The sequence below is a fragment of the Myroides sp. 1354 genome (assembly GCF_030324495.1).
Classification (GTDB): Bacteria; Bacteroidota; Bacteroidia; order Flavobacteriales; family Flavobacteriaceae; genus Flavobacterium.
On record NZ_JACAGN010000006.1, the window covers coordinates 1 to 57,671 of the forward strand.

A 57,671-nucleotide genomic window follows, 5' to 3' on the forward strand; every position below is an offset into this window, starting at 1 on the left:
TGATGAAAATAAGCAACCTGTAGTAATTAGCTGGGATGCTTTAGGAAATACAAAAATCAAATCATTTGTAGCAACGGATGAATTCTTAACAATCACCGATACAGAGAACAATGTGTTTGCTGTGAAGATGGATGACTTAGGGAAAATCATCGCGAACAACAATGTATTTGTAACTGAACTGGTAGAGAACCAGGAGTTTATCACTAAGTTAGGAGATAGCAATGAGTTTAAAACAATTATAAAAGGTAATTCAGCAACGTCAACAGTAACATTAACAGATGAAATAGTGAATGCAAAAGCTGTGAAAGCTGGATTTACATTTAATAATGGTAAAGATCTAACTAAAGTTGAATTTGCAGAAACGTTAACTGCAATGGAAAAAGGAGCGGATGCAGCAGGTTTAATTGAGTACTATTTTGTGGATGAAACAGGAAATCATGATGATGTTATAATCCAAGTGACACAAGATATTATCACAGATTTTGCTAAAATTATAAATGACAATACTGTAAAAACGTTGTTACAGCAGTTCATTTCTTCAGCTACAGGAGATGTTTCTATAGTGAGAGAGAATGGTGATTTAGTTATTAAGACTGCTACAGATAGTTTCAATTTAACAGAAGAGATAAAAAGTAAAGAAACGAAAACAACACTTACTTCTGTGAAATATCCTGTATTTGTGTATTTAGATGATGTTAATGGAGAGTTGTTAGAAGTACATGAGGAAATAGAACGTTCTAGTGAGACTTACGTAAGAACATATGATGTAACGAAGTATGTTTATAACAATGAGGCAAATGAGAATGTAGAAATAAAAGGAACTGAGTTATTTGGTGCAATCGGCGGAAATAGTTTAGAGACAATTACCTCATTAACCTTAGAAGAAAATTATGCAGGTTTAGGGAAAGCTTTAGTGTATGAGAACGAGGAAAAATCGAAGAGTCCAATTTACCTAAAGGATATTTTTGATAACTCAGAAACTCTGACAAAATTAGAAATGAAATTAGATAACCGTGAGTTAGTCTATACAGATGAAGTGAAGAATAAAACAATTCTAGCATTCAATGACATGGTTCAAGAACCTTGGTATACTGGAAGTGACGTTCAAGCAACGAAAAATGATCAGGATATCTATACCATGGGGTGGGTAGGAATTGGTTACAAAACAAAATCTACTGCACCAAATGAACGATTACGAGTGAACGGTAGTATTACAGCAACAAATAGTTATTATGCTGATTATGTATTCGAGAATTATTTTGATGGATATTCTTCACTGAAATATGATTATTCATTTAATGATTTGAATACAGTTGACAGCTATATTAAACTAAACAGACATTTACCTGGAATTACACCAATTAGTGAATTGGAAAAAACAGAGTCTGGTTATTCATTTAATGTATCCGAATTGTCTATTCAACTATTAGAAAAGACGGAGGAATTGTTCTTACACGTAATTGAGCAGAAGAAAGAGTTAGATCAAAAAGCGGATGAAATTCAAGTGCTTAAAAATGAAGTAAGAGATCTAACGGAGCGTTTAGAAGCAATTGAAGCGCTTTTAAAATAATCAATTGTATAAGTCAAAATAGTTTATTGATGAAAAAATTAAATTTGAAACCTATTCAATATATAGTATGGATAATGGTAGCTATATTTTTTAATATAGCTACTGTATTCGGACAAACTAATCTTCATACAACAAAGATTAAGGATGGTTCCGTAGCCAATAGTGCTCAAACGGCAGCGCCGGCGACACTATTGGAATTAGAAAGTTCTACAAAAGGATTTTTATTACCTCGTATGACAACTGTAGAAAGAAATGCAATTAATATTTCTGATGTTGAGCGTGGTAATGGTTTAGTGATCTACAATACAGATACAGATTGTATTAATTATTGGAGTAGAGAGGGTAATCGTTGGTTGAGTTTATGTGGAACTCTCCCTCCAGCAATTATAGATATAACAGCTTGTAATCGAATTGTATTAAGTGCATCCGGACATGATTATTTAGAGCAAGGGAAATATCTGAAGATTACAGATCTTTTATATGTACAATTAGAGGTTCAAGAAGCCGGATCTTATCATATTACAGCAACTCCTAACCCGGAAAATGGATATTCATTTAGCAAAAGTGGAACATTTAATGCACCAGGTGTTTATACTGTAGCATTAGAAGGTTTAGGAACACCGTTGTTGGGAAATGAAACTCCAGGTGATTTGATTACATTCTCTATTAATGGGAAAATAAGTACACAATGTACAAATACTCGTATTCCTGTAAAACCATCAGATCTTAATTTTATAATTAAAGAACCGCAGAATGTTACAGCAACTTGGAGTGCCTATATTGGAGTGCCATTAAATGCAAATGACAACAAAGTTACAATGGAAGTTAATGTAACTAGAACAGGATTTTGGAGAGTACAAAGTAATACAGTTAATGGAATGTCTTTTAGTGGTTCTGGAGAATTCACTAGAGAAGGAAGTCAAAATATTGAGGTTGTTGGACAAGGTACTCCCAATGTGTCTACCCTTACTTCAAATCCAAACGTATTTACATTTACTACCAATTCAATTAGCAATACAAACCCTACAAATGCAAAAGTCATGGTTAATGTTAAACCAGTAGATTTTGAATTAGTTTGTGATGATACAAATAACAAGATTGAAATTAGAGGGGATTATCAAGAAGATACGCAACTATCACAAGGAAATTCAATTTTAATTCCAGTTAAAGTTTTAGCTCCTGGGACGACTTCATTAGAGTTAAAAGGACATTTTGTTGTTGGAAATGCAACAACTCCAGTTAGTTTCAAAGCGAATAATGTTAATTTATCATTTAATGCAAATAGAAATAATATTCAGTTTGTTACGCTTTATCCAGATGCTGTAAGAATACCAAAAGGGACAACAGCAATTAAATTTACGAATTTAACACCTGGAATATCAGCTATTTGTACAACTTTCCCTGAAATTGAAGTGGAAGTTCAACCAATACGTTATAGTGTGTTATGTCATACGGTTCGCGTACAAGGGTCATATTTAGTAGATGCAAATCATGGAGCAGGTAATTATATTGAGCTTCAAGTAAATGTGGATTACCCTGGACCATATACAGTTACAACGAATGAAGTAAATGGTGTTAGTTTTGTTGCATCTGGTACTTTTACAGGGCAAGGACAACAAACAATTCGTTTAATACCAACGGCAAAATATACAGTAGGCGGTAGTTTAAATTATACGATTACAACGAATAGTCAAGCTGGAACAACAACTTGTTCAGCTATGGTAGACGTTCGCTTTAGAGATATTGTAGTGTTGCGTTTAGGTTTAAATAACTATGGTCCTTCAACATCAAATACGTATGCAGGTGGAGCTATTTTAAATAGTAGAGTAAACTTTGGACCAACTGGAAAAGTAAAAGTAAATAGTATTAGAATTTTAGATACTTCTTTGCAAGGAGAGAGTCTGCGTAATTATATTAGTTCAAATAAAGTAGATATTATTGTCAATGTTATTGGATACAATGCTACTGCTGCAACAAATGATGTGTTATTAGATTTTGTTAGAAATAAGAAAGGAGTATTGATTACTGGAGATGAAAATACAGTACATACAACAACGAAAAGCTTTATTGAAGCTCTAACATCAAGTAGTGGAATTACGTATAATAGTAGCTTTACAATGGTAAATCCAGTATTAAGTAGTGCAAATAATGACCCAATTATCAACGGAACTTTTGGAAACTTAAGCGGAAAATATCTTGGTAATGACGCTACGAATGGATGGTATTATAGCAATTTGCCAAGTAGTATAGTTCCTTTAATTAGCAAACAAAATGATGCTTCTTCTATTTGGGCATTAAAACACAGGGATTTAGGATATGTTTTTGTTGGAGATGGTGGATGGTTTGTAGGAACAGCAATTAATACAAGTACAAATGTTTGGCCTTCAAGATATTTGGCAGATGGGACTCCTAAAGCCAAACCATATTATCAAGGAACCGAAGTGTATAATAGTGTGTTATATGCAAATGTTATGGCTTGGGCCATCGAATATGTAAAAGAAAATAAACACACAGACTAATTAAAAAGAAGCTGAAACCAAATCAAGTGTTTCAGCTTCTTAAATCTAAAAATAATGCATATGAATTTTGAAATGAAACCATATAAAATAGTGTATTATACACTACTCGCTGTCTTTTTTAGTATGACAATTGGTTATGCTCAAAATCCAACAAACAAAAGAGGAATGAAACTTGAAGACAATTCTGTGAGTTTCCCTTCAAATGAAATGCTTCCTTTTAGTATTTTGGATTTAAGTTCAGCAGAACGAGGTTTTCTCTTGCCTAAATTAACAACTGAACAGAGGAGAAATATTCCTAAAGCAGATTTGCAACAAGGTTTAATGATTTATAATACAACCATTGATTGTATGGAATTTTATAATCAGACAAGAGATCGATGGTTGAATTTATGTGGAGAAATTGAACTAGCAACATTTGTAATTCAAGATAGTAAATGTTCAAAAATTCAAATTGAAGGAAATTATTTTGAGGGTGTTTTCTTAAGAGAAAGAACGAATGTGATTTTCTTAGAAGTCAATGTATCTACGCCAGGAACTTATCAAGTAGAAGCAACGGCATATAATGGAGGCAATCCTAATGGGTACGCTTTTCAAGGAGCGGGAATCTTTCCCGAAGCAGGAAATTACCACATTGTACTAAGAGGTACAGGTACTCCTATACAAGGGTATGTGAGAGATGGAAATGGAGCTCCAACAAGTCAAGGAGATACAATAAAATTTATTTTAAATGGAAAAGAATCTAGTTGTATTATCTACAATTTTGTAGAAAAGGAATCATTGAAATATAAAATTAATAGAATTGATCCAGTAGGTAAATTTTATACTGGAGTGCCATTAACAAATGCTAAAAGTGGAGATTTAGAAGCAACACTTGTTGATATAACAATGGGTGGAACTGTAGAGATTCACACAGTAGATAATAATGGTATTAGCTTCTCAGGAAGACATACTTTGTCTAATGCTGAAATTGCTTCAAGAACTGCTAAAGTTGTTCTTCGTGGAGAAGGTACTCCTGCAATACCAAAAGATACACCTTTAAACTTTTTTACGAATTCACATGTTCAAGTTGAAATAGGACAGCCTGCTGAGTTTTTCCCTTATACAGTGGGAATAGAACCATTATACGTGAATTTTCTATGTAATAATGCAGCTTATCCGATTAGCCATGAAGGTGTTTTTGAATATAATACTGTTTTAACAGAGGCAAATAAAATCCATGTTCCTATAAAAGTAGTAGCTACGGGGCGTGGTGAAGTGGTAGGAACGGTGGAAATCACAGGTACAGGATATGGTCAACAAACAGAAAAAATAGAATTTACTTCTGGAAAAATAGATTTTGAATTTAATAATCTAAGAGATGATGTTCAAAATGTAGTGTTGAAGCCAAAATGGGGTACAGGAAAACCAACAGTGGGAAATAAAGACATTGTTGTGAAATTAAAATTAACTTCAAGAGGTGCTCATGAGTATGACCCATCTTACCCAATTGAAGAAAGTATTGTAAACGGTTGTGATTACAATATTCCAGTTATTGGAGCACCTGTAATTTATGAGTTGAGAGATGTTCGACTATTTAGTAGATTTAGATCAATTACACAATCAGGTAATCCATATTACATTACACCAAAAACAAAAATGCCTGATGAGGGAAGTAATGAGTTTGTACTATATGTAACCCTAGTTCCTCAAACGGCAGGTGAATATGAAATTAAAACGAATACACTAAACGGAGTATATTTTTATGGAAAAGGAATTATTGAAGAGAGTGATGTTACTAGAAGATCAAAGGAAATTATATTAAAAGCTTATGGTAAGTCAGATAGAGATTTGCCTCGAGCACAGGCTTTGTATACATTGACAGGAAATAGTGAAGTTCCACAAAGTACACCAGCACGTGTTTATGTAGATTATGTATATCGTCCAATGAAGATGTATTCTATAGGTGGAAGTAGTGAATCTTGGCATCCAGGTGGAAATAATGGTTGGAGTTTCTCTGGAGGTCCTCGATTAGTTCGATCACTTGACAACTTCTCTTGGAATGGAGTAGTTAGAATTGATAAATTGGATATAATTGGGATAGCAAGTGCTCAATCAAGTAGTTATATTAACACTTCTGTAGATATGTCAAATACTTCAAATGCATCAACATTCAGAAGTAGATTAAATCAGGCAGATATGGTATTTATTGGAGGATATAATGCTGCAAACTTTGCGAAACAAGACACCCAATTATCCTTTTTAGCAGATTATGTAAAACGCGAAAATGGAGTATTGATGTATGGAGAAGGGAATGATGTGCATATGAGAAGTTTCTTCCAAAAATTAGGCTATAATATTTCAACTCAGGATTATTCTAGATCTGCAGTTAGTAGAGTCGTATCTTATCCAGGAACAGCAAACCCATTAATTTTAGGGAATAACTATTCTTATTTTGGAAGTACTTATCAAAATATTTCTTTACCAGGACGCAATATTAGAAGTGGAGGTTCAGCTTCGACATTTAGTATTACCAATTTGCCTAGTGATTTTGAAACTATTGCCTATAACGGAAGTAGCAATTTAAGTTTTGCATATGTACACAAAACATTAGGATTTGTTGGAGTAAATAACTCCGTTTTCATGGGGGGATATGTAACAACTGCAGGAGCAACTAATACAAAAGCGGATAATTATCCGATGAACTCAACAACGAATGGTACACCTTTAGTAGGAAATGATACCTATAATTCTTGGTTCTTACTGAATCTTGTGCATTGGGCTATTGACTACGCACAGGAACATCAACCAAACGTAGTGAAATAGTAAGAAATGTAAACTAAGGGATCCGAATGTTTTTAAATCATTCGGTTTTTCCTTTCACTTAAGTAAGAGATATGATGAAGAAAATAATATATACAATATTGCTATTTGGGTATGGTAACATTTTGCTTTATGCTCAAGAAGTAGAAAATAAAATTGTCAATGAAGGAGAACTTTCTGTATCTCCAGAAGGTTTAGTTTCCTTTGAAAGAACCTTTGAAAATCAAGTATCTGGAGATGTCACGAATGACGGCACTGTGCTATACTATCATGACTTTATCAATGATGGAGGATACAGTTCGACTGAAGGTAGGACTACCTCAACTACGATTTTCACAGTTGAGGGTATGCCGACAACAGCGAAACAAATCAAGGGAAATGAGATAGCCTCCTTTTACAATGTGATTTTTGATAGCCCAGTGAGTAAAGTAGCCTTTGATTTAAAGAACAATATTGATGCTTCTGGTTTGGTTGATTTTCAGCAAGGAATCATTTTAGTTGATTCAACCTATAACCCAATTACGAAGGTTTCCCATGGGATGTTTACCTTTAAAAAAGGAGCTAAAGCTCAAGCTATGGGAGATGCATCTCATATTCAAGGAGCGGTGGAAAAGATTGGAAATGAGGTTTTTATATATCCAATAGGGGGTGGCGAACGATACCGTCCCGCTCGAATTTCAGCTTCTAAAGCTGAGGGAGATATTTTCGTAGGTCAATATGTTTATAAGGATGCAGCTTTTTTCGCCTCTCGTCCCAACAAAGTTGGAGTAATCAAGGCAATCAATGACCAAGAATATTGGATTGTTGATAAAGGGTCTGATAAGCAAAGTGATGTGTTATTGACACTAACTTGGGATGAGTCAACTACTGCACCTGAAGTTTTAACCAATCCAGAAGAAGAATTACACATTGTTCGCTGGGATGCCAAGCAGCAGCTATGGGTTGATGAAGGTGGTGTAGTAGATATGTCTACTAAAGAAGTGACGACTATTGGAATAGTAAAAGGATATGGGGTTTTCACCTTGGGTACAGTTAAAAAGGACTGGATTCTAGATGGTGATATTGTAATCTATAACCTGGTTACTCCTGATGGAGATGGGAAGAACGATTACTTTATCATTGACAACATCAAGAACTATCCGAACAACAAAGTTGAGATTTTCAACCGTTGGGGCGCTCGTGTCTATGAAACAACAAACTACGATCCTTATGGTGATGGAAGCACCAATGTTTTTAAAGGTTATTCAGAAGGAAAGGTTACAGTTGACAAGGGAATGAAACTTCCAAGTGGGACGTATTATTACGTCATCACTTATGAGTATACTGATGCCAATGGGAGTCGCATGATTAAAAAGGCGGCCAACTTACACCTTGAAACCAATTAAAAATGCAAGTAATGAAAAGAAAAATCACAATAAAGCAGGTATTGATGTACGGTTTAGGCTTGTTGAGTATGCACCAAGCTTTTTCACAACAAGATCCTCAATATACGCAATACATGTATAATCCCGCAGTGATAAACCCTGCCTATGCAGGTAGTGTGAATAATTTACAGATTTTTGGTTTGTATCGCACCCAATGGGTTGGGCTCGAAGGGGCTCCAAAAACAGCCTACCTTTCAGCGACAACCCCACTTACGGATAATGGATTGGGATTGGGTGTTCACTTTAAGAACGACCACTTAGGGGTGATGGATGAAAACAGTTTATCTATTGATTTGGCTTACTCTGTAGACTTAAACCATCAGTATAAGTTGTCTTTTGGACTAAAGGGAGCAGGATCTCTCTTAGATGTGGATTATGATAAGTTGTATATCTATGACAGTACAGATCCGATTTCAGAAAGCAATATAAAAAATAAGTTTTCAGGAAACGTAGGGGCAGGGGTTTACCTTTATTCGGATAAAGCTTATGTTGGACTTTCCGTACCGATGATTCTCTCTAGCAACATCTACAACGCCAATGATTACAAAGTCATGAAAGAGAAAACTCATTTTTATGTGATGGGAGGGTATGTCTTTGATATCAATCGCGATATTCAATTTAAACCAGCGACCTTAGTAAAAGTGATGACAGGAGCTCCTTTGCAGGTTGATGTAACGGCTAACTTCTTGTTCTATAATAGATTTACTCTAGGGGCTGCCTATCGTTGGGATGCATCTGTTAGCGGACTCGCTGGATTTCAAATCACGGATGGATTATTTGTTGGGTATACGTATGATGCGGATACCAGTAAATTATCGAAGTACAATTCTGGATCGCATGAGATCTTCATGAAGTTTGAATTATTTAATAACAACAGGAGAAAAGTCGCCCCACGATTTTTCTAAAGACCAGCTTATATGATTAGAAAAAATATACACAAAGGCCTTTTGTTTTGTTTCTTGTTGTCAAGCGTAATCAGCTTTGGACAAACAAGAAAAGAGCGCAAAGCCAATCGCGAATATGATAATTTTGCCTATGTCGATGCCATTAAGTTTTATGAAGGTATGGTGGACAAAGGGGAAATCAATACCTCTATTTTGAGTAAGCTAGGCGATTCTTACTATTTCAATGGTAAATTTGTTGAAGCTTTTAAGTGGTATGATGAGTTGTTTCAGGGTAATTATCCTGACAAGAATACAATAGCATTAGATAAAGAGTATTACTACCGTTACGGTCAAACGCTCAAGGCGGTGAATCAGTTGGAAAAAGCAGATGCTGTTTTACGCGAATTTGCTGAACTTAAGGCCAATGATTCTAGAGCACAACTGCTTATCACCAATAGCGAACTGCTTGAACAAACTATTGGTACTTCACGTTTTACGTTGCTGAATCTCTCTACTAATAGTGAATATTCAGATTATGGAGCTACACTTTTAGACAATCGCTTGATTTTTACCTCTGCACGTGAGAATGAAGAAATGAAAAACAAGGTACACAATTGGACCAATCAACGCTATACTAAGTTGTATACAACGATTATTAGAGAGGACGGCAGTTTTGACAATCCTGTGTTGTTTGCCAAGGAAATTGCCTCGAAAGAGCTCAATATGGGATCTGCTATTTTTAGCAAAGATGGCAACACGATGTACTTTACTAGTAACAACGGTAGTGCAGGAGGTAAAAAAGCCCAATACAACGAGGATGAATCTTCTTTGTTGAAGATTTATAAATCCCGTAAACAAAGCGATGGTAGATGGGGAACCATGGAAGCCTTGCCCTTTAACTTGGATGGTTACAACACGGCTCACCCTGCGTTGACACCCGATGAGAAGTGGATGTATTTCGTTTCAGATCGCCAAGGAAGTTTAGGTCAGTCAGATTTGTTTCGCGTAAGTATGTTTGCTACGGGGCGCTTTGGCCAAGTCGAACATCTTGGAGATAAAGTCAATACCGCAGGGCGAGAAACCTTTCCGTTTATTTCGAGTGATTATATGTTGTATTTCTCGAGTGATGGTCACCCAGGATTTGGAGGTTTGGACTTGTACAAAGTAAAAATCAATCACGATGGACAATTGGGAGTTCCCGTTAATTTAGGCCCTGACATTAACAGCGGATTTGACGACTTTGGTATTTATATTGACGCAGCCACAAAAAAAGGATTTGTGAGTTCAAATAAAACAGGAAGTTTAGGCAGTGATGATGTTTATTTGTTTGTAGAAAAACCCTGCTATCAAATTGTGGATGGTGTGGTATCAGATCTCGAATCCCTAGGAGGTATTCAAGGGGTTGAAATCACAGTATACGATAAGCAGAATAAAATTGTTGAAAAGGTGTATACCGATGAACAAGGTTATTATAGTGTCGAGAAGTTATTCTGTGGTCAGCAATATCGCGTTCAAATCAACAAAGAAGGGTATTTTACCAAAGAATTTGAGGTAAATACCAACCGTGATATTCAACAGCGTATAAATATTCAAATCGAGCTCATTAATAAAGGAGATGACTTGTTCAAGAAATTAAAATTGTCACCGATTCACTTTGATTTTGATTCTGCTACAATTCGTCCAGATGCAGCAATTGAATTGATGAAGGTAGTTAATACCATGTTAGAGCATCCGAAATTGATTCTTGATGTTCGATCACATACGGATAGTCGTGGAGATGATGGATACAATATGAAGTTATCTGAACGTCGTGCACAAGCTACCATTCAATGGATGATTGTTCAAGGGGTTGAGGCTAGTCGATTAACAGGTAAAGGTTATGGAGAAAGTCAATTAGTCAATCACTGTAGAAATGGAGTAGATTGTACAGATGAACAGCACGAAGAAAACCGTCGAAGTGAGTTTATTATTGTGAACTTACTATAACTATAATATAAGTAATTTAATTTTTTTGAAAAAGGGATTAGCTGACAACAGCTAATCCCTTTTTTTATGCTACACTCAAATAGGTAAGCAGGAAAAAAAGGAATAGAAAAACAGTGTATTGCAAAATATTTTTTTATCTAAACTTCTTGTTTTTTAGTGTTTTGATTTTGTTTTTAAATATAAATCAAAGATTGAGATTTTTTTGGTACGGTACTTGATAAACTGTAAAAGAGGGGATTTTATTTAAAAAAATCAAATAAATAAAAGGACGTATGAAAAACGAAAAAAAGATTATCGCTTTAATCGCAGTATGTAGTAGTATAATAATGCACGGACAAAATTCGAGTCAAATAGTAAACGAAGGTTTATTTACTATTTCATCTGGGAATTTAATTTCTTTTGAAGGAGCTTTTGAGAATGTTGCTTCAGGAGAGGTGACGAATGATGGAACTACCATTTATTATGAGAACTTTATTAATAATGGAGCTTATGGAAATACGTCAACAAATACAACCTCAACAACGATTTTTACCGCATATGAAAACGCAGTACATCCCAAACAAATTGCAGGTAATCAAATGGCTTCTTTTCGACATGTAACTTTTGATAGTTCAGTAAATAAGGTGGCGTTTGATTTGAAAAACAATATTGATATTTCTGGAACCGCGAGTTTTCAAAATGGAATCATCCTCGTTGATTCAACCTATAATCCGATAAGCAAGGTATCAAACGGGATGCTTACTTTCAAAAAAGGAGCTAAAGTAGAAAATGTTAGCAATGCTTCTTATGTTCAAGGAGCCATTGAAAAAATAGGGAATGAAGCTTTTACTTATCCTAGTGGAGATGATGGAAAATATCGCTATGCAACAATTTCTGCGCCTAAGGGAAAAGACGATGTTTTCGTTGGACAGTACGTATATAACGACAAAGTTTTTTTTGATAAACATCTAAATACTGAAGGTGTTGTAAAAAAAGTCAATACCAAGGAATATTGGATTATAGAAAAAGGTAATGAACAACAAAGTGATGTTTTACTGACCTTAAGTTGGGATGAGTCGACCACATTAAAAGATGTGTTAATCAACCCAGAAGAAGAACTACACATTGTGCGTTGGGATTCAAAAAAACAGTTATGGGTAGATGAAGGAGGTGTAGTAGATATGTCTGTAAAAGAAGTAACGACCATGACAACAGTAAAAGGATATGGTTTTTTCACCTTAGCAACGGTGAAGAAAGAGTGGATGACAGAAGGAGATGTCGTGATCTACAACTTAGTAACAGCGAATGGAGATGGAAAGAATGATTATTTTATCATCGAAAACATTCAAAATTATCCCAATAATAAAGTAGAGATTTTCAACCGTTGGGGAGCAAAAGTATATGAAACTACAGGATATGATCCTCATGGAGATGGCAGTAGTAATGTCTTTACTGGATATTCAGAAGGCAAGGTGACTATTGACAAAGGGTCTAAACTACCAAGCGGAACTTATTACTATGTAGTGACCTATGAGTATAAAGACGCCAATGGAAGTCGCATGATTAAAAAAGCGGCGAATTTACACCTTGAAACAAAATAAAAGCACAAGTTATGCAAAGAAATAAAACGATAAAAAAAACACTGTTATTCTGTTTAAGTTTATTGAGTTTTCAGCAAATAAATGCTCAACAAGATCCACAATATACCCAATACATGTATAATCCTGCAACGATTAATCCGGCTTATTCAGGAAGTGTAGATCGAATTCAAATTTTTGGACAATATAGAACGCAGTGGGTAGGATTAGAAGGGGCACCTAAAACTGCACATTTATCGGTAACAACCCCTTTAACAGATACAGGTTTAGGATTGGGGGTTCACTTTAAGAACGATCGTTTGGGAGTCACAGACCAAAATGATTTATCCATCGATTTAGCTTATGCAGTTAATCTAAATTACGATTATAAATTGGCTTTCGGATTGAAGGCAACGGGATCTCTTTTAGATGTAAATTACAATAAATTACATATCTATGATGGTACTGATCCAGTTGCTGAAAATAATATTGTCAATAAATTTTCAGGAAATGTAGGGGCTGGAGTGTATTTATATTCGCATAAAGCTTATGTAGGGTTATCCGTTCCAATGGTTTTCTCTAGTAATAAATACAATGATAATGAGTATAAAGTAATGAAAGATAAAGCTCATTTTTATTTGATGGGAGGTTATGTATTTGACTTGAATCACGAGATCCAGTTCAAACCTGCAACGTTGGTCAAAGTTGTTCCTGGAGCACCTTTACAAGTTGATTTTACAGCAAACGTCTTATTTTATGAAAAGTTTACTTTAGGCGCTGCTTATCGTTGGGATGCTTCTGTTAGTGGATTAGCAGGTTTTCAAATTACAGACGCCTTGTTTATAGGGTATACGTATGATGCTGATACAAGCAAGTTAGCCAAATACCATTCAGGCTCTCATGAAATTTTCATGAAGTTTGAATTGCAAAATAAAAAGAGAAGAAAAGTTGCGCCGCGATTTTTCTAAAAATATAAAAGAGTCATAATTTTTTTTTATTGTTCTTACTGCTTGGAAGCAAGCAGTATATCGGAAAAGGAGTATCTCAATTGAGTTACTCCTTTTTATATTTATATCGATAGGCTACTTTATGAAAGTACATTGGATTTTAATACGATGAAGCGCTCTGAGATTTTGAGTATCTCAAAATCATACTGTTGAGCTATGTATTCAAAGGTTTGAGCTGTATAAATAAAAACATGAGTCTCGTCTTTGCGATAATACCAGGATTCAAAAGGCCGTTGATTTTCATAGAGATGAGTCATAATCAACAGTAATCCTCCTGACTTTAATAGGCTTTTCAGGTGGATGATTTCTTGATGAGGATGGTGAAAATGTTCGAAAACCTCACAGCTGAAAATATAGTCATACTGGTGATTGACATAGGATTTATCTGGATAAAAATAAGGATCATACAAGTGAACCGAATACCCTCGATCAATCAACTGTTTCGTGATAACAGGTCCCTTTCCACAACCAAAATCCAATCCTAAGGTATCAGATGAAAAGCAGGCCAAAACCTCATTGGTAATTGGAGAAGTGAATTTTTGATATCCCAAATCGTTGACGTCATTATTGTGAAACTCATAGTGGCGCTTCTCCTGTTCGGATGAAAAATAATAGTCTACATCTTTGACATAAGCGAAACAAGTAGCACAGTGGAAGTATTGTGGATCTATTTTAGATGTGAGCGGGTTTTGACAAAGAATACATTCCATAAAAAAACAAGTTTTTACAAGTGATAGACAAAGATAGTTGGATTTGCTTGTGTAAAGAAGAAATACAAACGCCTTTCATTTCGCATTTATAAATGCAATTCATATAAATGAAGTGTTTCTTCTTTAGGACGTATGATTTTTAAAAAATGAAACCCCAAACGAGTTAGTAATTTAATTGAGCTTTTATTTTCGGCTAAGGTAGTCGCATAAAGTTTAGGATACAATTGATTTTTCTTCAGTTCTACTGTAATGCGATGTGCTGCTTCATAAGCATATCCCATATTCATATATGGAGGTAAAAAAGCAAATCCTAAATCATGTGCATCCAAGTAATCTCTTTTGATAAGTGAAACAATACCAATGGGCGTTTGATTCGTTTGTAATCGAACAATCCAATAGGTGAAAAGAGGATTGTCTAAAATATTTTGAATGTAAATCTGTGTATCTAAGGCGCTGTCAATATTGCGGTTACCAATGAATTTTAACCAGCCAGGGGTATTGACAATAGCCAGGATAAAAGCATTGTCGTGGTGATCAAGTGTAGTAAGTAGTAGTCGCTCTGTTTGCATAATATTCAACGTATTGGAAAGAAAACCTGGAAGTGCGAAGGATGATGCTAAATCAAGTATTCTATCCTCAGGTACAACGGATTAAATATACGTTTTTTTGTGAAAATAATTCGGGTTCTATTGTTTTTTAAGCGCAAGGTAGAATAAAATAAAAATAGATAAAAGATCGGATGAATGACGAAATATTCTCCTTATTATTCTGAAATTTAATAAACAAGAAAAGATAAGGTGTGGTTAAAATCTAAAATATGTTGTAATTTGCAAGGAGCAAAACAACGAAAAACAATGAGAAAGAAAATTAATGTATTAGCCGCTTTATTTTGTCTTGTTTCCTTTAATTTAAAAGCACAAACGTTAGAAATTTACAGCAATAATAAAGCACAAGAATATTTGGGATGTTTGAATTGTCCTTCAGAAAATAAAAACTCGGTGTGGAATTCGAGTGGAATCTATGGCAATGAATACAATAAAAAGTCCATTTGGAACAAATATGGGATTTATGGAGATGATAAGAGTAATTTCTCCCCTTGGAATCCACATGCAGAAAACCCACCGATGATTAAAAAAAATGGAGAATTTCACGGTTATTTTACGTTGAATGAAATCATGGGACAGCGTGTAGAAGTGAAGCTCACCCGTATGTTGTATGATTATTATATCGATCTCAAAGAAGATCCAACCAAATGGGGAGAAATCGAAGAACAATTAAAGAAATAAAATAAAGAAAAAGTGATTCAATGGGATTGAATCGCTTTTTTTGTCCTATGTATTTTGTGATTTTCACACAAGATTGAGGGGATTGATGAATAAAGAGGATAAAACAAATCAATTGAATTAGTAGATTGATTTGTTTGAATGAGATTTACACAAAATAGAAAATACAAGCATTCGCTTTTTTTGTTTAAAAGAGTTTAAAATTGGGTAGAGGGATGTATTTTTCGAATTATATACATAAAAAGCAGTAAATTGCAGGTAAATTAAAACAGCTACTATTATGTCAGGAAAAATAACTTCAGAACAAGCGATTGCTTTAGAAAACCAATACGGAGCACATAACTATCATCCACTACCAGTTGTATTATCAAAAGGTGAAGGGGTGTACGTTTGGGATGTTGAAGGGAAAAAATACTACGATTTTTTATCTGCCTATTCTGCAGTAAACCAAGGGCATTGTCATCCGCGAATTGTTGAGGCTATGATGAAACAAGCCAATACTTTAATGTTGACCTCACGTGCTTTTTACAACGATCAATTAGGTGCTTACGAAAAGAAAATCACAGAATTGATGGGATATGAAAAAGTATTGCCTATGAATTCTGGGGCGGAAGCAGTGGAAACTGCGTTGAAAGTTTGCCGTAAATGGGCCTATGAGAAAAAGGGAATTGCTGAAAATCAAGCGAAAATAATCGTTTGTGAGAACAACTTTCACGGTAGAACAACCACTATCATTTCTTTCTCTAATGATGAAGAGGCTAGAAAAAACTACGGACCTTATACAGATGGTTTTATCCGTGTAGCATACGATAATATTGATGCACTTCGCGCTGCTTTAGAGCAAGATAGCGCTTCTATTGCTGGTTTTTTAGTAGAACCAATTCAAGGAGAAGCTGGAGTATATGTGCCTCAAACAGGATATTTAGCAGAAGCTAAATTACTATGTGAACAACACAATGTATTGTTTATTGCCGATGAAGTACAAACCGGAATTGCGAGAACAGGGAAAATGTTGGCCATCCAACACGAAAATGTAAAAGCAGATATCCTAGTTTTAGGAAAAGCTTTATCGGGAGGGGCTTATCCAATTTCTGCAGTACTAGCAGACAATGAAATCATGGACGTAATCAAACCAGGACAACACGGATCTACTTTTGGAGGAAATCCGATGGCCGCAGCTATTGCCATTGCAGCTTTAGATGTTGTATTAGATGAGAAATTAGCAGATAATGCAGAACGCTTAGGTCAATTGTTCAGAAGTGAGTTAACAAAATATATTGAAACAAGTAATATCTGCTCATTAGTACGCGGAAAAGGATTGTTGAATGCTATCCTAATCAATGATACAGAAGATAGTGATACGGCTTGGAATATTTGTTTGAAATTAAGAGATAATGGACTATTAGCAAAACCAACACACGGCAATATTATTCGTTTTGCACCACCTTTAGTAATGAACGAAGAACAATTGTTGGATTGTGTTTCTATTATCGTAAAAACATTAAAGGAATTTGAGAGATAATAGAAAATAATATATTTTTTGTTTCTTTTTTTGTTATAATTTAAAATAAAAGTAGTAACTTATGAGAGCTTTATTGGTAGTTGATTTACAGCTTGATTTTTTACCTAACGGAGCCTTAGCAGTGTATGAAGGAGATTTAATTATTCCCCGTATTAATGCAATACAAGAGCGTTTCGAGCTGATTGTAGCGACGCAAGATTGGCATCCTTTGGATCACCAAAGTTTTGCTTCTCAGCATTCCAATCAACAAGTGTACGACCTTATAGAATTACAGGGAATACCACAGGTCTTATGGCCAGATCACTGTGTACAAGGTACGGTTGGAGCTTCCTTTAGTGAAGCTTGGAACAGTAATTCCGTTGCAGCTGTATTTCGAAAAGGAATGAACAAGCAAGTCGACTCCTATAGCGGTTTTTACGATAATAATAAAATCGATTCAACAGGACTTTACGGTTTTTTGAATGATAAAGGAGTAACCGAAGTCTATGTTTGTGGATTAGCAGCTGAATTTTGTGTGTTTTATACCGCAATGGATGCAAAAAAAGCAGGATTTAAAACTTATTTCTTAGATTTTGCAACCAAGCCAATTTCAGCAGAAGGACTGCAACAGGCCAAAGCCATGTTGATAGAGAACGAAATTACTATCGTAAATACGAGTGAAGAATTGATGGTGTAAATGAAAAAATACAACGCAACTAATTTTTTTAAACATACTTATTGTGAATGGATAGAAGTTCCATTAACGGAAATAGCCGATAAAAAACCTAATTTCAAAAGTGAAAAAGGCAGTTGTTATTTCTTCAATCAAGAAGGTATTTTTAGATATGCTAATCATTGGGGGAGAGTTGCGAATTGTAGATGGAAGTTGATTTCTGATACACATACCAATCAAGGCTATACCGTGGGGTATGCCGCTTGGTCAAGTTTTTATCCCAATGATGAAAGAGAAAATAACTATGTTATAAGTGTTAATTTTTTGCAAAAAGAAGTGACGTTTAAACATTATGCAAGTCTCAATGGCAGCAGCGATGCGTTTCGCAGAAATGCCAAAGATACAGCGAAGCGTATAAGCGAAATTAAGAAAGTACTTCTATCGGATGAGTGGGCAAAATACCTTACACATTCCAATATAGAAGAACTGAGACAATATTTAATTAACGGTCTTGTCAGTACGAATAAAAGCTTGTTAGTATTAAAACGAGAGTTTTTATCCCAATCTTGATGAAGATAGCTAAGAAAAATAGGTAGAATTAAAAAAAGCAAAAAAGATGAAAAAGATTACATTGATTGCAGCAGTATTGTTAGGAAGTATGACAATTGCACAGGCACAAGACAAAGGTAAATTAGTAGAAACACCAAAATTATCTGAGAAAGTTGGAGAAACACCAATCAAAAAAGGAAACTGGATTGTGGGAGGTGCTCTAGGATCTACGGGTTATAGTTTTGAAGAAGAAAGTTTCAATATTAATGTAACACCAAGAGCGGGTTACTTTATCTCGGATGGAATTGCAGTTGGTCTTGAAATTGGAACAGGGTTTCAAACAGTAAAAGACGGCGATAACATTTGGAGTTATAAAGTTATGCCATTTGCAAGATACTACTTCCCAGAAGGAGCTAGTGCTACAGGACGTTTCTTTGGACAAGGTGCTATTGGTCTTTCAGGTGCAGAAATTGCAGGTGAAAGTGATACATCGTTTGCATTTAACATTAATGCAGGGTATTCTCACTTTGTAAGCCGTAATGTTGCTTTAGAAGCAATTGTGGGATACAACTACAGTAAATCTAATCAAGCAAGTGCTTCTGCACATAACGGATTAGGATTATCTCTAGGTTTCCAAATTTTCTTAGGAAAATAGTGAATTAGAAATTTTGTTTTAAAATAAAAAGGGTATTTCAGCAATGGAATACCCTTTCTGTTATCAGTGAACGGTTATCAGTTATGGGTTATCAGTTATCAGTTATCAGTTATCAGTTATCAGTTATCAGTTATGGGTTATCAGTTATGGGTTAATTTTCTGATTTAAGGATATATATTCTTTAATCGATAATCTGGCGAAAAAGCAACTAGCGAAAAAACGCAAAAGCAAATCTAAAGGTTATCAGAGATTTCACTACCTCACCAACTCACCAACTCAACAAACACCCTCTAATCCGTACATTCCATTAACAACAAATCTCCACTTTCGTACGTGATACTTACAATTCCATCTTCAACAACACTATTGCTGGATCCTGTTCGAATACCCAATGCTAATTCCTCATTTTGCAAGGGATAATGTAAATTTGTAGTCGTAATTCCTCCTGCCTTACCAACGGGAATTAACGATAGAATCGTGTCTTTTGTATACCATTTCTTATAGGTATTTGGCAATCTGAAAATTTTGGAATAATCATCGAGAATGACAATTTTCATGCTATCGCGATATTTAACCAAAGTGGTAATATTCGTAAAAGTATGATCAGCTCTTTTGCCCGTTGCCCATACTACATTCGCTGCTTTTATTCCTTTAGTAAGTAGAAAATTCAGTGCTTTTTCCAAATCTGTAGTTTCTTGATCCGAACTGTGTACAATTTCCAACGGATATTGTTTAGCCAGATAAATCGAAGGATCAAAATCTCGGTCAAAATCGCCAATCAATACATCGACTTTAATATTTAATTCAATAACTCGTTCTATGGCTTGGTCTAATACGACGATATAAGGGGACCACTCCAATAATTGATCTAGTAAATCTTGACTACAAGCTGCTCCATTGGCAATAATCAATGCAGGCTCTTGATCATCTCGAACGATGTGGTGTGAAGACATAAAATTTTTCTTGTATTTAAGAAGACAAAGTAAAACAATAAATCCTACTAAAAGTCTTTTTTTAGCGCGAAATAATAGATAAAATACAAAATAACTTTATCTTTGAAGCTATTATAACAAGTAATCAGAAATGGATTTAACACAAGAACAATGGTGGGAACAATATCAAAAAGATAGCAATGCTGTTATTTTAGATGTTCGCACTGATGAAGAGGTAGAAGAAGTAGCAATTCCCAATGCAATGAATATTGATATCTATAAAGGACAAGGTTTTTTAGATGCAGTAGAGCAATTGGACAAAACAAAAAACTACTATGTATACTGCAAAGCTGGAGGAAGAAGTAACCAAGCGTGTATGTTGATGAACCAATTAGGGTTTGAAAATACCTTTAATTTACTTGGAGGAATTACGGAATGGGAAGGACCAACCGTATAGAAAGTCAACATAAGTTGGCTTTTTTGTTACAATAAAAATAAAACGCAAATCATTAGTATTTGTTTCAATCCCTTATTGTCGTTATATGACTCATATTCACTTTATCGTAAATCCTATTTCGGGAAAAGGTAAACACAATATTACTGAAGAACATATTAAAACGTTTTTTCCCAGTGAAAAATACCAAGTGGTGGTTCATTTGACCACGCATAAAAAACACGCTATTGAACTAACAAAACTAGCATTAGCTCAGGGAGCTACTATTATTGTTGCTTGTGGAGGGGATGGTACTATTCACGAAGTAGCTACGGAGTTAGTACACAAAGATGTGCTTTTTGGCGTAGTGCCTGTAGGTTCAGGGAATGGATTGGCTTCTAATTTGTCAATTCCAAAGGATATTGATAAAGCACTTGAGGTAATCCAACGACAATCCGTTGTCACTATGGATGTAGGGGTGCTAAATGGGGAGTATTTCTTTAGTAATATGGGATTTGGAATTGATGCCACTATTATTGAACAATACGAAAAATCAGGCAAGCGAAAATTGGGTTCCTATATTCGTGCAGCCTTGAATTCTGCTCAACATTATAAGGCTAAGCAAATGCGCGTAACCTACAATGGTATCACCAAAGAGGTTAATCCCTTGTTGTTATTTATTTCCAATTCCAACGAAATGGGATATAATATGAGTTTGACACCTAAAGCGAGTTTAACAGATGGATTGTTGGATTATTTAATGGTCCCAAAAATTGGAATTTTAAAACAATTGACCTTTGGGTTGTATGTTTTATTGAAAAAAACAGAAAAATTTAGACGTACCGATTATGTGCAAACCACAAAGATTGAGGTTGAAATTAACAACAGTCCAAAGAACGGAGCACAAATTGATGGAGAATATTATGAATTTAATACCAACCATTTTGTAATCGAAGTCGCACAAAAGAGTTTAAAAGTTATTTGTTAGTACAAAAACGATTTTTTATAATAAAAACAACACTTGAACGTGTAAAGAGTTATTTTAGAAAGCGTACATTTGTACATCGTATATAAACATCAAAAAGTTAAAAAAATATGAATTCATTTGACGTAGTTGTAATTGGTTCAGGGCCTGGTGGATATGTAGCAGCAATCCGTTGTGCCCAATTAGGTTTTAAAACTGCAATCGTAGAAAAATATGCAACCTTAGGTGGAACTTGCTTAAACGTAGGTTGTATCCCATCTAAAGCTTTGTTAGCTTCTTCTCATATGGTAGAGGAGATGAAACACTTTGCAGAACACGGTATCGAAATTGCTGGTGATGTAAAAGTAGATTTAACAAAAATGATCGAGCGCAAACAAGCGGTTGTAGACCAAACTTGTTCAGGAGTAAAGTTCTTGATGGACAAGAATAGTATTACAGTATTCGAAGGAGTTGGATCATTTGAAAATGCAACTACAATTAATGTAACGAAAAACGATGGTTCTGTAGAACAGTTTGAAGCAAAACACACCATTATTGCTACAGGTTCTAAACCGTCAACTTTGCCTTTTATTCAATTAGATAAAGAGCGTATCATCACATCTACAGAAGCATTAAAACTTCCTGAAGTACCGAAACACTTAATCATTATCGGTGGTGGAGTAATCGGATTAGAATTAGGTCAAGTTTATTTAAGATTAGGAGCGCAAGTTTCTGTTGTAGAGTTTGCAGATCGCATCCTACCTACAATGGATGGAGCTGTTTCTAAAGAATTGACAAAAGTACTAAAGAAACAAGGAATGAAATTCTACACCTCACACAAAGTACAAGGTGTTGTACGTGAAGGTGATGTAGTGAAAGTTTCAGCTGAAGATAAAAAAGGTGAAATCATCACATTAGAAGGAGACTACACTTTAGTAGCAGTAGGTCGTCGTCCATATACAGACGGATTGAATGCTGAAAAAGCAGGAGTAAAAGTTACTGAAAGAGGACAAATTGAAGTAAATGATCATTTGCAAACGACAGCGTCTAATATTTATGCAATTGGTGACGTAGTTCGTGGAGCGATGTTAGCGCATAAAGCGGAAGAAGAAGGAGTTTTAGTAGCGGAATATTTAGCAGGTCAAAGACCACATATCAACTACAACTTGATTCCTGGGGTAGTATACACTTGGCCGGAAGTTGCTGCTGTTGGTAAAACAGAAGAGCAATTAAAAGCAGAAGGCGTTGCTTACAAAGTAGGTAGTTTCCCTTTCAGAGCTTTAGGACGTTCTCGTGCTAGTGGTGACTTAGATGGATTAGTGAAAATTATCGCTGACCAAACGACAGATGAGGTATTGGGTATTCACATGGTAGGTGCACGTGCTGCTGATTTAATTGCAGAAGCTGTAACAGCTATGGAATTCAGAGCTTCAGCAGAAGATATCTCAAGAATGTCTCATGCTCACCCTACGTTTGCAGAGGCGATTAAAGAAGCAGCTTTAGCTGCGACTGAAAACCGCGCATTACACGTATAGGTTAAGAAAATATTTGTTAAAAAAAGAGTCTAAATGTCTATTTAGACTCTTTTTTATTTTTAGTCATACAAAAAAGAATATATTTGTTTTCTTAATTGATAAAACCAAAGCGAAATGAAAAAGATAATAGCTATTTTATTAGGCGGAATTGCCCTAGCATCTTGTTCAAGTGACGATAATAAATCATCTTCTAATGATCCTATTTTTTCTCAACCTTATACAGAATTAACTAATTTGGATGAATTAGTAACAGGTAAATATCAGTATGTGGGAAATAAGATTGGTGATCGAAAAGTAGGTTTAGTTACTGACGCAGCAAAATGTAAAGGTAGTGATCATTTAGTAGTACATAGAACAGGAGCTGTTTTAGACTCTATAACGTATAATAATTATCGACCAGAAATTATTGACAAGAAAGAAGAATGCTTGAGTATTTTTGCATTTCCACGTTTGATGCAAAAGAATGAACTTGTTAGTCCAGGGTATTTAAGTACTTCAGTTGATGATGGTTATTTACAACCTATTTTTAATGATGAAGGTGTAGTTGTAAGAAGAGAGTATAGAAGAAAAAATCATTATGGAGGTAAACTAGAAATAGGTTTTCAAGCAGGATACCTTAGAATTGAAGATAGATTATCTGATTATAAACGTTTAAATGGCGAAAAAGTGTATTTATACTTTAAAAAGAACTAAAACTACAAAGCTTTTATTATTTGATAGAAGCTTTTTTTATTAGCTAAATTTTTCCAGATTGTTTTTATAACTTTGTGTTTTAATATAGAGCGTAGATTATGGATATAAAGACATTGATTCATCACAACCTAGATGAATTATTGTATTTAGCGGATAAAAAAGGAGTCTTAAATACAGATATGGTGGTGAAAATAGGGGCTTTTGTCGGTGCAGCAGTGCTAAGAGGTCGTTATGCAGATAAAAAAGAAGTGACAGAAGTAGAAATTAATGGCGTTTTTGGAATCGTTGGAGATTTCTGTAAGCAAAGTTTTGGTCGAAGTTATACCAAAGTTCACTTTAAAAAAATGACGACCATGGCGTTAGAGCTTATTCAAGAACCAACATTTGATACCGATGTAGAGGTTTTTATACAAGATTTACAAGCATAAATGCAAAAAAAAATAGAATATATAAGGGATAATAGGCAACTATTATCCCTTTTTTAGTACTAAAACCTGAAAATCATTTCCGAACAGCCTAGTGAAATAAGTTAAATCCTTACATATCATTTAAACTTGGCTGGAACGATTGAGGCTGAGGTGTTAATGCATTTGCGAGATAAATCTTAATGCGATATCTTGTACCTTTCGATAAAAATACATAAATCAACATTTTAGACCTATATAATGATTCGAATGAATAGATTATCCCCTTTTGGAATCGGTTTGTTGTTATTGACAGCCACCTTAGGGTATGGACAGAAAAAACCTTTAGATCACGGGGTATACGATCGCTGGGAGACTGTTGCCAATAAGCAATTTACTAACGACGGAAAGGCAATTGCTTACCAAATTGCTCAACAAGAAGGTGACAAAACCTTGAGAATTCATTTTTTACAACAAAAAAAAGAAGAAGCTTTTCCACGGGGAGAACAAGTTGCGTTTACTGCCGATTCTAAATTTATGGTTTTTGCAATTCGACCGACTTATTCTGATTTAAAAGCAGTTAAAAATAAAAAGAAGAAAGAAGATGAAATTGCTAAAGATTCCTTGGCAATATACAATTTAACTCAACAAACGATTGTCAAGATTCCACAAGTTAAGTCATTTAAATTGCCAGTAAAAGGAAGTGGTGTTTTAGCTTACTTATTGGAAAAAGAACAAGATACCCTTGGTGGGAAAAAGAAAAAAGCTGATAAAAAGGCGGATAAAAATGAGCCTTTAACATTAGTCGTTCGTCATTTAGAAACAGGAAGTGAAGAACGTATCTCTCATGTGGTATCCTATCATTTTGACGAAATAGGAAATTATCTTGTTTATGTCACAGCTAATCCTGAGGCAAAGAAAAAAGAAGAAAATAAAGAGAAAACGCAAGAAGAAAATAAAGATACCCTGGAGGAAATTGCAATAGCTCCTATTGTAAATCAAGAATATGGTGCTTATGCTTTGAATTTGAAAACAGGGAAAAAGTCTGTCTTGCTATTAGGGGAAGGAAAGTTCTCACAGTTTAATCTAGATAAAGAAGGGAAACAAGTCGTTTTTACGTATACTCAAGATGATGAAAAAGCATTAGTTAAAAATTATGCTATTTATCAAGCAATTTTACCAAAGCCAGCACAAGTACTGATTGAAAATACAGGAAAAGGTATGCCAGAAAAATGGGTTGTATCTGAAAATTATACGCCTCAATTCAGTAAAAATGGAAAAAGATTGTACTTCGGAATAGCACCTCAAACTATTCCCAAGGATACCACTTTAATTGCTGACGATCACGCTATAGTTGATATTTGGCATTATAAGGAAGATTATTTACAACCACAGCAGCTTGTTAATCTAGATAAAGATTTGAAAAAATCCTATTTAGCTACTGTAGATTTAGTGAAGCGAAGTGCGCTTGTTGCACTAGCTGATGAAACAACAAATTATACTTCGCTAGTTGATGAAGGGGATGCAACTCTTGTATTTCAAGCTTCAGATTACGGAAGACGTGTGGAAAAACAATGGGATATTTCAGGAGTGTCTTCATACTATCTTGTGAATGTTCAAACAGGAAAACGAACAGAAGTTGTCAAAGATTTACCAGGAAGAGCTACAATATCACCTAAAGGAACCGCTGTAGTTTATTACAATAGTCAAGAGGCAAATTGGTATGTATATGATGTGAAAACAAGTAAGACTAAACAATTGAACAAAGGAGTAACTGTATCCTTCGCTGAAGAAGAATTTGATATGCCAGATCTTCCTTCTGCCTACGGAATTAAAGGCTGGACAGACCATGATGAATCAGTACTCATCGGTGATCGTTATGATATATGGGAGTTTTATTTGAAGGGAAATAAAGCGCCTCGTATGATTACGAACGGCTATGGACGTCAACATAATCTTACCTTCGATTTGCTGCAATTGGACGACGAAAAGAAGTCATTCAATAAGAAAGAGAAAGTGATAGCTACAGTCTTTGACAATCAAACCAAAGAGGCGGGGTATTTTCAAATAAATTTAGAAAAAACAGAAAATCCAACGAAAATTGTTGTAGAAAACTACAGTGGATTTGCTTCGTTAACTAAAGCGAAAAATGCAACAATCTATGCGCTTACTAAAGGGAATTTTACGCATTCAAATGATTTGTATGTAGGAGCACAGTTGAATCAAATGACACAGATAAGTCAACTAAATTCGCAACAACAAGAATACAATTGGGGTACGAATGAATTGATACATTGGACCACACCTAATGGATACGATGCAACAGGAGTTTTGTTTAAACCAGAAGATTTTGATGCATCTAAAAAGTATCCGATGATCGTGTATTTCTATGAGAAATTATCTGATAATTTAAATCGCTATGAAGCACCTGCTCCAACGCCTTCTCGTTTAAATATTCCCTATTTTGTTAGTAATGGATATTTAGTTTTTACGCCAGATATCAGTTATACCGATGGATTTCCTGGAAAAGCTGCAGAAGAGTACATTAATTCGGGAGTAGATTTTCTGAAGAAAAATGCTTGGGTAGATGGTGATAAAATAGGAATTCAAGGTCAAAGTTGGGGTGGATATCAAGTAACGTATTTAGTAACAGTGACGGATCGATATGCTGCGGCTTGGGCAGGTGCTCCAGTTGCCAATATGACTTCTGCCTATGGAGGAATTCGCTGGGGAACAGGAATGAGCCGTCAATTTCAATATGAAAAAACACAAAGCAGAATTGGTAAAACACTTTGGGAAGGATATGATTTATACATTGAAAACTCGCCTTTGTTTAAAGTGCCTAATATAACAACACCTTTGGTTATTATGCATAACGACAATGATGGAGCAGTGCCTTGGTATCAAGGAATTGAAATGTTTATGGCGATGCGTCGTTTGGAAAAACCAGTATGGATGTTGAATTACAACGGGGATGAACACAATTTGATGAAACGTCAGAATAGAAAAGACATTCAAATTCGCCAACAGCAGTTTTTTGATTATTATCTGAAGGATGCAAAAGCACCAGTTTGGATGGTAAAAGGAGTACCTGCTGTGTTAAAAGGAAAAGATTGGGGATTTGAACTAACTGAAGAAAGAATAAAGTAAAAACTCAAATTACTACAAGAAAGGGCCTAAAAGGATTTATTCTTTTTAGGTCCTTTCTTATTTAAAAAAATGTTGAAGTATACTGAAAAATAGTGAGACCTCACAAGATATAAATACATTCTTATCTGTACATTTGCTAGAAGAAGATGGCCTCATTTATGAGGTCAAAGGACTTCAATACAGCTATGAAAAAAATGATTTTACTGATGTTGTTAGTACTAAGCACATCTTGTAGGAATACTTCTACTCAAGCTCCTCCAAAGCTTTCTTTTTATTATTGGAAAACTACTTTTTCTTTAGATCAAGTGGAAAGAGATGCATTAAAAAATCTTGCTGTTAGCAAGCTCTATGTTCGCTATTTTGATATTGGATTAAAAAATGGAACAGCTATTCCTATTACGCCTGTTGTATTCAAAGATACCGTTCCTCTGTTAGAAGTGGTTCCTGTGGTCTATATTAAAAATGAAGTGGTACTCAGTGAACAATTAGATGTGAAAAAACTGGCTCATCAATTGGTCGATTTCGTGTTGCAAATCAATGAGAAAAACAACGTTGATAGCCAAGAAATTCAAATTGATTGCGATTGGACTCTAACTAGCAAAGACCGTTTTTTTGCTTTAATCGATCAACTGCGCAAAGAAACAGAAATGAAAATATCAGCAACCATTCGCTTACATCAAGTGAAATACGCGTCGAAAACAGGAATTCCCAATGTTGATCGAGGCGTATTGATGTATTACAATATGGGGCGAATTGCTTCAGATTCTTTAAACTCTATTTACGATCGCCAAATTGCACAGCAATACATTGGTGGGGTAAAAGAGTATCCGTTAGAGTTAGATTTTGCACTGCCTATTTATTCTTGGGTCGTTCACAGTAGAAAGGATCAGGTCCTGCGCTTAATCAGTCGCTTGAGAATACAAGATTTGCAAAAACAACCTCAGATCAAACAGCTTAAAGATCATCAATTTGTAGTGACTCAAGAAGTCACAGCCTTTGGCTTTGTTTTTCAGCCAGGAGATAGGCTAAAGGTGGAAAGTATATCCGCTGAACAGATACAAGAAATGACAGAAGATCTGTATCGCGCAAGGGGTACATGTCCTAAAGAAATAATATTATACGACTTAAATTCAAAAAACATCAATTCCTATGATCAAGAAATCTTTAAAGAAATGGTACGTTGTAAGTAGCCTTACCGCCCTATTGGGAACGGGTATTTACACGTATGGTTGTGCTGATGGCTGGTGGAGCTATTCGAGCATTTCCAATTTTACGCCAGAAGCCTTTGTGGATGAATCTTATAAACCTTTATTTTTTGCTCCATACGATCGTTTTTACAACGGAGGATACATGGATAATGCCTCGATGTTCAATGACGATATCGTAGCAGAATGGACAACCTATCTACAAGGAAAATTAGACCAGGTAGAAATAAAAAAATACCTGTTGTCTAGTAAAGAGTATGCGACAGAGATCGATCAATTATACGCTAACTTAAAAGGAAAAAAGAAAACAACTTGGAACTTAAAAGACGAGCGTATCCAGAATTTTGTTACTTTTTTATATCAGGCCAAAGAGATCGAAAATTATTCAAATGATAGTTACAGCTATTGGGATTACGAATCCTACGTAGCAAATGTAATGGAAGAAAGTCAAGCAGAGCAAGTAGAGAAAGTCTATAAAAATCTCAAGAGTAAAGATGTTTTTTTTACGAATAGAATGTGGTTTCAAGTGTTGAAAGCAAAATTCTACTCGACAAATCGAGCTAGTGTTATTGCTTTTTTTAATGAAAGTGCGACCAAGCAACCTAAAAACACTTTGTATTATAGAGGGTTAGGTTATGTGGCAGGCGCTTATTATCAGGCGGGTGATTTCAATCAATCCAATGTATTATATGCCGAAGTTTTTAATGGTAGTCCTTCGTTACGTCAAGTGGCTTTGTACAACTATAAACCTATGGATGCTGCAAGTGTAAAACAAGTTGCAGAAACCATTTCTTCTAAAGAAGTGCAAGCGGCACTTTGGGCTATGCAAGGGTATTACACGAATTCTATCGATGCTTTAAAAGAAATTATTGCCGTAGATAGTAAAAGTCCTCATGCTAATTTCTTATTGACGCGTTGGGTGAATCAACAAGAAGCTGCTGTGCTAAAATTTAGAGAAGAATCATTCAAAAGCAGCAAAGAATATTTTGCTAGTTTGAAGAAAACCATTGATCAGCCAGGGTTAGATTGGATCAAACAAATAGCAAAACAACCTGAAAAAGTAGACAACCCAGCTTTGTGGTTGCTAGCAAGTGGTTATTTGGCCATCTTTCAAGGAGAATACAAGGAGGCAGACGCTGCTTTAGTAAAAGCAAAAAAAGAAGCGAAAGGAAATGTTTTGGTTGAAAATCAAATTCGCTTATTTGGATTGATTAACCGCATTTCTCAAATGAAGAAAGTGGATGCTAAAGCTGAAGAGTCCATTCTTAGCGATATGCAATGGATATACAACGATATTATGCCACATACCAATTGGGAAGATCCTTTCCGCTATGATTATGCGATGCATTGGGTGCGCCAATACTTAGCGGCTATTTACGCAGAACAAGGCAATAGTGTGATGAGTGAAATCATGTTTTCCAATTTAGATTTTTATGGCAAAGTAGAGAATACCATAAAAATGGAAAAATTCTTATTGACTACTCAAAAAACTAATTTTGAGCAGTTGATGGTCAGTAAGTATGCTTATAATCTCAGTGATATTTACGAAAGAAGAGCAATTAATTTGTTTTATCAAGATAAAATAGAGCAAGCAATCGTCGAAATGAAAAAGGCAGAGCCCGTTACAGCAGCCTATGAATATAGTGGAGAACCTTACGTGAAAACGTATAAAAATACAGAACTATTGGGTAATCCATTTAATGGTAAAATTCAAGATTGTAACGATTGTGATCACGAGGCTAGACAGACGGTGAAATATACTAAATTGAGTTTCTTAGAAAAAATTAAAGAAATGCAAGATAAAGTAACCAAAGGAGAGGATGTATTTAATAATGCATTATTAGTAGGAAATGCCTTTTACAATGGGACATATTACGGAAATGCACGTGTGTTTTATTATAATGCATTAGTGAATGAATACGGAAATTTCATTTCTCCTTCGGAGCGAAAGTATTTACTAAATATGGGATTGGCCAAGAAGTATTACGGCCTGGCTAAGAAAGCAGCAACCACAAAGGAACAAAAAGCAAAAATTGCCTATTTGGAAGCAAAAGTAGAGCGCAATGAGTTTTATGCGAATCAGTATCAAAATAAAGATTATTATTGGGGTGCAGGATGGGATGATCCGATGTTTAAAAAATGGAAAGGATTCCAAGAACTGGCAACCTTGTATAGTGATACCCAATACTATCAAGACGTAATCAATGAATGTGGTTATTTTAGAACCTATTTAGAGAAAAATCATTAGTAGAAATAAAAAAAATCCAGAAAGTAATTTCTGGATTTTTTATTTTTGATTTTTCTGTTAAAACCTGTTTCAATCGATTAATTGCAAACAATATTCATCGATGTAAGGCTGAAATTTCTCAGAAATGCCTCTGGTGCATTTTCTAGTTTTTCTAATTGATGCTTAGATAAAATGAAGTTAGTTATAACCCAATTTTTTGTATCATACAACATAATTAGAAGCTCCTCTTGTAATTGTTGAGAAGGAAGTTGAGCCATGTTTTGTTGTTTCTGCTCGATTCCTTTTTGATTGAAAAATAATTTTTTCATTTTCGGCTACTTTTTAAGAACGACAATCAAATTTTGTAAGGGGCTTTGATAGAATTAAATTATGAGTGTTGTTTTGTTAGGGTAAAATTACTAAAAATAATTTTATTTTTAACTTAAAATCGATAAAAATTACATTTTGTTTCTTTTTATTTAAAATAGAATCTAAATTTTTTGAAAAAATATGTCATTTAATCCGTGATGGTTATTGAGTTATTTAGTTGTTTATCTTCTAAAAAAAGCGATATGATTTTTTTATTTTTTTGATTTTTTGAAATATTATTTCCCTAATGGCGCTATTTTATTAAACGAAAAAGAGGTGAAAAAAAGAGAAAGAAGTGAGTTTTTTTGTTTTTCTTTTGCAAAAAAATAACCTAGATGTTGTAGAACCTGAAAAGAAAAAAATAAAGATCTCGATGTTAAACTTTTTACGAGATAAAAAATTTTGTTTTTTTCGCGCTAATAGGAGTTGAAAATAGCACTATTTGTGAAATATTAATTATTTGTGCCTTCAAATGCTAGATGTTTTTGTTATTTTTGAGTAAAAATAAAAGACTTTGAAGAAACTACTTGTTAAAATAGGTAAAATAGTGGGTTGGATTGTGTTTTCAATTCTCGTTTTACTGATACTTTTAATTGTATTAGTGCAGATACCTTCTATTCAAAATGCAATAAAGGACAAAGCCATCACTTTTGTTGAAAATAAAATAGGAACTCCTGTTCAATTGGATCGGATTGCCATTTCTTTTCCTAAAAAGATAGTAGTTAAAGGATTATATCTTGAATCTCAAGAAAAAGACACCTTGGTGTATGTGAATCACTTGGGGGTAGATATTGGGTTATGGGGATTGTTGAATAGCCAAGTAAATGTCAATGCAATTGACTTGGACGGATTAACGGCTCATGTTCACAGAGATACCCTACAGCGTTTTAATTTCGATTATATTGTAGACGCTTTTGCTTCCGAAGAGGAAAAAGAAGATACACCTTCTTCCATGAGTGTTTCAGTAGGGCAAATTAATTTAAGTAATATCGCGTTGAAGTTTGATGATCAATATGATGGACATCATGTCAAGCTGAAACTCAATCAGTTTGTGACGCGCTTCAGAGATTTTGATCTCGATCAAATGCGATTCTCTTTACCTGTAATTTCTTCGGATGGTTTAGATTTAGTATACTACAAGGAAAAACAATTTGGAGAACGAGAATCAGTCTTATCCACACAAGAAGAACCTATTGAAGAAGAAATAACTCCTGCTAAACCAATTGATCTGAATATTGGAGTAGTTGAATTGAAACAAACTAAAATTGACTACCAAAGTGTAGAAGATTATATTCAGGCGTTCTTGTCTTTAGATGATTTTAAACTGTCATTGAATAAGTTAAATATTGAAAAACAACAAGTAGACATTGAGGATATTACGCTAAATAAAACAGTAGCTAAGGTTCGTTTTTTAGCTGGAAAGGAAAATCCTCAAACCAATGCTACTCCTGTTGTAAAATCAGATAGTCTACCCAATGAAGACCAAACAAACATAGGATGGAACCTCGCTATTCGAAATCTAGGGATTCAAGATTTTAATGCGAAATACGACGATGATAATCACAAGAAAATACCAGAAGGCTTAGATGTAAATCACATTGGTATTGAGGCTTTAAACTTCAGTTTAAAAGACTTTCAATATACGGATGCTGGACTGAATGGAAATTTGCAACAATTCTCCTTTAAAGAGCAAAGTGGTTTTAACTTAGACAACGTAAAAGCGTATTTTCAATACGGACAACAAGCCTCTTTTGTTAAAAATCTAAGTGTAGAAACACCCAATACGCAGTTTAATACAACGGCTGTTTTTAATTACAGTAGTTTAGATCAATTAAAAGATAACTTAGGACAACTTTCAACGGATCTCGTTATTTCAAATTCTCATTTAGGCTTGAAAGATGCCTATCTATTGATGCCTGATGTTTTTAAAGCCAATGGATTGACAAAATTAAGCCAAGAAAAAATCAAATTAGAATTGGTCGCCAAAGGATTGGTTAATGATTTAAATATTGAAAAAATCTATGTGAGTATGTTGGGCTCTACCTTTTTAAATGCGGCAGGAAAAGTGAGAAATTTACCTGATGTAGCTAAAGCGTATATTGATTTTACAATTAAAGATTTTCAAACTACGGCCAAAGATATTCGTTTGATTGCCCCTCCTAAAACTTTGCCTGATAATATTGAAATTCCCGCTTTAATTAGTTTTACAGGTAAAGCCAAAGGAACGCAACAAGATATAGCAAGTACATTTAAATTAAAAACAAGCTTAGGAACCATCGACTTTGACGGGTCTTTCAATCAACGTATAAAGAACAAAGAAAAGTATCAAGCAAATCTGACGATTGATAAATTGAACTTAGGGCGTTTGATTAAAAATGACTCCATAGGAATTATAAGTTTACAGGCGAAAGTAGATGGTGTTAGTTTTGAACCTACGATGGCACAGGCAAATGCCTTAATTAAATTGGATAAAGCGGAATATAATGGATATACTTATAAAGATATTCAGTTAGATGGACATCTATCCAATGGACAGTATGCTGTTATTACTCACAATGCTGATCCAAATTTGGATTTCGATTTAAATGCTACTGGTACCTGGACTAATCAAGCATTGAGTCTACAATTACTCGCTGATTTAAAGAAGATTGACTTGTATCAATTGCGTTTGAATGCAGAACCCTCTATAGTATCTGGTCGTATTGAGGTTGATATGCCGAATATTATGCCCGATAGCTTAGTAGGAACCGCTATCATTAGTGATTTAAGCTTTAATGCTCTAAGTCGATCGTTTAAATTACAACCCATTCAATTCCTAGCAGAGGCAGAGGCTTCTTATCGCAAGATGAGTTTAACTTCTCAAGTACTAGATTTTGAGATGGAAGGAGATTACCTCTTGACACAGCTAGGTGATGCAATAACACAGACAATTAGCAAGTATTATAAAATTAGTACTGAAGATAAAAAAGAGAAAGAAACAGCGAAGGTAAATGAACAACGAGTTGAAAAACAACAATATTTTACCTATCAATTACAAGTTAAAAATGATCCTATTTTTCAAAAAATAGTACCAGAATTAAAGGAAATACAACCCATTTTATTGGGAGGAGTCTATAGACAAAAAGACGATTTCCTCACGATAAAAGGGGAAGTCCCTGCTTTGGAATATGGGGATATAACCATAGAAGCTATTACATTAGATGTTCAGCCGAAAGGGGCTGCTTTGGATTATAAATTGGGTATTAAAAGTATTTCCAATGCATCTTACAGTATTAAACGGATGGTATTGGACGGTTTTGCACAAGAGAACAAACTCGATGTTAACTTTAAACTTTTAGACAAACAAGATAAAATCTGTTACTTGATTGGAGCAGAACTTCTTTCAGAAGAAAAGCAACAACAGTTGAGTATGAAAGAAGGTGGTTTTATCTTAGACTATATTCCTTGGACCGTGAATCCCAATAACAAAATTGTCTTAGGCGAAAAAGGACTTTATGCGAAAGATTTTGAATTAGGCTATCAAAATAGTTTGATTCGCTTGGCCTCGGAAGAAGAAAAAATGAACAGTCCTTTGGCAGTGAACTTTGTGAATTTTAGTATTGAAGAAATTACTAAAATGATTCAAAAAGATAAATTATTGGCCGAAGGAACTATTAATGGAGAAATTCACCTCAAAGATTTATCTGCCGATTTCCGATTCATTTCTGATATTGACATTGCTAATCTAGCAGTTTATGAAATAGGTTTAGGAAACCTCCATATTGGCGTTTCTAATCAATCGCTTAGTCAGTATGCTGCTGATATCGTTTTAGAAGGAAAAGAAAATAGAATCAGATTATTTGGTGTCACGGATGTAGATCAACAAACGTTAGATTTGAAATTGGCATTAGATAAATTTCAAATGGCTGCCATAGAGTATTTTAGTATGGGTAACTTAAGTGATACGCAGGGGTACCTTTCAGGCGAATTGAATATAGGAGGAAAATACGATAAACCAACTATTTTAGGAGGATTGGATTTTAATTCTATAGGTCTGCATGTTAATCCAATTAATGCAGATTTTAAAGATATTAATGAAAAAATAGCATTTACAGCGCGCGGTATTGAATTAGATAAATTTAGTGTGACTGATTCCGATGGTAATTTATTGGTGATTGATGGACAAATCCTTACACAAACGTATACCGATTTTAAATTTAATCTTGATATTAAAGCGGTTGATTTTAAAGCAGTCAATTCCACAGTCAAAGACAATGATATGTATTATGGAACGCTGCTTTTTGACTCGAATCTCAAAATTCGAGGCGATTTAAATACACCAAAAGTAAGTGGACAAATTAGTATAGGTAAAAAGACTGATTTTACAATGGTTATGCCACAAGAAGATCCATCTATTGCAGATCGAGAAGGTATAGTTGAATTTATTGATGAAGAGAGTCTTAGACAAGCAGAATTGTTGAAATACCAAAACGATTTTAATCAATCAACCTTAAAAGGAATGGATGTTTCTGTATCGATTATTGTTGATAAAGAAGCAACTTTTACCATGATTATGGACAAGAGTAGTGGTGATAAGGTGGTGCTGAAAGGTGAGGGAGATATTGTTGGAGGAATTGATCCGTCAGGGAAGGTGTCTCTTACTGGACGCTATGAGTTTTCAGAGGGATCCTATGATCTATCTTTCAATTTTATGAAGCGCAAGTTTTTAGTAGAAAAAGGAAGTTCAATCACTTTTGCGGGAGATCCTACAGATGCTATCCTGAATTTAACCGCTATATACGAAACAAAAACAGCTCCAATCGACTTATTGCAAAATCAATTGGCAGCACTTTCTCCTACACAACAGAATATGTACAAACAGCAACTGCCTTTTCAAGCACTGTTAATGATGAAAGGAGAGTTGTTAAAACCTGAGATTTCATTTGATATTCGATTGAAAGATGGAGTAACAAGTGCGTCTGGAGATGTAATTTCCAATACAAAATCAAGGTTAGAACAGATTCGAGCAAATGAATCGGAACTAAATAAACAAGTATTTGCCTTGTTGCTTCTAAACCATTTTATAGGCGATAATCCTTTTGAAAGTAGCATGGGGGGACTAAGTGCAGGTACGATGGCGCGTCAAAGTGTGAATCGATTGCTATCGGATCAATTGAATAACCTTGCTAGTAATTTGATTCAAGGAGTTGAGTTGAATTTTAATTTAGAATCAACGGAAGACTTCTCTTCGGGTTCTAGAGAAAATAGAACAGACTTGAATGTGGCAGTATCGAAACGATTGTTCTCTGATCGTTTGAAAGTAACGGTGGGAAGTAGCTTTGAAGTTGAAGGAAATCAACGACAAAATGAACAAGCAACTAATATTGCAGGAGATATTGAACTCGAATATGCTTTATCTAAAGATGGTCGTTATTTGATGCGAGTTTATCGAAAAAATCAGTATGAAGTAGCACTTCAAGGACAAGTCGTCGAAACGGGAGTTGGTTTTATTATTACAATGAGTTATGAGCATTTTAGAGAGTTATTTGAGCGTTCTAAAGACAAAAGACAATTGAAAAAACAAATAAGAGATGAAGCTAAAAAAGAAGAATAGTGTCCTATTATTGACCCTAACAGGAATTGCAGGATTCTTTATCAGCTCATGTAGTTCCACTAAATACATTCCAGAGGGAGAAGCACTCTATGCCAAGGGGATTGTGGATATTGAAGGAACGGAATTGACAAAGTCAAAGAAGAAGGAAATCGAAGAGTCGTTGGAATCTCTTTTACGGCCAGAACCCAATAGCTCTTTTTTGGGGTTTCGCCCCAAATTGTTTTTTTACAATTTAGGAGGAGATCCTGCTAAAACTAACAAAATAAGACGATGGATGCGCACTTCTCTAGGTGAACCTCCAGTGCTCTTTAGTCAAGTAGATTTAGAGCACAATAAAGCCATTTTAGCTAATAGAATGGAAAATGATGGCTATTTTAATGTTCGCATACAGGCAGATACACTAAAAATAAAGGAAAAGAAAAAAGCCGCGCAATATACTATCGATCCCGGTGCTCAGTTTATTATTAATGAGGTGACCTTTTTGAACGATTCTACCCCCCTGCAACAAGCGATTTACGATGCAGGAAAACGATGGACAAGATTGAGAAAAGACAGACCTTATAATCTGGATCAAATTAAAGAGGAACGCGTTCGCTTTGATAATTATGTGAAAAATAAAGGCTATTTCTATTTTAGTCCAAATAATTTATTGGTACAAGTAGATAGTACAGTAGGTAATCACAAAGTGAACCTATTTGTAAAAGTAAAAGAAGATACTCCCGTATTGGCTACGAAAGCTTATACAATTAATAAAGTGTATATTTTTTCAGATTATTCTCTAGCAGAAACAGATATCAAACGCGATATTAAAACGGCTGAATCCTATAAAGGGTTTGAAATTATCGATCCTAAAAATAAATTTAAACCCAGTATTTACGATCGCACTGTCTATTTGGAAGAAGGGGAACTCTACAATAGAAATGACCACAATTTATCGCTGAATCGCTTAGTGAATCTCGGTGTTTTTAAATATGTAAAGAATCAGTTTGAATTGGCAGATACCGTTAATAATAAATTAGACGTTTACTATTTCCTAACGCCAGATAATCCAAAATCAATTCGCTTAGAGTTATTGGGAAAAACAAACTCAGCAAGTTATAGTGGAGCAGAGTTGAATGTAAATTGGAGCCATAAAAATTTCTTGAAAGGAGCCGAATTGTTTTCTGTTTCTGCTTATGGAGGGGCTGATTTTCAAATGTCTTCTAAAAACAAGGGTTACAATGTATATAAAGGAGGATTAGAAGCAAGTTTGACTTGGCCTAGATTGATCGCACCAGGGAACTTTCATTCCTCAAGTGGTTATATCCCGCGTACCAAAGCAACGATTGGAGGAGAGTATTTAGAACGCAGTCAATTGTATTCTTTAACTTCTTTTAAAGGATCCTGGGGATATCTTTGGAAAGAGAATGTTCGAAAAGAACATCAATTGAATGCTTTAGAAGTAAATTATGTAACACCACAGAATGTAACCGATTTATACCGAGAAACAGCAGCTGGTAATCCATCGTTGGAAAGGGTTTTAGACAAGCAATTGATTTTCGGACCAACATATACGTATACCTATACGAATACAATGAATCAACACAAGAGAAATACTTTTTATTATCGAGGAGGATTGGACTTTTCAGGAAATATTACGGGATTACTCATGGGAGCTGATGTAGATAAGGATAAGGAAAAAACAATTTTAGGTGTACCTTTTAGTCAGTATGTTAAAACAGAACACGATTTTAGACATTATTTGAAGTTGAGTAAAACTTCACAATTGGTGAGCCGTCTTCACGCAGGAATAGGATATGCTTATGGAAATTCTAAGAATTTACCTTATACCAAACAATTTTATGTTGGAGGATCTAACAGTATACGAGCCTTTAGAGCTAGAACCTTAGGACCAGGTAATTTCGACCCTAATTCATTTGAAGCTAAATTTATCCCTGATCAATCAGGGGATATGCTGTTGGAATTCAATTTTGAGTACCGCAAAAAATTAGTGAGTATTATTCATGGAGCACTATTTATTGATGGTGGAAATATCTGGAATTTAAATGAAGTATCGGATAGACCAGGAGGAAAGATATCGGGTGATTTTTATAAGGAAATAGCCTTGGGAGCAGGAGCTGGACTTCGATTTGATATTACCTTTTTGGTGGTTCGTTTCGATTTTGCCTTTCCACTTCGCGTACCGTATAATGAACCAGGCGAGCGCTGGGTAGTGAAAGATATCAACTTTGGAAGCGGAAAATGGAGAAAAGACAACTTGATGTTTAACCTCGCAATTGGGTATCCATTCTAGTATTTGGGGAATATGTACCCATTTTGTGACAGGAGAATTGACTGTGTTGCAGATAAATAAAAATAATAATAGATCTTAAGTGATTGATAAATAATTAATTATTTAATTTGAAGGCAAGTTTGTATTTTTGGCACGCTTTTTTCTATATACTATAGCGTAAGGTGTTATACAAAAAAACAAATGAGTTGAGTAATCAACTTAAATTGCTAGAAAAAGAAAATTAAGTGTTTGTTTTAAAGAAATTTTATTACCAAACGAGGTAATAGGTTAGATCGTTAGTAAGGTGAAGAAGAGAAATCTTCAGGTAAATAGGGAGCTTAGGCTCCCTTTTACTGTTATAGGAGGTTAAAGTTTTACCACTTGTTGGTTTCTCCAAAATAAATATATTAAATTTGTCTTTAGCCCTAAATAAAGACGGATAAAATATGAGTCATAAAGTTCTTGTTATAGACGATGATGTACCATTTTGCGAAATGTTGAAAGCCTTTTTAACCAAAAAAGGTTTTGTTGTTATGAACGCTTTTAATTCCTTAGATGCAAAAAAAGCAATAGACGAGAGTTGTTATGATATTGTGTTGACTGATGTTAGACTCCCTGATAGCGATGGAATTGAACTGCTGAAATACATCAAGGAAAAGTGTATCACTTCCCAAGTTATTTTAATGACAGGGTATACCGAAATCAAAACAGCAGTGAATGCTATGAAATTAGGTGCCTTTGATTATGTGGCTAAACCCATTAATCCCGATGAAATTGTTTTGACTATAAAACAAGCTTTAGATAAGAAAAACAAAGGAGATGAAAAGGTTAAACACGAAACGTCAAAATCAATCTCAATAGAATTAACCACAGAAGAGGCCGTATTAGAAGAATATGTAAAAGGAGATAGTAAAGTATCTTCCCAATTACAAGAGTATATCGAATTAGTAGCTCCAACCAATATGTCCGTATTAATTATTGGAGATAGTGGTACAGGGAAAGAGAATATAGCACATTCTATACACTTATTAAGTAAACGAAGTAAAAAACCTTATATCGCTGTAGATTGTGGTGCTATTCCCAAAGATTTAGCTTCTAGTGAGTTTTTTGGACATATTAAAGGATCTTTTACCGGTGCTGTTACAGATAAAATAGGGCATTTTGAAGCAGCTAACGGAGGAACTATCTTTTTAGATGAAGTAGGAAACTTATCCTATGAAGTGCAAATACAATTGTTGCGCGCTCTTCAGGAAAGAAAAGTAAAACCCGTAGGCAGCAGTACAGAAATTGACGTGGATATTCGAGTGATTGCTGCAACAAATGAAGATTTGCCAAAGGCAGTAAGAGAAGGAGAGTTTAGAGAAGATTTGTATCACCGCTTAAACGAATTTGGTATTGTTGCTCCTCGATTAACAGATAGAGGAAGTGATGTACTTTCGTTTGCGAAACACTTCTTAAAACATTCCAATCAAGAACTAGAAAAGAATGTAAAAGGATTTTCTGGTGAAGTAGAGCGTATTTTCTTGACTTATGATTGGCCAGGGAACTTGCGTGAAATGAAAAATATTATTAAGCGTTCGGTTCTGTTAACGAAAGGAGATTATATCGAAAAAGAGGTATTACCAGATGAAATGTTCGCTCCTAAACCCCTTGTTTCAGACAGTCCAAATGAAGAAGAAAGAGATTTGAAATTGTTTTCTTCTCGCAATGAAGAACAAGCTATACGCACAGCTCTGGAAAAAGTGAAATTCAATAAAACCAAAGCCGCGCAATTATTAGGCATTGACAGAAAAACACTATATAATAAAATGAAACTTTACAATATAGAGTTGTAAGTAGGAATAAGTAAAAAGGCATCTAAACTCAATTAGATGCCTTTTTTTGTAAACAATTTTATGTAGTAAAGTAAAATTCTATCTTGTTACTTCTTCAATTAAATAAAAAATAGACTTGAAGCTTTGGTTGCTATGTGCAGTTAACCCAATCTCACAAGTGCGACTGGTAGAAAAACCATCAGAGCAAGACGAGGGTATCTGTTGTGCAATTGCTTTGGTTCCATGTTGATTTAATTCTGGGACAGTAAAACCTCGATCCCCCGCAAAACCACAACAGTTACTCTCAATGTAGTTTATTTTTTTTGCACATCGCTTTGCGATATCTATTAATTTTTCTTCTAAACCTAGTTTTTTGACAGAACAAACGGGAAAAATAGTCACTTCTTCTCGAGGATGAGTAATAGGTAAGTCTGGGAGAACGAAATCCAATATAAATTCAATTGGATCATAAAACTGAAAATCACTTTTAGCATGATGGTCGTGGTAGGTGTAATAACACGGACTCATATCAAATAAAATTGGGTATTTGCCTTGTTCTGATGCCGTTAATAATGCTTTTTCTAAGGCTGTCGATTTTTGTAATCCTTCTTCTTGAAATCCCTTGCTGCTAAAAGGCATACCACAACATAAATTAGCTATCTCTTCTGGATAAATAACCTCATACCCAGCACGTTCTAATAACAATACCGTTAGATCTTTGAGATCTAAATCTTGAGAGGGATAATCTTTTGATTTTCCCATAGTACGATTAATACAAGAAGGAAAATACACTACTTTTCGCACTGTATTTTGAACTAGAACAGCTGGTTTGATTGTTGTTTTTGTGCCTGTTGGCATGGCGGGATTCCACTGAGGAATTCGATTATTGCTCCATTTTCTCATTTGAGTAGAAAGACGCAACATAGTGCGATCTCCTAAGGTATTTTGAAAGAGACGAACAAATTTTAAGCTATAACGCCCCAATTGAGTCACCCGATCTAAATGATCAACAAAATAAAGAGCATCTTGGTGATTTTTAGCCGTTAAATGATCCGATCTCCAGCTTTTGACATATTTACCTGTATCAATCTTAACCGGACAGGCAATCGCACATAAACCGTCTGTCGCACAAGTATCATCGACATAGTATTGCGCTTGCTGACGAAGTTGTTCTAGTAATATTGGATTTTCACCTGTTTGTGTTAAACGCGCAATTTCTCTTCCGATTACAATACGCTGACGTGGTGATAAAGTTAATCCTTCTGAAACACAATGCGATTCACAAAACCCACATTCAATACATTTGTCTATGATAGGGTGGGTAGCAGGTGTGGTTTTTAAATTTTCTAAATGGATATGTGAATTGGCATTAATCATTACCCCAGGATTGATAACCTGATGGGGATCGAATATCTGCTTAATTCGCAACATCAAAGCATAGGCTTGTTTACCCCATTCTCTTTCTACAAAAGGAGCCATATTGCGTCCAGTTCCGTGTTCTGCCTTAAGTGAACCATCAAATTGATGTACAACCAATTCAACGAGTTCATCCATTAAATCGGCATAGCGTTGAATCGAAGTAGCTGTACTAAAGTCTTGGGAAAAAACCAAGTGTAGATTTCCTTCTAAGGCATGTCCAAATAAAACAGCATCGTTATACTGGTATTTGGCAAATAATTGTTGTAAGGCCAAACTCGCTTCTGCTAATTGATCCAAAGGAAAGGCAACATCCTCAATGATGCAAGTAGTTCCCGTAGCTCGAAGTGCTCCTGTAGTTGGCAATAAACCATTTCGAGCCTTCCAATTGAAGGCATATTCTTTAGGATCAGAAGTAAAAACAAAAGGAGCTAAGGTGGAAAGTGAAGCCATGGCTTGTTGTACTTCTTCTTGTTTTTGTATTAATTCCTCCTGATTGTTGGCTTGTACTTCTACAAGTAATAAACAAGCAGATTCAGGAAGTGTTTTAAAATAGGTAGGTGCTTGAGGTTCCTCTTCAATGGAGCGAATACTGTTTCGGTCTAATAGTTCAACCGCAGCAACAGGACTCGCTTTCAAATGAGGAACAGCCTGACAAGCGGTTCTAATGGAATCAAAAACCATCAAGGTACAGGCCTTTTTTTGGTAATTAATTACAGTGTTATAGGTAATGGCTGAAATAAAAGCAAGCGTTCCTTCAGAACCAATCATCAAGTGTTTGAGGATATCAAACGGATCTTGATAATCAATAAAGGCATTTAAACTATAACCAGTCGTATTCTTAATTTTGTACTTGCGTTTGATTCGCTCATACAAGGTAATATCTTGTTGTATCTCGTTGTGAATAGCGCTAATTTCAGCAAGAATTTCAGGGTGTTTAACCTCAAATTGTTGTCTACTAACGATATCTGCAGTATCTAGGATTGTACCATCGTAAAAAACAAGGCGAATATCCGCTAGGGTATTGTATGAGTTTTGAGCGGTACCGCAACACATGCCACTGGCGTTGTTTGCGGCAATTCCACCAATCATAGCCGCATTAATAGACCCAGGATCAGGTCCTATTTTTCGGCCATAAGGTGCAAGTAAAATATTTGCTCTTCCTCCAATTATTCCCGGTTGAAAAGTAGCGCGTAAACCGTTGTCTTTAATGCTATACTCTTTCCAGTGATGTGTGGCTACCAATAAGATAGAATCTGTTATCGCTTGTCCTGATAAACTCGTTCCTCCTGCGCGATAGGTAATAGGTAATTGTTGTTGATGTGCCAAAGCGATGACCTGAACAGCTTCTGCTTCGTTCTTGACTTCTACTACAATTTTAGGTGTTAAGCGATAAAAACTCGCATCTGTTCCATAAGCAAGGGTCTGAATGGGATCTGTAATAATTTGTGAAGGTGGAAGGAATTGGCCTAACTCACGAGCAAAAGAAGCGTAACTTTCTGACAGCATAACAACATTTTTTTGTAGCAGAAAGTTACGATAAATAATGGAAAGAGGAAATCACAGCGTAGCAAGATTCATCGAATACTTATAAAATGTAACCCTAATGAGGGAAAGAAGAAAGAAGAAAGAAGAAAGAAGAAAGAAGAAAGAAGTGAAATATTTCTAAATATTGCGAATCTCTACAAAGAAGCAAAAAACAAAAAAGCATAAAAAGGAAATCGCAACGTAGCAAGATTCATCGAATACTTATAAAATGTAACCCTAATGAGGGAAAGAAGAAAGAGGAAAGCAGTGAAATATTTCTAAATATTGCGAATCCCTACAAAGAAGCGAAAAAGCCTAAAAAGGAAATCACAACGTAGCAAGATTCATCGAATACTTTTAAAATGTAACCCTAATGAGGGAAAGAAGAAAGAGGAAAGCAGTGAAATATTCCTAAATATTGCGAATCCCTACAAAAAAGCGAAAAAGCAAAAAAGCCTAAAAAGGAAATCGCAGCGTAGCAAGATTCATCGAATACTTATAAAATGTAAACCTAATGAGGGAAAGAAGAAAGAAGAAAGAAGAAAGAAGTGAAATATTTCTAAATATTGCGAATCCCTACAAAGAAGCGAAAAAGCCTAAAAGCCTAAAAAGGAAATCACAACGTAGTGAACGTCCCTAAATAAGGTTGTCTTTTTTCAAGAACGAAAGTGTACAAAAACGCAAAAAAACATTAATGAAAATATCTTTTACTGAAAAACTCTACTCTTCTCCTCTTTCTCCTCTCTTCTCTCTATTTATAAATAAATTCCATGGGTACTTCCATTTTTTTGGCTAAGCGTTCTGCCTGAAGTGCACGAAGTTCTACGCGTTTGATTTTACCGCTGATGGTTTTGGGCAGTTCCGTTACAAATTCAATTCTTCGTGGCATCTTGTAAGGAGCGAGATGTTGACGAGAAAATTGAAATAATTCATCTGCAAGGGATGCATTAGCTAGTTGGATATCTTTCAGGATGACAAAAGCTTTTACTTCGAATCCCTTGACCTCATGCGGACTTGCAACCACAGCCGATTCAATAACCATAGGATGTTCCAATAAAACACTTTCTACTTCAAAAGGACCAATGCGGTAATCCGAAGCTTTGATTACATCATCATCGCGTCCAATAAACCAAATATAACCGTCTGTGTCTTTATACGCTTTATCTCCAGTAAAATAAACTCCATTCTTGAATACCTGTTTTTGACGTTCTTTGTCGTACATATATTCTTTGAAAATTCCATTGATTTTGCCTGTATCTGTTTTGACACAAATATTCCCTTCTTCGTTATTTGCCAGTTCTCTTCCTTCATCATCTGCAATGACAATATCATATAAAAAAGTAGGTTTTCCCATAGACCCATATTTGAGTGTAGCATTGGGATAGTTAGCCACCATACACGTACTTTCAGTTTGTCCAAAACCATCGCGTATATAAAGCCCCGTAGCCTCATGCCATTCTTCGATAATTTCTGGATTTAAGGGTTCACCAGCAGCTACACATTGTCGTAAACTGAAGCGATAAGAAGCTAAATCCTCTTGAATAAAGAAACGCAATACTGTTGGTGGAGCACAAAGCGTTGTAATTTTATGTTTTTCAATTAGTTGTAGTGTTTTTGTAGCGTTGAAACGCTCTTTTGTGTGAAAAGCAAAAATGGTTGCGCCTACATTCCAAGGAGCAAATAAACTGCTCCACGCAAACTTAGCCCATCCCGGTTGAGAAATATTGTAGTGAATATCTTCTTTCTTTAGCCCAATCCAGGCTGTGGTAGTTAGGTTGCCAATAGGATAACTTAATTGCGTATGGCATACAATTTTGGGCATACCTGTGGTGCCAGAAGTAAAAAATAAAAAGAGATTATCATCGGGTTTGGTAATTGCTGCATCAGCTTCTGTATCTTGCTCATCTAGTACAGATAATGGATACCATCCTTGACGTTGGCCATCAATAATAATTTTAATCGGAATATGGATATTCGCAGCTTTTTCAGCCTCATCAATTTTTTCTACATTATCGGCATCTGCTATAATTACTTTGGGTTGAATTTTTTCAAATCGGTATTTTAAATCATTTACTCCAAGAATACTTGCCGCAGGAGATAAGCGATATCCTCCTTTAATCGCAGCCAAATGCGTAACCCAATTGATGCGTTGTAACATCATTTGCGTAAGAATAACATCTTGTTGTTGGATTCCCTTTTTGCGCAAAAAATTCAAAAGTTGATTGTATCGATGGTAAAGTGTTTGAAAGGTATAATGCTCTGTCTTGGTTCCATCTGTCCAGAGAAGGGCGGTTTTATCTGGAGTTTCCTTAACGTGTATTCCTTCAAATATCTCCGTTACCCAATTAAAATAGATGGGTTTCTCTACTTGTAAATCGTGTAAAGCACTAAAATTCTCTTCCGCAATGAAGTTTCCAATGCTTTTAAATAAATTTTTCATGTTTTGTGGTTTTTTGTGGTAGTATAAGATACACAAAAGGTTTGAAAATACATAGGAAGTAATAGTGATTACTATCTTTTTGACGGTAAAAAAGAAAAAAAGTTAGAAACGTATAAAGAAATTGGTAGGGAAGAAGCAAAAGTATGAAAAGTAGAAAAATAAAAATAGTATCGAATACAATGTGTTAAAAAATGGAATAAAATCTTGTAATTTTTAATAAAATCAAATATTTATGATTTTTTATTTTTGTTGGTTTTTGTTCATTTTTCAAATAAAAACCTATTATTGTTTATTATTTTGAAATAAAATAACATTTTGTTGCAATATGATTAATAAAATTTCGTTTTCTTTGGTACAAACCAAGAAACTAAATGTTATTATGAAAACGTACTCCTTAGACGAAATAAATGGTATTTTAAATGGAAGCATAATAGGAACAACTGTGAAAAAAATTCACGCTGCAGAACAATTAGACAAAGCAGAAGATGGTCAGATTTCCTTTATTGGGAATAAAAAATACGAGCGTTTATGGGCGAATTCCAAAGCGAGTATTGCCATTGTTAATCGTGATATTTCTATTGTTCCTGGAGAAGATCGAGCGTTTATTAAGGTGGATAATGTAGATTTAGCGATGTCTCAGTTGCTTGCTTTTTTTGCCCCTAAGTTACCTCATGTCAAGGAGGGAATTCACCCTAAAGCGAGTGTTGATGCAACTGCTCAAGTGGGAGAAGGCACGCAAATAGGAGCGGGATGTTATGTAGGAGAGCATGTTGTGCTAGGAAAAAATGTTGTTGTTTATCCCAATGTTACAATTCTAGATCATTCCGTTATTGGAGATAATACGGTGTTATGGTCAGGTGTTGTAGTTCGAGAACGTACTCAAATTGGGCATCATTGTATTATTCATCCCAATGCTGTGTTAGGAGCAGATGGATTTGGTTTTTGTCCTTCAGAAAAAGGATTAGTAAAAATTCCTCAAATTGGTCATGTTGAGATTGGTAATCACGTTGAGATAGGAGCAAATTCTTGCGTAGATCGAGGTAAATTTAGTGCTACAATCATAGGCGATGGCTGTAAAATAGATAATTTAGTTCAAATTGGGCATAATTCTGTTTTGGGAAAATGCTGTATTATGGCAGGAAATAGTGGATTAGCGGGTTCTGTAACCTTGGGTAATTTCGTTGTTATTGGAGGTAGTGCATCGATTAAAGATCACGTTACTTTAGGGGATGGAGTTGTTGTAGGTGCGGGATCAGGAGTTACAGGCGATGTAGAGGCAGGAAAAACCGTTTTGGGGTATCCAGCCTTGGAAGCAAAAACAACCTTAAAGCAATGGGCCTTTTTGAAGCAATTGGTAAAGAACTACAATAGCAAGGGCTCTTAATCTTTAAAAGTTAAGTCAACAGTTTGTTTTTTCAGAAGAATGAAAAATAAACGATACAAATTCATAAAAAAAGCCTCGTTATATACACGAGGCTTTTTTTTTATAATTTTTCTGATGTTTTCTGCTTATTTTCATTGATAAGTTTTAAATCTTCAGCTTCCATTTTGTTTCCTTCTAAGTCGTATTGGGTGTCTTTTTCAGGAATAGTAAAGGCTTTTTTATTTGATTTATAAAGTGGAATGAAATAACTGACGGTGTAATTAAAACCAACTCCAATGGCTCCACTATATTTTCGATTATAACCAGGGATGAATAAATTTTCAAAATCATCGGGTTGTTTTTGAGTAATTAAACCCGTCAAGCGAAGGCTAAATCCCATAAAGACATTGTTGAATACTCTCGTTTTTACTCCAGCTACAAATTCTACCCAATGAGCAGATAAACCACTGTATTTTTTATTTACGGGGATAGCGGGATTTTCAAAATAAGGGTTGGTCGTATAAGGTTTATACCAATCTAAGGTTTGAGAAAAAGTAGAAAAACCATATCGAGCACCTACGTATATTTGATCTTCGCGATCTAGCCAATTTTCGTGAAGATTATAATCTACTCCAATACGCAAATAGGTTCCATTGGTGGTATAACCGTACGTACTCTCTGTTTTATTTATTTTATCATGTCCTAATTCCGCAACAGCAAATAACTTCTTAGTTAATCGGTAATCTCCAACAACCTCAAAACCATTATAGGTTTTATCGTACATAGAGCGCGTAATTCGGAACAAATCCGCACCTAGACGTAAACCATAACGTTGAGGGTATTTTGGTGGCTCTTGAACGGCCATATGAGCGTTTTTATCTGTATTTTTTACGGGTTCTTTGCTCTTTTCTTGTGCATTGATAACAATAGAAAACAACAAAATCACGCTACTAGTAATATACTTTAAAATGAGCTTGCTTTTCATCGTCTTTGCTTTCTAAATTGTTATCTATTTCGTTTGTTTCCGTTGTGTAGAGCTTGATCCAATTACCTTTGGTTGTATTGGCTTGTCCATTTAAAAGAGGAGAACTACCATCTTGAAGTAAAGAAAAAGTAGATACGTAACCACATGCTTTATTCAAATAGGACGTATTTATTCTGTATTTTAAAGTTAAGGTATCGCGAATGATTAGGGTTTCTTTTCCTTTCGTTTCCTTAATTTGAAGAACCCAATCCGTTTGTTGTTGGTCTAGACGAAGAGGAAGGGATAAGGTATTTCCCATACTGCGTATTGTGTCTTGAACTCCTATTGCATAGGCTTCCACCAAACCGTTTTTGGCAACTTCTTGATCCTCATAGTTGAAGAATTGAATTTTATAATTCGGAGTTGTCGGTTCTTCCTTGCCGCATATATCATCTTTCTCACAAGCTACGAATGCAACCGTAGCAAAACATAGAAAAGAGGCGATAACCATTATTTTTTTCATAAAGAAATAAGTCTAACGAATAGTAATTGCACCAAAAATACTAAAAACAAACCAAACGATTTATATTCTTAAGATTGGTTTTGCAAATAAGTGGGAATAAATCAAGGTAAAATTAAAAAGTCGGAAGAAACCTTCCGACTTTTTATATAAAGTATGCGGCAATTACACCAAGTAATATCGCTATTAATTTATTGATATTGAATTTGTGATCTTCGTTACTTTCAAAAATAATGGTTGAGGAGATATGGAATAGAATTCCAACTACAATTGCCGATATTTCTGCATAGTACGTGTTTAAAATAGGGACATTACTTGAAATTAAAGTACCTAAGGGAGTCATAATGGAAAACAACATCATAAAGACAAAAACCATCTTTTTATTCATCTGGGCATTAATAAAGAAAGCCGTAAGAATAATGGCAATAGGCAAATGATGAATTCCAATTCCCAAGGCCAATTCACTGTGTTGGCTGATAGGCATTCCTTCAAATAAAGCGTGGATACATAAACTAATAAACAGCAACCAAGGGATGCGATCTAGTTTTTCATGTCCATGAACGTGTCCATGTTCAGCACCTTTAGAAAAATATTCTAGGATAATCTGAAAGACAATACCCGCCATGATGAAAAAACCAATTCTTGCTGCACCACCGTGATCGTGATCGTGATCATGTAAGTGTCCACCTCCTGTAACAAGATCTCCCATAGCTGCTTGATATACATCAGGTAACAAATGAGTGACAGTTAAAGTTAATAGAAAAGAGCCACTAAACGCCATCAGTAATTTGAGGTGTTTTTTGTTTTTCGGTTGAAGGAGTAGTGCAATTAAATATCCAATAATTACAGCTAATAAAGGTACGATATACGCCATTGGCTTATTTAAAAATCATGATTAATCGATCAGATTCGTTTGGATAGAATTTTCTTAATTTATAATCGCCAAAAACATCAAGTAAGTAAATGTCATTTTCATTCATCATAGCTTCAAAATCAGCTAATGTAAAGGCCTTAACGCGCTCTGAATAGGCGTGATCCTCTCCATCTGCTTGGAAGCGAATATTTTTAATGATATATCCATCTTCTACTTTGCGCTCAATATGAAATTCAATGCCCTCAACAACTTTAATTTCTGAAGGAACTAAATTAGCAATAACTTTATTGACATTCATAAAATCAATTACCGCTAATCCATAATCAGATAAGCTATTGTGCATGGCTTTTAGTGCATTGATGTTATCTTCTGGATTACTAAAATAACCAAAACTCGTGAATAAGTTAAAAACAGCATCGTATTTTTTTTCTAAAGGCTCACGCATATCGTGTACCTCGAAGTGTAAGGTGTCGTTTTCCGCAGCTTTAGCAACCTCAATACTATTGGCTGATAAATCTGCACCCACCACATCATAACCTAAACTGTTGAGGTAAATGGCATGACGACCTTTGCCACAAGCTAAATCTAATACTTTAGAATCTTCGGCTAAGTTTAAGTAATGGGTAAGGTTATCGATAAAAAGTTGTGCTTCATCATAATCTCTATCCTTATATAAAATGTGATAATAAGGGGTGTCAAACCACGATGCATACCAAGCTTTCTTTTGTTCAGACATAGTTTTAATTTAAATCTTTTATTAGCTTGCAAATTTACTTTATTTTTGCACATCTAGATAACGAATACAATTATTCCTTATAGCGATATAAAAAAATGGAAAATTTTAAAATGGTAGCTAAGACTCTTTTCGGTTTAGAGGAGGTTTTGGCGAAAGAACTACAGCTTTTAGGAGCAACAAAAGTGAAAGAAGGAACTCGTATGGTGAGTTTTGAAGGTGATAAAGGATTTTTGTACAAAGCAAATTTAGCTTTGCGTACAGCCTTGAAAATTTTGGTTCCAATTAAACAATTTGCTGTTTACAATGAAAGCAATCTTTATAAAGGAATTCAAAGTATTGATTGGAGCAAATATTTAGGTGCACATCAATCGTTTGTGATTGATTCAACCGTATTTTCTGATCAATTCAACAACAGTTTATTCGTTTCTTTAAAAGCAAAAGACGCAATTGTCGATCAGTTTAGAGATAAGTTTGACAAGCGTCCAAATGTAGATAAGGACTTTCCAGATTTGCGTATTAACGTACATATTCAGCGCGATTTATGTACAGTTTCACTAGACTCTTCAGGTGCTTCTTTGCATCAAAGAGGATATAAAACAGCAACAAATATAGCGCCAATTAACGAAGTATTAGCCGCGGGAATGTTGTTGTTGTCAGGATGGGATGGTAGAAGTCATTTCATGGATCCGATGTGTGGTTCGGGGACGCTTTTGATTGAAGCAGCGATGATTGCTTGTAATATCCCTGCAAATATCAACCGAAAAGAATTTGCTTTTGAGCGTTGGAACGATTGGGATGCTGATTTATTTGAAGTTATTCAAAATTCATTGCTAAAACGCGTGCGTGAATTTCACTATACGATTCAGGGGTATGACAAAGCACCTTCTGCAGTGATGAAAGCGCAAGATAACGTGAGAAATGCCAACCTTGAAGAATATATCAAGATTGAAAATTTAAACTTTTTTGATACGTCTAAAGAAGTAGAAGGACCTTTACATATGGTATTTAACCCTCCATATGGTGAGCGTTTGGATATCAACCTAGAGCGTTTTTACCGCGAAATTGGAGATACCTTGAAGCAAGGTTATCCTGGAACTGATGCTTGGTTTATTACAGCTAATATTGAAGCATTGAAATATGTAGGTTTACGCCCTTCGAGAAAAATTAAACTATTTAATGGTAAATTGGAGGCTCGTTTAGCAAAATACGAGCTGTACGAAGGAAGTAAAAAAGGAAAATATATGAACGAAAATTAAAAAAACGATGAGTGTAGGAACTAAAACAATACTGTTTCAATTTGTGAGTTTTGCGGTGCTGTTTCTTTTAGCGCGAACAGGGTTGATGTATTTTACTGATTTATCAGGAATATGGTTGCCGATTGTTAGTGCTATTGTAGCAACTGTTTTCGCTCCACAATTTAAAGTTTTTAAAACGGATGAAGGAGATAAAATCTGTGTGAAATGGATTTTTCTAAAAGGCGTAAAAGTCTTGAACTAATAAAAAAGGAAGCTTATTGCTTCCTTTTTTATTGGAAAGAAGAAATCGCAGCGTAGCAAGATTCATCGAATACCAATATAAAATATAAATCTAATGAGATAAAGAAGAAAGAAGAGAAGTTTATTTTTGTTGAAATAAGAGTATATTTTCTTTAATCGATAATCTGGCGAAAAATCAACTTGCGAAAAATCAAAAAATCAAATCTAAAGGTTAACAGTTGAACTCTTCTGAGTAGCTAAATTGTTCTTTAATCGAAAACGTCGACAAAAAAACAAACAACAGAAAAACGAAAAAACAATCTCAAAAATTGTTAAATTCCTTCTTAACTTAAGTAAAGTATAATCTGAATTCCCTTTTTTACTTTTGTTGCATAAAAAATAAACATGATACGATTATATAAAACAGAAGACGGTAGAGCTGTGGTAGAGCTGTGGTATGAAGCATCTATCATTGCTCATGACTTTATTGAAGCAAGCTATTGGCAAGCTAAAAAAGAAGATATGGAGCATGTTTACATTCCCAATAGCGAAACTTATGTCTATGAAAAAGAGAAACAGCTGTTGGGTTTTGTATCTTTGGTAGATAATTATATCGCAGCCATATTCGTTGCTCCAAGTGCACAAGGAAAGGGAATAGGGAAGGAGTTGATGCAGTTCATCAAACAACAACGATCTACGTTGGGGTTAGGTGTGTATGCTAAAAATACCGATTCGATTGCCTTTTATAAAAAACAAGGATTTGTCGTAGTTGAAGAAAAACTTGATGAATCGACAGGAGAACGTGAAGTTGTGATGGAATACAAATAAAAATGTTGTCCTTTAATAGAGCTGATTTACCTTTAGAAGAAGTATTAAGTGATGCAAGTGTTGAGCTGATTGAGCAAACGCTAACTTCTATTGTTTTACCTAAAGGATATCGTTTATTAGAGGATAAAGAAGGAGTTAAGCACGCCTATCTCATTAAAAAGGGAATTGTCCGTATTTTTGTTACGACAGAAGACAAGGAAATAACGTTTGAATTCGCTCGAGAAAAAGACATTTTGAGTACTTCATTGGGGTATTTTTATCAATCACCAAGTTATGAATGTTTTGAATTATTAGAGGATACCATACTTTATCAAATTGATTTAGTGGAGATGAAGCAACTTTTCTATAAGTCTATTGAAATTTGTAATTGGGCGAGACAGTTTACAGAACTCAATGCGATTAAAACACAAAAGCAATTGATTGATATTTTGGTGTTAACCCCAGAAAATCGATATCTCCATTTGATGGAACACGATAAAGCTTTATTTCAACGGGTTCCCTTAAAACAGATAGCTTCTTATCTTGGTATATCTCCGATTTCTTTGAGTAGAATTCGAGGAAGAATAAAATAAAAAAGCGGTTAACAACCGCTTTTCTTATATCATTTGACTCAACTCAATTAGAGATTCTTGAATTTTTGCCATACCAACAGAGGCCTTTTCAGGGAGGACTTCAATTTTTCGATTGAAGTGTTTGGTAGAGGCGGGGTGTAAATCAATATAGTAAACTAAGGCTTCTGCTTGTGCAAAGTCGAGCAAGGATGCAGCGGGATACACTTGTAAAGAAGTTCCGATAATCAAAATAATATCTGCAGCTTCTACATAGGGAATGGCGCGTTCTAATTCGGGAACCATTTCTCCAAACCACACAATATGTGGGCGTAAGCTGTGTCCGTGTTCATTGCGATCTAAAGTGGTTAAATCCGCGGTCCAAGGATAAATTAGGTGTTCATTGATTTCACTTCGTACTTTGAGTAATTCGCCATGTAAGTGAATGACATCCATACTTCCAGCGCGTTCGTGTAAATCATCTACATTTTGAGTGATGACTGTTGTGTGAAAATGTTGTTGTAGTTCTGCAATTGCTTTATGAGCTGCATTGGGTTCACAAGTCAACAATTGACGACGACGATCGTTGTAAAACTTTAAAACCATTTCTTTGTTTTTAGCCCAACCAAGAGGAGAAGCTACTTCCATAATATCATGACCTTCCCATAGTCCATCCGCATCGCGAAAGGTTTTTATTCCACTTTCTGCACTCATTCCCGCTCCTGAAAGCACCACTAAACGTTTTTCCATAATATTCTTACCTTTGCATTTTTGAATAAAACTAAAGATATAATGAATATTTCAAACAAGCTATTTCAAGACAAGGAATACTTAGCTTATTTAGAAACTTTTTTGACGGAGAATCGAGTAGAGCGATTCAAAGAAGTTTTAGCAAACCGAACCAATCATATTACGGTGGTAGCGGAAGATGTGTATCAATTGCACAATACAAGTGCTGTTATGCGTAGCTGTGAGGTATTTGGTGTACAAGGACTCCATGTAATTGAACAGAAATTCGGTAAGCGAATCGATAAGCAAATTGCCCTTGGTGCAGAGAAATGGGTGGATATTCACCGATATAACTCTGTACAAGGAAGCATTGATGCTATTAAGGCTAAAGGTTATAAAATAGTTGCAACTACGCCTCATGGAACAGCACAAAGTTTGGATAAGTTTGATTTATCTGACCCCGTAGCGATCTTTTTTGGGACAGAAAAATCAGGTTTGTCTCCCGAAATTATCGAACAAGCGGATGATTATATCACGATTCCTATGGTGGGCTTTACCGAGAGTTTAAATATTTCTGTTTCTGCTGCTATTATCATTCAAAGTTTATCCACTCGATTGAGAGAATCCAATATTTCATGGCAATTAACCGAAGAGGAGTTATTGGCAAAACGCATTGATTGGGCAAGAAAATCAATTAAGGATATTGATTTCGTCACTGAGCGATTTTTGAATGGTTAATCAGTTATCGGTTATCGGTTATCGGTTATCAGTTAACGGTTAGTTTGTCGAAAAATGTATAAAACGTATATACAAAAAGTGTTCAGTTTAAAAAAACTGAACACTTTTTGTATTATTTCATCTCATCGACTCACCATCTCATCATCTCACAGACTCACCATCTCTCTATTTCGCTTTTTTTCTAATTCGCATATTGATAAATTCAACAATAAGAGAGAAAGCAATGGCAAAGTACAAATATCCTTTTGGTACTGCACCTACATCTTGTCCGGCTAATTTAGCATCTGATAAGTGCATACTTTCGGTTGTAAGCATAAATCCGATTAAAATAAGGAATGATAATGCTAAGATTTGAATTGAAGGATTGTTGTTGACAAAAGTTCCTACAGGAACAGCGAAAATCATCATCACTGCTACGGATACAATAACTGCTGCAATCATAATGTACAAAGCTCCTTCGATACCGTTGGTCATACCTACGGCAGTAAGAATACTATCGACAGAGAAAATTAAGTCGATCAATAAAATTTGAACAATGATGTTTCCAAAAGATTTGGTTGCTATTTGTTTTGCATTAGGCGTTGCGCTAATGTCTTCCGCAACTTGTACGTGAGCAACTTTTTCGTGTATTTCCTTGGTGGATTTGTAAATCAGGAAGATTCCCCCTGCTAGTAAGATTAGCGCTTGACCATTAAAATGAGCACTAAACCAGCCCCAATCAACACTAAAAAGAGTGGCTTTCATTTTGATTAGCCAAGTAATAGCAAATAGTAAACCAATTCGCATGAACATGGCTAAAAATAAACCGATTTTCGTCGCTTTTTTTCTTTTTTCTTCCGGGAGTTTACCCGTTACAATTGAAATGAAAATGACGTTGTCAATTCCCAAGACAATTTCCAAGAAGGTTAGCGTAATAAACGCTACAATAGCGTCAGCAGTTAAAAAAACTTCCATATAGAGATAGGATTATAGTTCTCCAATTTTTTTAAGGTTTCCGCGCTCTTTTCTTGCGTCCCCTACTAAACCATATTCAAAAACACAGCTATCTCCATCTGTCGTAATAATTTTGATGCTAACTGCTTTTTTCTCAGCCATGTTTTTCGGATTTTTCTTTTGTAAAACAAATTCACAATCATTAATCCATCGAATGCTTGAGGTGTCTACTTTTCCTTCGAATTCTTCGATTTCATATTCAGCTGTGCGAACAAAAGTAGATCTTTTTTCAACCCCGTCAATTTCGGTAACAAACTCAAATTTTCCTGTTCGGAAGTTAGCACAATTTCGCTCTTGTTGATAGCAAGAAGCAAACAAGGCAAAGCAGGGTAAAAGATAGAATAGTTTAGTTTTCATAGAATAATTATTTCCCAAATAAAGATTTCATAATGGTGTTAATCCCTTTAAAAAGTAAAAACATAGAGGATAAACAAATGATACATCCTAATCCAAAGACTGGAATAAAAAACGGATTACCTTGGTTTTTTAGTGAGCTGTGAATTACAATGGGGCCAAGAAACAATAAAGGCAATGTAATAGCAAGATATTTAACTCCTTTTTGTAATACTTTTCGATTTGTACCTTGTGGTTCCATAGGGCTTATTTTTTATAATGATCGAGTGCTGAACGCACACTTTTATATTGATTTAATAACTGAGTAGCTTCTATTTTACTCACTTGTAGTTCTTCTTGTAACATGGCGATACCGCGTTGTATTAATTTGGCGTTTGTCATTTTCATGTCGACCATGCGATTGCCTTTTACTCGACCCAATTGAATCATAGTAGAAGTAGAAATCATATTGAGTACGAGTTTTTGTGCTGTTCCAGCTTTCATGCGTGAACTTCCAGTAACAAATTCAGGACCTACAACAACTTCAATAGGGAATTGTGCTACTTGACTCAATGGACTGTTGGGGTTACACGTAATACAAGCCGTTGGAATACGATGTGTGTAACACGCTTCTAAGGCTTTAATTACATAAGGTGTTGTTCCTGATGCAGCAATACCTATAACGAAATCGTTTTCGTTGATTTGATACGCTTGTAAGTCCATCCATCCTTGATTGGGGTTGTCTTCAGCGTTTTCAACAGCATGTCGAATAGCCTGGTCTCCACCAGCAATTAATCCAATGACTAAATCAGGAGAAACCCCATAAGTTGGTGGACATTCGGAGGCATCTAAAATGCCCAATCGACCAGATGTCCCCGCTCCAATATAAAATAAACGACCTCCTTTTTTGAGCTGAGATACAATGGTTTGAATCGCAACTTCAATTTGAGGAATTGCTTTTTCAACAGCCAAAGGTACAGTTTGGTCTTCCTTGTTGATGTTCGTTAGAATCTCAAGAACAGACATCTGCTCTAAATGGTCATAAGCAGAAGATTGTTCCGTAATTTTGATAAAATCCACTTGCATTACTTTTTTAGGGTTGATACAAAAATACTCAAAATAGTTTAGATTCAATGGAGTGGAATGGGAATTCCAATGTTCATTTTTTAGCTGTAAATTTGCAAGGATTATGCAAGAAAAAAAACGCCAGTAAAAAATTATACTTTTTACTGGCGTTTGACGTAAATCATTGAAAATTAAAGACAAATATTTTTAATTTCAATTTGTAATACTCCCTGGTAAGAAGGAATTATCATCATTTGATGAAAGGAAAATATTACTTTTTGTAAACTAGTTTTTCATTTAAGTTGAAAGGGACAATTGAACGAGTAGATTCTGCCTCAACAATAGAAGAAAATTGCCCGTCAATGATAGAGAATGCACCAATTAAAACGTGTTGACTAGGTGTGTTACCACTACC

General features: G+C 35.0%; 45 protein-coding genes and 1 pseudogene (1 of these 46 running past the window's edge). 30 read left to right on the forward strand and 16 right to left on the reverse strand.

All coding sequences use genetic code 11. The annotated features are described in order from the left end of the window. The 8 genes and pseudogenes from HX004_RS07945 to HX004_RS07980 form a co-directional block, all read left to right on the forward strand. A pseudogene (locus HX004_RS07945) lies at positions 1 to 1,570 on the forward strand (hypothetical protein); the annotation flags it as partial. Between the two features lie 29 nt (positions 1,571 to 1,599). Continuing rightward, entirely contained in the window at positions 1,600 to 4,089 is a 2,490-nt protein-coding gene (locus HX004_RS07950) for a phage tail-like protein (RefSeq protein WP_286441915.1), read from the forward strand. A gap of 60 nt (positions 4,090 to 4,149) precedes the next feature. After that, positions 4,150 to 6,891: a phage tail-like protein gene (locus tag HX004_RS07955; protein ID WP_286441916.1), complete on the forward strand. Its 2,742-nt coding sequence runs from the start codon at positions 4,150 to 4,152 to the stop codon at positions 6,889 to 6,891. 71 nt (positions 6,892 to 6,962) lie between these two features. Further along, entirely contained in the window at positions 6,963 to 8,273 is a 1,311-nt protein-coding gene (locus HX004_RS07960; RefSeq protein ID WP_502888469.1) for a T9SS type B sorting domain-containing protein, read from the forward strand. A gap of 11 nt (positions 8,274 to 8,284) precedes the next feature. Beyond that, on the forward strand, positions 8,285 to 9,217 hold the full coding sequence (locus tag HX004_RS07965) for a PorP/SprF family type IX secretion system membrane protein (protein WP_286441918.1): 933 nt from the start codon (positions 8,285 to 8,287) through the stop codon (positions 9,215 to 9,217). Between the two features lie 12 nt (positions 9,218 to 9,229). Then, positions 9,230 to 11,182, forward strand: coding sequence for an OmpA family protein (locus tag HX004_RS07970; RefSeq protein WP_286441919.1), 1,953 nt, complete (start codon positions 9,230 to 9,232; stop codon positions 11,180 to 11,182). Between the two features lie 272 nt (positions 11,183 to 11,454). Next, the gene (locus HX004_RS07975) at positions 11,455 to 12,762 is read left to right on the forward strand and encodes a T9SS type B sorting domain-containing protein (RefSeq protein WP_286441920.1); all 1,308 of its coding nucleotides are present in this window, start codon (positions 11,455 to 11,457) and stop codon (positions 12,760 to 12,762) included. An 11-nt stretch (positions 12,763 to 12,773) separates the two neighbouring features. Then, positions 12,774 to 13,706 (forward strand): PorP/SprF family type IX secretion system membrane protein, encoded by a 933-nt coding sequence (locus HX004_RS07980; RefSeq protein WP_286441922.1) that lies wholly within the window; start codon positions 12,774 to 12,776, stop codon positions 13,704 to 13,706. 119 nt (positions 13,707 to 13,825) lie between these two features. Here HX004_RS07980 and HX004_RS07985 read toward each other — a convergent pair whose 3' ends face one another. Both HX004_RS07985 and HX004_RS07990 read right to left on the reverse strand, forming a co-directional pair. Beyond that, positions 13,826 to 14,455: a methyltransferase domain-containing protein gene (locus HX004_RS07985; RefSeq protein WP_286441923.1), complete on the reverse strand. Its 630-nt coding sequence runs from the start codon at positions 14,453 to 14,455 to the stop codon at positions 13,826 to 13,828. Positions 14,456 to 14,541: 86 nt separating this feature from the next. After that, the gene (locus tag HX004_RS07990) at positions 14,542 to 15,024 is read right to left on the reverse strand and encodes a GNAT family N-acetyltransferase (protein ID WP_286441924.1); all 483 of its coding nucleotides are present in this window, start codon (positions 15,022 to 15,024) and stop codon (positions 14,542 to 14,544) included. A 285-nt stretch (positions 15,025 to 15,309) separates the two neighbouring features. Here HX004_RS07990 and HX004_RS07995 point away from each other — a divergent pair, with 285 nt between their 5' ends. From HX004_RS07995 to HX004_RS08015, 5 genes are all read left to right on the forward strand, one after another. Continuing rightward, complete coding sequence (locus HX004_RS07995) at positions 15,310 to 15,741, forward strand: hypothetical protein (protein ID WP_286441925.1); 432 nt, start codon at positions 15,310 to 15,312, stop codon at positions 15,739 to 15,741. Positions 15,742 to 16,018: 277 nt separating this feature from the next. Beyond that, a complete protein-coding gene (gene rocD / locus HX004_RS08000; protein WP_286441927.1) occupies positions 16,019 to 17,260 on the forward strand; it encodes an ornithine--oxo-acid transaminase in 1,242 nt (413 codons plus the stop codon). 61 nt (positions 17,261 to 17,321) lie between these two features. Further along, the gene (pncA, locus tag HX004_RS08005; RefSeq protein ID WP_286441929.1) at positions 17,322 to 17,936 is read left to right on the forward strand and encodes a bifunctional nicotinamidase/pyrazinamidase; all 615 of its coding nucleotides are present in this window, start codon (positions 17,322 to 17,324) and stop codon (positions 17,934 to 17,936) included. Continuing rightward, complete coding sequence (locus tag HX004_RS08010; RefSeq protein WP_286441930.1) at positions 17,937 to 18,482, forward strand: hypothetical protein; 546 nt, start codon at positions 17,937 to 17,939, stop codon at positions 18,480 to 18,482. Between the two features lie 46 nt (positions 18,483 to 18,528). Beyond that, the gene (locus tag HX004_RS08015) at positions 18,529 to 19,116 is read left to right on the forward strand and encodes a putative outer membrane beta-barrel protein (RefSeq protein WP_286441931.1); all 588 of its coding nucleotides are present in this window, start codon (positions 18,529 to 18,531) and stop codon (positions 19,114 to 19,116) included. Positions 19,117 to 19,406: 290 nt separating this feature from the next. On the opposite strand, the gene HX004_RS08020 is transcribed toward HX004_RS08015, so the two are convergent. Further along, positions 19,407 to 20,069 (reverse strand): thiamine diphosphokinase, encoded by a 663-nt coding sequence (locus HX004_RS08020; RefSeq protein ID WP_286441932.1) that lies wholly within the window; start codon positions 20,067 to 20,069, stop codon positions 19,407 to 19,409. Positions 20,070 to 20,199: 130 nt separating this feature from the next. Here HX004_RS08020 and HX004_RS08025 point away from each other — a divergent pair, with 130 nt between their 5' ends. The 8 genes from HX004_RS08025 (at position 20,200) to HX004_RS08060 (ending at position 30,680) form a co-directional block, all read left to right on the forward strand. Beyond that, complete coding sequence (locus HX004_RS08025) at positions 20,200 to 20,505, forward strand: rhodanese-like domain-containing protein (protein WP_286441933.1); 306 nt, start codon at positions 20,200 to 20,202, stop codon at positions 20,503 to 20,505. Between the two features lie 85 nt (positions 20,506 to 20,590). Beyond that, positions 20,591 to 21,469, forward strand: coding sequence for a diacylglycerol/lipid kinase family protein (locus HX004_RS08030; RefSeq protein ID WP_286441934.1), 879 nt, complete (start codon positions 20,591 to 20,593; stop codon positions 21,467 to 21,469). Between the two features lie 107 nt (positions 21,470 to 21,576). Then, complete coding sequence (lpdA, locus tag HX004_RS08035) at positions 21,577 to 22,980, forward strand: dihydrolipoyl dehydrogenase (RefSeq protein ID WP_286441936.1); 1,404 nt, start codon at positions 21,577 to 21,579, stop codon at positions 22,978 to 22,980. A gap of 114 nt (positions 22,981 to 23,094) precedes the next feature. Further along, positions 23,095 to 23,673, forward strand: a complete 579-nt coding sequence (locus HX004_RS08040; protein ID WP_286441938.1) for a hypothetical protein — start codon at positions 23,095 to 23,097, stop codon at positions 23,671 to 23,673. Between the two features lie 98 nt (positions 23,674 to 23,771). Further along, on the forward strand, positions 23,772 to 24,101 hold the full coding sequence (locus tag HX004_RS08045) for a hypothetical protein (RefSeq protein WP_286441939.1): 330 nt from the start codon (positions 23,772 to 23,774) through the stop codon (positions 24,099 to 24,101). A gap of 246 nt (positions 24,102 to 24,347) precedes the next feature. Continuing rightward, on the forward strand, positions 24,348 to 27,227 hold the full coding sequence (locus tag HX004_RS08050) for an alpha/beta hydrolase family protein (protein ID WP_286441940.1): 2,880 nt from the start codon (positions 24,348 to 24,350) through the stop codon (positions 27,225 to 27,227). A gap of 158 nt (positions 27,228 to 27,385) precedes the next feature. Continuing rightward, the gene (locus HX004_RS08055; protein WP_286441942.1) at positions 27,386 to 28,417 is read left to right on the forward strand and encodes a hypothetical protein; all 1,032 of its coding nucleotides are present in this window, start codon (positions 27,386 to 27,388) and stop codon (positions 28,415 to 28,417) included. Next, entirely contained in the window at positions 28,377 to 30,680 is a 2,304-nt protein-coding gene (locus HX004_RS08060) for a hypothetical protein (protein ID WP_286441943.1), read from the forward strand. The genes HX004_RS08055 and HX004_RS08060 overlap by 41 nt, the downstream gene beginning before the upstream one ends. A gap of 77 nt (positions 30,681 to 30,757) precedes the next feature. Here HX004_RS08060 and HX004_RS08065 read toward each other — a convergent pair whose 3' ends face one another. Then, positions 30,758 to 30,988, reverse strand: coding sequence for a hypothetical protein (locus HX004_RS08065; RefSeq protein WP_286441944.1), 231 nt, complete (start codon positions 30,986 to 30,988; stop codon positions 30,758 to 30,760). Between the two features lie 554 nt (positions 30,989 to 31,542). Here HX004_RS08065 and HX004_RS08070 point away from each other — a divergent pair. The 3 genes from HX004_RS08070 (at position 31,543) to HX004_RS08080 (ending at position 40,728) form a co-directional block, all read left to right on the forward strand. Continuing rightward, on the forward strand, positions 31,543 to 36,621 hold the full coding sequence (locus tag HX004_RS08070) for a translocation/assembly module TamB (protein ID WP_286441945.1): 5,079 nt from the start codon (positions 31,543 to 31,545) through the stop codon (positions 36,619 to 36,621). Continuing rightward, complete coding sequence (gene tamL, locus HX004_RS08075) at positions 36,599 to 38,914, forward strand: translocation and assembly module lipoprotein TamL (RefSeq protein ID WP_286441946.1); 2,316 nt, start codon at positions 36,599 to 36,601, stop codon at positions 38,912 to 38,914. Before HX004_RS08070 ends, tamL begins: the two co-directional genes overlap by 23 nt. 425 nt (positions 38,915 to 39,339) lie before the next feature. After that, positions 39,340 to 40,728, forward strand: coding sequence for a sigma-54-dependent transcriptional regulator (locus tag HX004_RS08080; protein WP_286441948.1), 1,389 nt, complete (start codon positions 39,340 to 39,342; stop codon positions 40,726 to 40,728). 78 nt (positions 40,729 to 40,806) lie between these two features. Here the strand turns inward: HX004_RS08080 and HX004_RS08085 are convergent, their stop codons facing one another. Together HX004_RS08085 and HX004_RS08090 are read right to left on the reverse strand one after the other, a co-directional pair. Then, positions 40,807 to 43,632 (reverse strand): FAD-binding and (Fe-S)-binding domain-containing protein, encoded by a 2,826-nt coding sequence (locus HX004_RS08085; protein WP_286441949.1) that lies wholly within the window; start codon positions 43,630 to 43,632, stop codon positions 40,807 to 40,809. Between the two features lie 769 nt (positions 43,633 to 44,401). Then, positions 44,402 to 46,090, reverse strand: coding sequence for an acetate--CoA ligase (locus HX004_RS08090; RefSeq protein WP_286441950.1), 1,689 nt, complete (start codon positions 46,088 to 46,090; stop codon positions 44,402 to 44,404). A 379-nt stretch (positions 46,091 to 46,469) separates the two neighbouring features. Here HX004_RS08090 and lpxD point away from each other — a divergent pair, with 379 nt between their 5' ends. Then, a complete protein-coding gene (gene lpxD, locus HX004_RS08095; RefSeq protein WP_286441951.1) occupies positions 46,470 to 47,474 on the forward strand; it encodes a UDP-3-O-(3-hydroxymyristoyl)glucosamine N-acyltransferase in 1,005 nt (334 codons plus the stop codon). Positions 47,475 to 47,574: 100 nt separating this feature from the next. Here lpxD and HX004_RS08100 read toward each other — a convergent pair whose 3' ends face one another. From HX004_RS08100 to HX004_RS08115, 4 genes are all read right to left on the reverse strand, one after another. After that, positions 47,575 to 48,438: a DUF6048 family protein gene (locus HX004_RS08100; protein WP_286441952.1), complete on the reverse strand. Its 864-nt coding sequence runs from the start codon at positions 48,436 to 48,438 to the stop codon at positions 47,575 to 47,577. Then, complete coding sequence (locus tag HX004_RS08105; protein ID WP_286441953.1) at positions 48,404 to 48,940, reverse strand: DUF6452 family protein; 537 nt, start codon at positions 48,938 to 48,940, stop codon at positions 48,404 to 48,406. Before HX004_RS08105 ends, HX004_RS08100 begins: the two co-directional genes overlap by 35 nt. A gap of 142 nt (positions 48,941 to 49,082) precedes the next feature. Then, the gene (locus HX004_RS08110; RefSeq protein WP_286441954.1) at positions 49,083 to 49,811 is read right to left on the reverse strand and encodes a ZIP family metal transporter; all 729 of its coding nucleotides are present in this window, start codon (positions 49,809 to 49,811) and stop codon (positions 49,083 to 49,085) included. Positions 49,812 to 49,815: 4 nt separating this feature from the next. Beyond that, a complete protein-coding gene (locus HX004_RS08115) occupies positions 49,816 to 50,547 on the reverse strand; it encodes a class I SAM-dependent methyltransferase (RefSeq protein ID WP_286441955.1) in 732 nt (243 codons plus the stop codon). A gap of 95 nt (positions 50,548 to 50,642) precedes the next feature. On the opposite strand from HX004_RS08115, the gene HX004_RS08120 reads away from it, so the two are divergent. The 4 genes from HX004_RS08120 to HX004_RS08135 all read left to right on the forward strand — a co-directional run bounded on the left by HX004_RS08120 (position 50,643) and on the right by HX004_RS08135 (position 53,422). After that, positions 50,643 to 51,803 carry a THUMP domain-containing class I SAM-dependent RNA methyltransferase gene (locus HX004_RS08120; protein ID WP_286441956.1) on the forward strand — a complete coding sequence of 387 codons (1,161 nt, stop codon included), beginning with the start codon at positions 50,643 to 50,645 and terminating at the stop codon, positions 51,801 to 51,803. Positions 51,804 to 51,810: 7 nt separating this feature from the next. After that, positions 51,811 to 52,044, forward strand: coding sequence for a hypothetical protein (locus tag HX004_RS08125; protein WP_286441957.1), 234 nt, complete (start codon positions 51,811 to 51,813; stop codon positions 52,042 to 52,044). A 383-nt stretch (positions 52,045 to 52,427) separates the two neighbouring features. Next, positions 52,428 to 52,850, forward strand: a complete 423-nt coding sequence (locus HX004_RS08130; protein WP_286441959.1) for an N-acetyltransferase — start codon at positions 52,428 to 52,430, stop codon at positions 52,848 to 52,850. A 2-nt stretch (positions 52,851 to 52,852) separates the two neighbouring features. Next, positions 52,853 to 53,422 carry a Crp/Fnr family transcriptional regulator gene (locus HX004_RS08135; RefSeq protein ID WP_286441960.1) on the forward strand — a complete coding sequence of 190 codons (570 nt, stop codon included), beginning with the start codon at positions 52,853 to 52,855 and terminating at the stop codon, positions 53,420 to 53,422. Between the two features lie 24 nt (positions 53,423 to 53,446). Here the strand turns inward: HX004_RS08135 and HX004_RS08140 are convergent, their stop codons facing one another. After that, positions 53,447 to 54,148 carry an SIR2 family NAD-dependent protein deacylase gene (locus tag HX004_RS08140; protein ID WP_286441961.1) on the reverse strand — a complete coding sequence of 234 codons (702 nt, stop codon included), beginning with the start codon at positions 54,146 to 54,148 and terminating at the stop codon, positions 53,447 to 53,449. Positions 54,149 to 54,190: 42 nt separating this feature from the next. On the opposite strand from HX004_RS08140, the gene HX004_RS08145 reads away from it, so the two are divergent. After that, entirely contained in the window at positions 54,191 to 54,865 is a 675-nt protein-coding gene (locus tag HX004_RS08145; RefSeq protein WP_286441962.1) for a TrmH family RNA methyltransferase, read from the forward strand. A gap of 165 nt (positions 54,866 to 55,030) precedes the next feature. Here the strand turns inward: HX004_RS08145 and HX004_RS08150 are convergent, their stop codons facing one another. The 5 genes from HX004_RS08150 to HX004_RS08170 all read right to left on the reverse strand — a co-directional run. After that, positions 55,031 to 55,819 (reverse strand): TerC family protein, encoded by a 789-nt coding sequence (locus tag HX004_RS08150; protein ID WP_286441963.1) that lies wholly within the window; start codon positions 55,817 to 55,819, stop codon positions 55,031 to 55,033. 12 nt (positions 55,820 to 55,831) lie between these two features. Then, positions 55,832 to 56,215: a DNA topoisomerase IV gene (locus tag HX004_RS08155; RefSeq protein ID WP_286441964.1), complete on the reverse strand. Its 384-nt coding sequence runs from the start codon at positions 56,213 to 56,215 to the stop codon at positions 55,832 to 55,834. A 7-nt stretch (positions 56,216 to 56,222) separates the two neighbouring features. Beyond that, positions 56,223 to 56,453 carry a DUF6095 family protein gene (locus tag HX004_RS08160; RefSeq protein WP_286441966.1) on the reverse strand — a complete coding sequence of 77 codons (231 nt, stop codon included), beginning with the start codon at positions 56,451 to 56,453 and terminating at the stop codon, positions 56,223 to 56,225. 5 nt (positions 56,454 to 56,458) lie between these two features. Further along, the gene (gene murQ / locus HX004_RS08165; protein WP_286442118.1) at positions 56,459 to 57,271 is read right to left on the reverse strand and encodes an N-acetylmuramic acid 6-phosphate etherase; all 813 of its coding nucleotides are present in this window, start codon (positions 57,269 to 57,271) and stop codon (positions 56,459 to 56,461) included. 256 nt (positions 57,272 to 57,527) lie between these two features. Further along, positions 57,528 to 57,671: the 3' end of a DUF2135 domain-containing protein gene (locus tag HX004_RS08170; protein WP_286441969.1), read on the reverse strand. It continues 855 nt past the right edge of the window; only the last 144 of its 999 coding nucleotides appear in the window; the start codon falls outside the window, past its right edge — the gene reads right to left on this strand; the stop codon is at positions 57,528 to 57,530.

Coding starts and splice junctions, on each gene's coding strand:
- HX004_RS08085 (WP_286441949.1), bottom strand. CDS start 43,632: ATGCTGTCAGAAAGTTACGCTTCTTTTGCTCGTGAGTTAGGCCAATTC.
- HX004_RS07995 (WP_286441925.1), top strand. CDS start 15,310: ATGAGAAAGAAAATTAATGTATTAGCCGCTTTATTTTGTCTTGTTTCC.
- HX004_RS08160 (WP_286441966.1), bottom strand. CDS start 56,453: ATGGAACCACAAGGTACAAATCGAAAAGTATTACAAAAAGGAGTTAAA.
- HX004_RS08115 (WP_286441955.1), bottom strand. CDS start 50,547: ATGTCTGAACAAAAGAAAGCTTGGTATGCATCGTGGTTTGACACCCCT.
- HX004_RS08140 (WP_286441961.1), bottom strand. CDS start 54,148: ATGGAAAAACGTTTAGTGGTGCTTTCAGGAGCGGGAATGAGTGCAGAA.
- HX004_RS08135 (WP_286441960.1), top strand. CDS start 52,853: ATGTTGTCCTTTAATAGAGCTGATTTACCTTTAGAAGAAGTATTAAGT.
- HX004_RS07950 (WP_286441915.1), top strand. CDS start 1,600: ATGAAAAAATTAAATTTGAAACCTATTCAATATATAGTATGGATAATG.
- HX004_RS08125 (WP_286441957.1), top strand. CDS start 51,811: ATGAGTGTAGGAACTAAAACAATACTGTTTCAATTTGTGAGTTTTGCG.
- HX004_RS07960 (WP_502888469.1), top strand. CDS start 6,963: ATGATGAAGAAAATAATATATACAATATTGCTATTTGGGTATGGTAAC.
- HX004_RS07990 (WP_286441924.1), bottom strand. CDS start 15,024: ATGCAAACAGAGCGACTACTACTTACTACACTTGATCACCACGACAAT.
- HX004_RS08015 (WP_286441931.1), top strand. CDS start 18,529: ATGAAAAAGATTACATTGATTGCAGCAGTATTGTTAGGAAGTATGACA.
- pncA (WP_286441929.1), top strand. CDS start 17,322: ATGAGAGCTTTATTGGTAGTTGATTTACAGCTTGATTTTTTACCTAAC.
- HX004_RS08130 (WP_286441959.1), top strand. CDS start 52,428: ATGATACGATTATATAAAACAGAAGACGGTAGAGCTGTGGTAGAGCTG.
- tamL (WP_286441946.1), top strand. CDS start 36,599: ATGAAGCTAAAAAAGAAGAATAGTGTCCTATTATTGACCCTAACAGGA.
- HX004_RS07975 (WP_286441920.1), top strand. CDS start 11,455: ATGAAAAACGAAAAAAAGATTATCGCTTTAATCGCAGTATGTAGTAGT.
- HX004_RS08080 (WP_286441948.1), top strand. CDS start 39,340: ATGAGTCATAAAGTTCTTGTTATAGACGATGATGTACCATTTTGCGAA.
- HX004_RS08060 (WP_286441943.1), top strand. CDS start 28,377: ATGATCAAGAAATCTTTAAAGAAATGGTACGTTGTAAGTAGCCTTACC.
- HX004_RS08120 (WP_286441956.1), top strand. CDS start 50,643: ATGGAAAATTTTAAAATGGTAGCTAAGACTCTTTTCGGTTTAGAGGAG.
- lpdA (WP_286441936.1), top strand. CDS start 21,577: ATGAATTCATTTGACGTAGTTGTAATTGGTTCAGGGCCTGGTGGATAT.
- rocD (WP_286441927.1), top strand. CDS start 16,019: ATGTCAGGAAAAATAACTTCAGAACAAGCGATTGCTTTAGAAAACCAA.
- HX004_RS08045 (WP_286441939.1), top strand. CDS start 23,772: ATGGATATAAAGACATTGATTCATCACAACCTAGATGAATTATTGTAT.
- lpxD (WP_286441951.1), top strand. CDS start 46,470: ATGAAAACGTACTCCTTAGACGAAATAAATGGTATTTTAAATGGAAGC.
- HX004_RS08145 (WP_286441962.1), top strand. CDS start 54,191: ATGAATATTTCAAACAAGCTATTTCAAGACAAGGAATACTTAGCTTAT.
- HX004_RS08050 (WP_286441940.1), top strand. CDS start 24,348: ATGAATAGATTATCCCCTTTTGGAATCGGTTTGTTGTTATTGACAGCC.
- HX004_RS08025 (WP_286441933.1), top strand. CDS start 20,200: ATGGATTTAACACAAGAACAATGGTGGGAACAATATCAAAAAGATAGC.
- HX004_RS08105 (WP_286441953.1), bottom strand. CDS start 48,940: ATGAAAAAAATAATGGTTATCGCCTCTTTTCTATGTTTTGCTACGGTT.
- HX004_RS08065 (WP_286441944.1), bottom strand. CDS start 30,988: ATGAAAAAATTATTTTTCAATCAAAAAGGAATCGAGCAGAAACAACAA.
- HX004_RS07955 (WP_286441916.1), top strand. CDS start 4,150: ATGAATTTTGAAATGAAACCATATAAAATAGTGTATTATACACTACTC.
- HX004_RS07970 (WP_286441919.1), top strand. CDS start 9,230: ATGATTAGAAAAAATATACACAAAGGCCTTTTGTTTTGTTTCTTGTTG.
- HX004_RS08030 (WP_286441934.1), top strand. CDS start 20,591: ATGACTCATATTCACTTTATCGTAAATCCTATTTCGGGAAAAGGTAAA.
- HX004_RS08110 (WP_286441954.1), bottom strand. CDS start 49,811: ATGGCGTATATCGTACCTTTATTAGCTGTAATTATTGGATATTTAATT.
- HX004_RS07965 (WP_286441918.1), top strand. CDS start 8,285: ATGAAAAGAAAAATCACAATAAAGCAGGTATTGATGTACGGTTTAGGC.
- HX004_RS08100 (WP_286441952.1), bottom strand. CDS start 48,438: ATGAAAAGCAAGCTCATTTTAAAGTATATTACTAGTAGCGTGATTTTG.
- HX004_RS07985 (WP_286441923.1), bottom strand. CDS start 14,455: ATGGAATGTATTCTTTGTCAAAACCCGCTCACATCTAAAATAGATCCA.
- HX004_RS08040 (WP_286441938.1), top strand. CDS start 23,095: ATGAAAAAGATAATAGCTATTTTATTAGGCGGAATTGCCCTAGCATCT.
- HX004_RS08150 (WP_286441963.1), bottom strand. CDS start 55,819: ATGGAAGTTTTTTTAACTGCTGACGCTATTGTAGCGTTTATTACGCTA.
- HX004_RS08155 (WP_286441964.1), bottom strand. CDS start 56,215: ATGAAAACTAAACTATTCTATCTTTTACCCTGCTTTGCCTTGTTTGCT.
- HX004_RS08010 (WP_286441930.1), top strand. CDS start 17,937: ATGAAAAAATACAACGCAACTAATTTTTTTAAACATACTTATTGTGAA.
- HX004_RS08020 (WP_286441932.1), bottom strand. CDS start 20,069: ATGTCTTCACACCACATCGTTCGAGATGATCAAGAGCCTGCATTGATT.
- HX004_RS08055 (WP_286441942.1), top strand. CDS start 27,386: ATGAGGTCAAAGGACTTCAATACAGCTATGAAAAAAATGATTTTACTG.
- HX004_RS07980 (WP_286441922.1), top strand. CDS start 12,774: ATGCAAAGAAATAAAACGATAAAAAAAACACTGTTATTCTGTTTAAGT.
- HX004_RS08090 (WP_286441950.1), bottom strand. CDS start 46,090: ATGAAAAATTTATTTAAAAGCATTGGAAACTTCATTGCGGAAGAGAAT.